Source organism: Rhizobium sp. C104 (assembly GCF_022354505.1).
GTDB classification, from domain to species: Bacteria; Pseudomonadota; Alphaproteobacteria; order Rhizobiales; family Rhizobiaceae; genus Rhizobium; species Rhizobium redzepovicii.
The window spans coordinates 344856-402526 of sequence record NZ_CP092355.1 but is presented as its reverse complement, the minus strand read 5'-3'; the positions used below and the strand labels follow the sequence as shown (position 1 = coordinate 402526).

General features: G+C 62.0%; 47 protein-coding genes and 5 pseudogenes (2 of these 52 cut by a window edge). 40 read left to right on the top strand and 12 right to left on the bottom strand.

From position 1 onward, the window contains the following. The 9 genes and pseudogenes from MF410_RS36505 to MF410_RS36465 all read left to right on the top strand — a co-directional run. Nucleotides 1-96, top strand: partial view of a BMP family ABC transporter substrate-binding protein gene (locus MF410_RS36505; RefSeq protein WP_239621378.1) — the final stretch only. The gene continues 1032 nt to the left of window position 1, outside the view; 96 of the gene's 1128 nt are visible here — the last part of the coding sequence; the start codon falls outside the window, past its left edge; the stop codon is at nucleotides 94-96. Nucleotides 97-116: 20 nt separating this feature from the next. Continuing rightward, nucleotides 117-1244 (top strand): ABC transporter permease, encoded by a 1128-nt coding sequence (locus MF410_RS36500; protein ID WP_239621377.1) that lies wholly within the window; start codon nucleotides 117-119, stop codon nucleotides 1242-1244. Beyond that, nucleotides 1244-2170 carry an ABC transporter permease gene (locus tag MF410_RS36495; protein WP_239621376.1) on the top strand — a complete coding sequence of 309 codons (927 nt, stop codon included), beginning with the start codon at nucleotides 1244-1246 and terminating at the stop codon, nucleotides 2168-2170. The genes MF410_RS36500 and MF410_RS36495 overlap by 1 nt, the downstream gene beginning before the upstream one ends. Before the next feature lie 12 nt (nucleotides 2171-2182). Then, nucleotides 2183-3199 carry a formamidase gene (locus MF410_RS36490; RefSeq protein WP_097626202.1) on the top strand — a complete coding sequence of 339 codons (1017 nt, stop codon included), beginning with the start codon at nucleotides 2183-2185 and terminating at the stop codon, nucleotides 3197-3199. An 11-nt stretch (nucleotides 3200-3210) separates the two neighbouring features. After that, complete coding sequence (locus MF410_RS36485; RefSeq protein ID WP_097626201.1) at nucleotides 3211-3912, top strand: isochorismatase family cysteine hydrolase; 702 nt, start codon at nucleotides 3211-3213, stop codon at nucleotides 3910-3912. After that, nucleotides 3912-4966, top strand: a pseudogene (gene atzD, locus MF410_RS36480) (cyanuric acid amidohydrolase). The gene MF410_RS36485 and the pseudogene atzD overlap by 1 nt, the downstream one beginning before the upstream one ends. A 1-nt stretch (nucleotide 4967) precedes the next feature. Next, nucleotides 4968-6518: an ABC transporter ATP-binding protein gene (locus MF410_RS36475; RefSeq protein WP_097626199.1), complete on the top strand. Its 1551-nt coding sequence runs from the start codon at nucleotides 4968-4970 to the stop codon at nucleotides 6516-6518. Then, entirely contained in the window at nucleotides 6518-7186 is a 669-nt protein-coding gene (locus MF410_RS36470) for an isochorismatase family cysteine hydrolase (RefSeq protein ID WP_239621375.1), read from the top strand. The genes MF410_RS36475 and MF410_RS36470 overlap by 1 nt, the downstream gene beginning before the upstream one ends. Continuing rightward, nucleotides 7179-7532, top strand: a complete 354-nt coding sequence (locus MF410_RS36465) for a cupin domain-containing protein (protein WP_222134938.1) — start codon at nucleotides 7179-7181, stop codon at nucleotides 7530-7532. The genes MF410_RS36470 and MF410_RS36465 overlap by 8 nt, the downstream gene beginning before the upstream one ends. Before the next feature lie 102 nt (nucleotides 7533-7634). Here MF410_RS36465 and MF410_RS36460 read toward each other — a convergent pair whose 3' ends face one another. Together MF410_RS36460 and MF410_RS36455 are read right to left on the bottom strand one after the other, a co-directional pair. Continuing rightward, complete coding sequence (locus MF410_RS36460) at nucleotides 7635-9671, bottom strand: FAD-dependent oxidoreductase (protein WP_183855834.1); 2037 nt, start codon at nucleotides 9669-9671, stop codon at nucleotides 7635-7637. Between the two features lie 70 nt (nucleotides 9672-9741). Then, nucleotides 9742-10737, bottom strand: a pseudogene (locus tag MF410_RS36455) (glycine betaine ABC transporter substrate-binding protein). 159 nt (nucleotides 10738-10896) lie between these two features. On the opposite strand from MF410_RS36455, the gene MF410_RS36450 reads away from it, so the two are divergent. After that, on the top strand, nucleotides 10897-11922 hold the full coding sequence (locus MF410_RS36450) for a GlxA family transcriptional regulator (protein WP_239621373.1): 1026 nt from the start codon (nucleotides 10897-10899) through the stop codon (nucleotides 11920-11922). Between the two features lie 11 nt (nucleotides 11923-11933). On the opposite strand, the gene MF410_RS36445 is transcribed toward MF410_RS36450, so the two are convergent. Together MF410_RS36445 and MF410_RS36440 are read right to left on the bottom strand one after the other, a co-directional pair. Then, a complete protein-coding gene (locus MF410_RS36445) occupies nucleotides 11934-12518 on the bottom strand; it encodes an isochorismatase family cysteine hydrolase (RefSeq protein ID WP_097626194.1) in 585 nt (194 codons plus the stop codon). 75 nt (nucleotides 12519-12593) lie between these two features. Further along, a complete protein-coding gene (locus MF410_RS36440; RefSeq protein ID WP_239621491.1) occupies nucleotides 12594-14981 on the bottom strand; it encodes an EAL domain-containing protein in 2388 nt (795 codons plus the stop codon). Between the two features lie 103 nt (nucleotides 14982-15084). On the opposite strand from MF410_RS36440, the gene MF410_RS36435 reads away from it, so the two are divergent. Then, a complete protein-coding gene (locus MF410_RS36435) occupies nucleotides 15085-15891 on the top strand; it encodes a transporter substrate-binding domain-containing protein (RefSeq protein WP_131711208.1) in 807 nt (268 codons plus the stop codon). Nucleotides 15892-15974: 83 nt separating this feature from the next. On the opposite strand, the pseudogene fdhA reads toward MF410_RS36435, so the two are convergent. After that, nucleotides 15975-17166 (bottom strand): annotated as a pseudogene (fdhA, locus tag MF410_RS36430) (formaldehyde dehydrogenase, glutathione-independent). Nucleotides 17167-17326: 160 nt separating this feature from the next. Between fdhA and MF410_RS36425 the strand changes: the two are divergent. Further along, nucleotides 17327-17584: a hypothetical protein gene (locus MF410_RS36425; protein ID WP_239621370.1), complete on the top strand. Its 258-nt coding sequence runs from the start codon at nucleotides 17327-17329 to the stop codon at nucleotides 17582-17584. Between the two features lie 254 nt (nucleotides 17585-17838). Next, nucleotides 17839-18273 (top strand): hypothetical protein, encoded by a 435-nt coding sequence (locus MF410_RS36420; protein WP_097626191.1) that lies wholly within the window; start codon nucleotides 17839-17841, stop codon nucleotides 18271-18273. A 165-nt stretch (nucleotides 18274-18438) separates the two neighbouring features. Here MF410_RS36420 and MF410_RS36415 read toward each other — a convergent pair whose 3' ends face one another. Beyond that, on the bottom strand, nucleotides 18439-19344 hold the full coding sequence (locus MF410_RS36415) for an EamA family transporter (RefSeq protein WP_183780117.1): 906 nt from the start codon (nucleotides 19342-19344) through the stop codon (nucleotides 18439-18441). Nucleotides 19345-19456: 112 nt separating this feature from the next. Between MF410_RS36415 and MF410_RS36410 the strand changes: the two genes are divergently transcribed. Next, nucleotides 19457-20332, top strand: coding sequence for a LysR substrate-binding domain-containing protein (locus tag MF410_RS36410; protein WP_041672096.1), 876 nt, complete (start codon nucleotides 19457-19459; stop codon nucleotides 20330-20332). Here MF410_RS36410 and MF410_RS36405 read toward each other — a convergent pair. After that, nucleotides 20307-21305 carry a GlxA family transcriptional regulator gene (locus MF410_RS36405; RefSeq protein ID WP_183780115.1) on the bottom strand — a complete coding sequence of 333 codons (999 nt, stop codon included), beginning with the start codon at nucleotides 21303-21305 and terminating at the stop codon, nucleotides 20307-20309. The genes MF410_RS36410 and MF410_RS36405 overlap by 26 nt on opposite strands. A 100-nt stretch (nucleotides 21306-21405) precedes the next feature. On the opposite strand from MF410_RS36405, the gene MF410_RS36400 reads away from it, so the two are divergent. The 9 genes from MF410_RS36400 (at nucleotide 21406) to MF410_RS36360 (ending at nucleotide 33082) form a co-directional block, all read left to right on the top strand. Continuing rightward, entirely contained in the window at nucleotides 21406-22308 is a 903-nt protein-coding gene (locus MF410_RS36400; RefSeq protein ID WP_131711204.1) for a 3-keto-5-aminohexanoate cleavage protein, read from the top strand. Nucleotides 22309-22315: 7 nt separating this feature from the next. Further along, complete coding sequence (locus MF410_RS36395; protein WP_097626187.1) at nucleotides 22316-23806, top strand: carnitine 3-dehydrogenase; 1491 nt, start codon at nucleotides 22316-22318, stop codon at nucleotides 23804-23806. 10 nt (nucleotides 23807-23816) lie between these two features. After that, nucleotides 23817-24977 carry an acyl-CoA dehydrogenase family protein gene (locus MF410_RS36390; RefSeq protein WP_097626186.1) on the top strand — a complete coding sequence of 387 codons (1161 nt, stop codon included), beginning with the start codon at nucleotides 23817-23819 and terminating at the stop codon, nucleotides 24975-24977. A 4-nt stretch (nucleotides 24978-24981) separates the two neighbouring features. Next, nucleotides 24982-27036 carry an acetate--CoA ligase family protein gene (locus tag MF410_RS36385; protein WP_222134944.1) on the top strand — a complete coding sequence of 685 codons (2055 nt, stop codon included), beginning with the start codon at nucleotides 24982-24984 and terminating at the stop codon, nucleotides 27034-27036. 6 nt (nucleotides 27037-27042) lie between these two features. Then, nucleotides 27043-27825 (top strand): carnitinyl-CoA dehydratase, encoded by a 783-nt coding sequence (locus MF410_RS36380; RefSeq protein ID WP_131711202.1) that lies wholly within the window; start codon nucleotides 27043-27045, stop codon nucleotides 27823-27825. Between the two features lie 117 nt (nucleotides 27826-27942). Further along, nucleotides 27943-29532 (top strand): ABC transporter substrate-binding protein, encoded by a 1590-nt coding sequence (locus MF410_RS36375; protein WP_131711201.1) that lies wholly within the window; start codon nucleotides 27943-27945, stop codon nucleotides 29530-29532. Nucleotides 29533-29629: 97 nt separating this feature from the next. Next, nucleotides 29630-30634: an ABC transporter permease gene (locus tag MF410_RS36370; RefSeq protein WP_183855822.1), complete on the top strand. Its 1005-nt coding sequence runs from the start codon at nucleotides 29630-29632 to the stop codon at nucleotides 30632-30634. Further along, the gene (locus MF410_RS36365) at nucleotides 30631-31458 is read left to right on the top strand and encodes an ABC transporter permease (RefSeq protein ID WP_097626181.1); all 828 of its coding nucleotides are present in this window, start codon (nucleotides 30631-30633) and stop codon (nucleotides 31456-31458) included. Before MF410_RS36370 ends, MF410_RS36365 begins: the two co-directional genes overlap by 4 nt. Then, complete coding sequence (locus MF410_RS36360) at nucleotides 31451-33082, top strand: ABC transporter ATP-binding protein (RefSeq protein WP_222134945.1); 1632 nt, start codon at nucleotides 31451-31453, stop codon at nucleotides 33080-33082. The genes MF410_RS36365 and MF410_RS36360 overlap by 8 nt, the downstream gene beginning before the upstream one ends. A gap of 54 nt (nucleotides 33083-33136) precedes the next feature. On the opposite strand, the gene MF410_RS36355 is transcribed toward MF410_RS36360, so the two are convergent. After that, the gene (locus MF410_RS36355) at nucleotides 33137-33922 is read right to left on the bottom strand and encodes a helix-turn-helix transcriptional regulator (RefSeq protein ID WP_097626179.1); all 786 of its coding nucleotides are present in this window, start codon (nucleotides 33920-33922) and stop codon (nucleotides 33137-33139) included. Between the two features lie 120 nt (nucleotides 33923-34042). Here MF410_RS36355 and MF410_RS36350 point away from each other — a divergent pair, with 120 nt between their 5' ends. Together MF410_RS36350 and MF410_RS36345 are read left to right on the top strand one after the other, a co-directional pair. Continuing rightward, complete coding sequence (locus MF410_RS36350; protein WP_222134946.1) at nucleotides 34043-35623, top strand: ABC transporter substrate-binding protein; 1581 nt, start codon at nucleotides 34043-34045, stop codon at nucleotides 35621-35623. 21 nt (nucleotides 35624-35644) lie between these two features. After that, entirely contained in the window at nucleotides 35645-37648 is a 2004-nt protein-coding gene (locus MF410_RS36345; protein WP_239621368.1) for a CocE/NonD family hydrolase, read from the top strand. Nucleotides 37649-37651: 3 nt separating this feature from the next. Here the strand turns inward: MF410_RS36345 and MF410_RS36340 are convergent, their stop codons facing one another. Then, a complete protein-coding gene (locus MF410_RS36340) occupies nucleotides 37652-38563 on the bottom strand; it encodes an alpha/beta hydrolase (RefSeq protein WP_239621366.1) in 912 nt (303 codons plus the stop codon). 262 nt (nucleotides 38564-38825) lie between these two features. Here MF410_RS36340 and MF410_RS36335 point away from each other — a divergent pair, with 262 nt between their 5' ends. Together MF410_RS36335 and MF410_RS36330 are read left to right on the top strand one after the other, a co-directional pair. Beyond that, the gene (locus MF410_RS36335; RefSeq protein WP_222148873.1) at nucleotides 38826-39350 is read left to right on the top strand and encodes an RNA polymerase sigma factor; all 525 of its coding nucleotides are present in this window, start codon (nucleotides 38826-38828) and stop codon (nucleotides 39348-39350) included. Further along, a pseudogene (locus tag MF410_RS36330) lies at nucleotides 39350-41445 on the top strand (VWA domain-containing protein). The gene MF410_RS36335 and the pseudogene MF410_RS36330 overlap by 1 nt, the downstream one beginning before the upstream one ends. A gap of 184 nt (nucleotides 41446-41629) precedes the next feature. On the opposite strand, the gene MF410_RS36325 reads toward MF410_RS36330, so the two are convergent. Beyond that, entirely contained in the window at nucleotides 41630-42556 is a 927-nt protein-coding gene (locus MF410_RS36325; RefSeq protein WP_222148875.1) for an SMP-30/gluconolactonase/LRE family protein, read from the bottom strand. Between the two features lie 180 nt (nucleotides 42557-42736). Here MF410_RS36325 and MF410_RS36320 point away from each other — a divergent pair, with 180 nt between their 5' ends. Then, nucleotides 42737-43807: a LacI family DNA-binding transcriptional regulator gene (locus tag MF410_RS36320; protein ID WP_097626330.1), complete on the top strand. Its 1071-nt coding sequence runs from the start codon at nucleotides 42737-42739 to the stop codon at nucleotides 43805-43807. A gap of 12 nt (nucleotides 43808-43819) precedes the next feature. Here MF410_RS36320 and MF410_RS36315 read toward each other — a convergent pair whose 3' ends face one another. Continuing rightward, on the bottom strand, nucleotides 43820-44851 hold the full coding sequence (locus tag MF410_RS36315; protein WP_222148876.1) for an L-idonate 5-dehydrogenase: 1032 nt from the start codon (nucleotides 44849-44851) through the stop codon (nucleotides 43820-43822). Nucleotides 44852-44861: 10 nt separating this feature from the next. Continuing rightward, nucleotides 44862-45803, bottom strand: a complete 942-nt coding sequence (locus tag MF410_RS36310; protein ID WP_097626171.1) for a 2-hydroxyacid dehydrogenase — start codon at nucleotides 45801-45803, stop codon at nucleotides 44862-44864. A gap of 135 nt (nucleotides 45804-45938) precedes the next feature. Between MF410_RS36310 and MF410_RS36305 the strand changes: the two are divergent. The 12 genes and pseudogenes from MF410_RS36305 to MF410_RS36250 form a co-directional block, all read left to right on the top strand. Then, nucleotides 45939-46704, top strand: a pseudogene (locus MF410_RS36305) (SDR family oxidoreductase). 13 nt (nucleotides 46705-46717) lie between these two features. Beyond that, nucleotides 46718-47275, top strand: coding sequence for a gluconokinase (locus tag MF410_RS36300; protein WP_183780093.1), 558 nt, complete (start codon nucleotides 46718-46720; stop codon nucleotides 47273-47275). Next, entirely contained in the window at nucleotides 47265-48158 is an 894-nt protein-coding gene (locus MF410_RS36295) for an NAD(P)-dependent oxidoreductase (protein WP_239621365.1), read from the top strand. The genes MF410_RS36300 and MF410_RS36295 overlap by 11 nt, the downstream gene beginning before the upstream one ends. Nucleotides 48159-48266: 108 nt before the next feature. Further along, nucleotides 48267-49763, top strand: a complete 1497-nt coding sequence (locus MF410_RS36290; protein WP_183780086.1) for a sugar ABC transporter ATP-binding protein — start codon at nucleotides 48267-48269, stop codon at nucleotides 49761-49763. An 18-nt stretch (nucleotides 49764-49781) separates the two neighbouring features. Next, on the top strand, nucleotides 49782-50822 hold the full coding sequence (locus MF410_RS36285) for an ABC transporter permease (protein WP_131711187.1): 1041 nt from the start codon (nucleotides 49782-49784) through the stop codon (nucleotides 50820-50822). Between the two features lie 49 nt (nucleotides 50823-50871). Beyond that, nucleotides 50872-51969 (top strand): substrate-binding domain-containing protein, encoded by a 1098-nt coding sequence (locus tag MF410_RS36280; RefSeq protein WP_183780084.1) that lies wholly within the window; start codon nucleotides 50872-50874, stop codon nucleotides 51967-51969. 88 nt (nucleotides 51970-52057) lie between these two features. Next, nucleotides 52058-52396: a hypothetical protein gene (locus MF410_RS36275; RefSeq protein WP_012555586.1), complete on the top strand. Its 339-nt coding sequence runs from the start codon at nucleotides 52058-52060 to the stop codon at nucleotides 52394-52396. A 269-nt stretch (nucleotides 52397-52665) separates the two neighbouring features. Further along, nucleotides 52666-53691, top strand: a complete 1026-nt coding sequence (locus tag MF410_RS36270; RefSeq protein WP_183780081.1) for an ABC transporter substrate-binding protein — start codon at nucleotides 52666-52668, stop codon at nucleotides 53689-53691. A 34-nt stretch (nucleotides 53692-53725) separates the two neighbouring features. Next, complete coding sequence (locus tag MF410_RS36265; protein WP_183780077.1) at nucleotides 53726-54625, top strand: ABC transporter permease; 900 nt, start codon at nucleotides 53726-53728, stop codon at nucleotides 54623-54625. Beyond that, nucleotides 54601-55350, top strand: coding sequence for an ABC transporter ATP-binding protein (locus tag MF410_RS36260; RefSeq protein WP_183855802.1), 750 nt, complete (start codon nucleotides 54601-54603; stop codon nucleotides 55348-55350). The genes MF410_RS36265 and MF410_RS36260 overlap by 25 nt, the downstream gene beginning before the upstream one ends. A gap of 20 nt (nucleotides 55351-55370) precedes the next feature. After that, nucleotides 55371-56738, top strand: coding sequence for an LLM class flavin-dependent oxidoreductase (locus MF410_RS36255; RefSeq protein WP_222134952.1), 1368 nt, complete (start codon nucleotides 55371-55373; stop codon nucleotides 56736-56738). A 55-nt stretch (nucleotides 56739-56793) separates the two neighbouring features. Next, on the top strand, nucleotides 56794-57671 hold the 5' portion of the coding sequence (locus tag MF410_RS36250; protein ID WP_183855800.1) for an LLM class flavin-dependent oxidoreductase. The gene runs 193 nt beyond the window's last position; only the first 878 of its 1071 coding nucleotides appear in the window; its start codon is at nucleotides 56794-56796; the stop codon falls past the right edge of the window.

Genomic DNA, 57671 nt, shown 5'->3' with positions numbered 1-57671 from the left:
ACTGTCGTGGCTGCCGACAAGAGCTACGCCGAAGACGCGATTGAGCTCGAGAGCATGAATTATCTGGTCGAGGGCGTCGTCGGGTCCACAGCGTAAACCGCGAAGGGAGAAGCGCCATGACCATAGAGGCCAATGATCCCGCAATAGCCATCGTGGAAAAACCGGCTTCGCTGCGCCCCGTCCTCGAATGGATCGCGCGGCGAGCCGAGCCTGTTGTCATCGGCCTCGCGGCCATCCTGATCGGTCTTGCGCTCTTCTCCCTCTTCATCCTGGCGGTCGGCAAGTCGCCGGCCACCCTCTTCCAACTGATGTATACCGGCGGCTTCGGCAGCTGGTTTTCGGTGCAGAACAGCTTAAGTCGTGCCGCACCCCTTCTCCTGACGGCACTCTGCGTCGCCCTGCCCGCCCGTCTCGGCCTCGTCATCATCGGCGGGGAAGGAGCGGTCGTGCTGGGCGGCGTTGCCGCCGCAGCCATGGCTCTGCCGCTCGCCGGCACCGCGCCTGTTTTCCTCACCCTCATTCTGATGGCAATCGCTGCCATGGTGGTCGGCGGTATCTGGATCGGCCTTGCCGGTTTCCTGCGCCATTATCGCGGGGTCAACGAAACCATCTCCTCGCTGCTGCTCTCCTATATCGCCATTGCCCTGATGAACCAGTTCGTCGAAGGGGTGCTGCGCGATCCGGCGAGCCTCAACAAGCCGTCGACCAGGCCGCTGCCGGCGGAATACATGCTCGGCAATATTCCCGGCATGGACGTGCATTGGGGTCTCGTCATCGGCATCCTCGCCTGCATGCTCTCCTGGATCGTGATTGAGGCGACGAGCTACGGTTTTGCCGCCCGCATCGCCGGCGGCAACGTGCGCGCCGCGCAGATCCAGGGACTGCCGGTGGGCAAGCTGATCGCCGGATTTACCGCGCTTGCCGGCAGCTTTGCCGGTCTGGCGGGCATGATCGAAGTGGCGGCGGTGCAGGGAAGTGCCAACGCCTCGCTTGCCGCCGGCTACGGTTATACCGGTATCCTTGTCGCCTTCCTCGCCAGGCACAATCCGCTGGCGATCATTCCGGTGGCGATCCTGCTCGGTGGCATCGACGCCTCGGGTGGCCTCATCCAGCGGCGCATGGGCTTGCCGGATGCGACGGTTCTGGTGCTGCAGGGGACACTCTTCATCGTCATTCTCTTCTGCGAGACCTTCTACGGCCGCTTCAAGATCTTCAATCCCGACCTCTGGAAAAGGAGCCTCTGATGGAAGAGGCAGGCATCGGCATCTGGGGCGTGCCGCTGGCGATCTTCGCCGGCGCCATCCGCGTTTCCACGCCCTTCATCTTCGTCAGCCTCGGCGAGACGATCACCGAACGCTCTGGCCGCATCAATCTCGGCCTCGAAGGCACGCTCGTCTTCGGCGCCATGACGGCCTATGCGGTGGCCGTCATGACCGGCTCGCCGACCCTCGGTGTGCTGGCCGCAATGATGGCGGGCGCGATCTTCGGCCTCATCCACGGCTGGATCTGCAAGTTCCCCAAGGTCAACGACATCGCCATCGGCATCGCCATGATGCAGTTCGGTCTCGGCATGGCGTTCTTCCTCGGCAAATCCTTCATCCAGCCGGTTGCCCCGAAACTGCCCTCGATCCCGCTCGGCGGCTGGTCGAGCACTCCGCAGGTCCAGGCGGCGCTCAATATCAACGTGCTGTTCTTCATCGGCGCGGCACTTGCCCTCTTCCTGTTCTGGGCCTTCAAGAACACCCGCATTGGCCTGATCCTACGCGTAGTCGGCGACAGCACCGACGCGGCCCGGGCCATGGGCATTCACCCGGACCGCGTTCGCTTGCTGGCAACGGCAGTGGGCGGTTCGCTGGCGGCAATCGGCGGCGCCTATCTCTCGCTCTACTATCCGGGCTCCTGGAACGAAGGCATTTCGTCGGGCCAGGGCCTGATGGCCGTGGCCCTTGTCATCTTCGCCCGCTGGAACCCGATCGGCTGTTTCCTGGCCGCCCTGCTTTTCGGCGGTGCCGGCGCGCTCGGCCCGGCGCTGCAATCGGTCGGCGTTACACAAGGCTACTATCTTTTTTACGCCGCGCCTTACGTGCTCACCCTCATCATCCTGATCGCCACCTCCTCGCCCACCCGCTCGCTCGCCGGTGCGCCGGGTGCGCTGTCGCTCACGAAATAACGGAGCCTTCCGATGAACGGACTTGGCGGTCTCAACAAATCCGAACACGGCGTCGGTATCGGCCTGGTACAGCTCCAGCTGCCGGTGACCGTCACCAAAGCGGACTTGGCAAAACAGACGCAGGTGATCGTCGATCTGGTGGGCAAGGCGCGGCGCAACCAGCCGGGCATGGACCTCGTCGTCTTTCCCGAATACGCGCTGCACGGCCTTTCGATGGACATCAATCCGGAGATCATGTGCACGCTCCACGGGCCGGAGGTCGCGGCCTTCAAGCAGGCTTGCAGGGACAACCGGATCTGGGGCTGCTTCTCGATCATGGAGCTGAATCCCGGCGGCATGCCCTACAATTCCGGCCTCGTCATCGACGATCAGGGCGAGTTGAAGCTCTATTACCGCAAGATGCATCCCTGGATCCCCGTCGAGCCGTGGGAGCCCGGCGATCTTGGCATCCCTGTCATCGAGGGCCCGCGGGGCGCCAAGCTCGCGCTGATCATCTGCCATGACGGCATGTTCCCGGAGATGGCGCGCGAATGCGCCTATAAGGGCGCCGAAATCATGATCCGCACCGCCGGTTACACGGCGCCAATCCGCGATGCCTGGCGCTTCACCAACCAGGCCAACGCCTTCTGCAACCTGATGATCACCGCGAATGTCTGCATGTGCGGCTCGGACGGCACGTTCGATTCCATGGGTGAAGGCATGATCTGCAATTTCGACGGCACGATCATCGCCCACGGAACCTCCGGCCGGCCCAACGAGATCATCACCGCGGAGGTGCGTCCCGATCTCGTTCGTGAGGCCCGGCTCGGCTGGGGCGTGGAGAACAATATCTATCAGTTCGGTCATCGCGGCTACGTCGCCGTCGCCGGCGGCGCGCAGGATGCGCCCTACACCTACATGCACGACCTTGTCGCCGGCAAATACCGCCTGCCATGGGAAGACGAGATAAAGGTCAAGGACGGCACGTCCTGCGGATTTGACAAGCCGATGCGCCGTTACGGCGAACCCCTCAAACCTGCCGCGGAATAGGAGAGAGAATGATGGACGCGATGGTCGAAACCGAAGGGCATTTTATCGACGCCGATCCGTATCCGTGGCCCTATAACGGCGCCCTGAGGCCTGATAACACCGCCCTCATCATCATCGACATGCAGACGGATTTCTGCGGCAAAGGCGGCTATGTCGACCACATGGGCTACGACCTGTCGCTGGTGCAGGCGCCGATCGAACCCATCAAACGTGTGCTGGCCGCCATGCGGGCCAAGGGCTATCACATCATCCACACCCGCGAGGGCCACCGCCCGGACCTCGCCGATCTGCCGGCCAACAAACGCTGGCGCTCGCAGCGCATCGGCGCCGGCATCGGCGATCCCGGCCCCTGCGGCCGCATCCTGACCCGTGGCGAACCCGGCTGGGACATCATCCCCGAACTTTACCCGATCGAAGGCGAGACAATCGTCGACAAGCCCGGCAAGGGTTCGTTCTGCGCCACCGACCTCGAACTCATCCTCAACCAGAAGCGCATCGAGAACATTATCCTCACCGGGATCACCACCGATGTCTGCGTCTCGACGACGATGCGCGAGGCGAACGACCGCGGTTACGAATGCCTGCTGCTGGAGGACTGCTGTGGTGCCACCGACTATGGAAACCACCTCGCTGCCATTAAGATGGTGAAGATGCAGGGCGGCGTCTTCGGCTCGGTCTCCAGTTCCGCGGCTCTAGTCGAGGCGCTGCCCTGATGCCGTCATTGCGTGCCCATGTCTTTCGCGTGCCAGCCGACGGCCCCGATGACGTTGCCGGCGTCGAGGCGCTCTTTGCCAGCGGCCTTCAGGCGAACAACGTCGTCGCCGTTCTCGGCAAGACGGAAGGCAACGGCTGCGTCAATGATTTTACCCGCGGTTATGCCACCCGCAGCTTCGAGACATTGTTCAGCAGATATGGCGTCGACGGCGTCTCGATCATCATGTCCGGCGGCACCGAGGGTGCGCTCTCACCGCATTGGACGGTTTTTGCGCGTGAAACCGTAGAAACGCCGGGCGAACGGGCGCTGGCCATTGGTGTGTCGCGTACCCCCGCGCTGCCCCCGAACATCTCGGGCGCCGCGAACAGATTCTGCTCGTTGCCGAAGGCGTGAAGTCCGCGATGAGGGATGCCGGCATCGATGATCCCGCCGATGTCCATTTCGTGCAGATCAAGTGTCCGCTGCTCACCTCGCGCCGGATTGCCGAGGCCGAGGCAGCAGGCAGGACGGTCGCAACCCACGACACGCTGAAATCCATGGGCCTCTCGCGCGGCGCTTCGGCTCTCGGCGTCGCCGTGGCACTCGGCGAGATAGATGCGACATCGATCGGCGATGCCGACATCTGCACACGTTTCGATCTCTTTTCGCGCTGCGCCTCAACCTCGTCCGGGGTCGAACTCACCGATCACGAAATCATCGTCCTCGGCATGAGCGCAAAATGGTCCGGTCCGCTGTCGATCGACCACGCGGTCATGCGGGATGCGATCGACGCGCATTCCGTCAGGAAAGCCCGCGAACGCCTGCCGGAAAACAGCCGGCTGGCGGCGGTTCTCGCCAAGGCCGAGCCGGACCCGTCCGGCAGGATCGGCGGCAGGCGCCACACGATGCTCGATGACTCGGATATTGCAGGCACCCGCCATGCCCGTGCCTTCGTCGGCGGCGTTCTCGCCGGCATCTTCGGCATTACCGATCTCTATGTGTCCGGCGGCGCCGAACACCAGGGTCCGCCCGGCGGCGGTCCCGTCGCCATCATCGTCGAAAAGGAGCAATGAAGTGAGCACAGTCCGCGACACGCCCCTTCCGCAAGCCGGCAAGGCCGTCGGCATCGATACGCTCGGCATGACCATGCGCTTCGGCAGTTTCACCGCGCTCGACGACGTCTCGATCGCCGTTCCGGCCGGCTCGTTTCACGCGCTTCTCGGTGAAAACGGCGCCGGCAAGTCAACGCTCGTCAAATGCATCATGGGCTTCTATCACGCAACCTCAGGCTCGTTGTCGGTCGACGGCCGCGAGGTGGCGGTCGCCTCACCCAAGGATGCCGCGGCCTATGGGCTCGGCATGGTCTACCAGCATTTCACACTGGTTCCCTCTCTGACCGGCGCGGAAAATCTGGTCATCAGCCGTACCGAAGTGCCCGCCGTGATCAACTGGGCCAGCGAGCGCAAAGATCTGGCGGGTTTCATGGAGCGCATGCCGTTCAAGATCCCGCTCGACAGGCCGGTGAGCGAGCTCGCGGCCGGCGAAAAACAGAAGCTCGAAATCGTCAAGCAGCTCTATCTCGGCCGTTCCTTCCTCGTCCTCGACGAGCCGACCTCGGTGCTGACGCCCGCCGAAGCCGATGAGATGCTCGGCATCGTGCGCGGGATGACCGAGCGCGGTGAGCTCACGGTGTTGATGATTTCTCACAAGTTCCACGAGGTGACCAAGTTCGCTGATGCCGTCTCGATCCTGCGGCGCGGCAAGCTGGTCGGCACCGGCAAAGTCGGCGAGGTCTCCACCGCCGAGATGGCGGCGATGATGATCGGCGACGTCAAGCTCGCCGAGCTCGACAGCCGTCTGCCGGTGGCGGAAGCGGCAAGACCCGTGCTGACCGTCAGCCAGGTGAAGGCCCCGGATCGCTCCGGCCTGAAGACTATCGAGATCGACGCGCTGACGGTCCGCTCCGGCGAGATCGTCGGCATTGCCGGCATATCGGGCAACGGCCAGAAGGAGCTGACCGAAATTCTGGCAGGCCAGCGCCCGACCGATAGCGGCCAGGTCACGGTCAATGGCGAGGCTTATGGCGCCACCCGCGACGAGACCCGCAAGAACAGGGTGCGTTTCATCCCCGAAGAGCCGTTGCAGAATGCCTGTGCGCCGAAAATGACCGTGAGCGAGAACCTTGCGTTCCGCACCTTCGACTTGAAGCAGAACGGCAAGGACGCGATCTGGCTGAACAAGGGCAGCATGAAGAAGCGTGCCTCGGCGCTGATCTCCGACTTCAAGGTCAAGACCGCCTCTTCCGCCTCGCCGATCGCAGCGCTTTCGGGCGGCAACGTGCAGCGGGCGGTGCTCGCCCGCGAACTGACCGGCGATGTCGATCTGCTGATCGTCTCGAACCCCTGTTTCGGTCTCGATTTCTCGGCCGTCGCCGAAATCCGCGCCCGCATCATGAAGGCACGCAATTTGGGCGCTGCCGTGCTGCTGCTTTCGGAGGACCTCGACGAACTGCTCGAGATGTCCGACCGCATCATGGTCATTTCGGAAGGCAAGCTGGTTTACGAGACACCGGCGCGCTCGGCCGATATCGGCGTGATCGGCGCTCACATGGCGGGACATCATTGATGGCGAAGATCAAAGCCGAACCTTTCGCCTTTCCGGTGAAGCACGATGAGCTCGCCCTCATCGTCATCGACATGCAGCGCGATTTCGCCGAGCCCGGCGGCTTTGGTGCAAGCCTCGGCAATGATGTCAGCCGCATCACGCGGATCGTGCCGGATGTCAAACGGCTCATCCAGGGCTTTCGCAATGCCGGCCTGCCTGTGATCCATACGATGGAGTGCCACCGGCCTGATCTGTCCGACCTGCCGCCGGCCAAACGCGACCGCGGCAATCCTTCGCTCAGGATCGGCGACGAAGGCCCGATGGGCCGCATCCTGATCTCAGGCGAACCCGGCACGGCAATTCTTGCGGAACTTGCTCCTGTGAAAGGGGAAATCATCATCGAAAAACCCGGCAAGGGCGCCTTCTACGCTACCGAGCTTGGCGCCGTGTTGCGGCAGAAGGGCATCAGCCAGCTCGTCTTTTCCGGCGTCACCACCGAAGTCTGCGTGCAGACGACGATGCGAGAAGCAAACGACCGCGGCTATGAATGCCTGCTCGCCGAGGAGGCGACGGAAAGCTATTTCCCTGAATTCAAAGCCGCCGCCATCGCCATGATCCGCGCCCAAGGCGCGATCGTCGGCTGGACCGCGCATGTCGACGACATTCTGGAAAGTATCGCCCATGCCTGAAACGACCCGCGAACGCCTGACGTCAGGCGGCTGGAAGGAGCTGGAATTCGGCCCCTTCCGCGATGCCGTCACCATTCACTGGATCCGCCCCTTCGAGGGTGATCAGCCGGGCGTGGCGCTGCTGAAATATGAGCCCGGCGCCTCCGTTCCCCGCCATCGCCACGAAGGGCTCGAGACCATCCTGGTGCTCGACGGCGTTCAATCCGACGAGACGGGCGATTACATCAGCGGCAGTTATATCGTCAATGCGCCGGGCAGCGAACACTCGGTATGGAGCGATACCGGCTGTGTCGTCCTCATCCAGTGGGACCGGCCGGTGAAGATATTCGAAGAGGAATTCGCATGATGCCGTTCCTCACTTTCGAGAGTGCCTCGCGGTTTTAACTCGGCGCTGTCGCGACTTGCTCTGCAGACGGGCTGGCGATCAGCATGACGATCTTCAATCCGACTATGCCGCACGAATCTTCGCCGTTGCGCCGTTTCGCGTGTCCTCTACGGCTCCGATCGCCATTCCGGCGCGCCGTCCCTCATAGAAGGCATAGGGAGCCTGCCTTGGTGCCACACCATCGCCGATCTCGACGAAGGGGATAGCGAGTTCGGCCAGCTCCAAGGCGAGCCAGTTCGCGGCAACATTGGTTGTGGAGAAGACGAGGCTGTCGGCTCCGATCGTCTCTCGTTTTCCGGTCAGGTGGGAGACGAGGATTGCGGCATTGCCTTGCCAGCTCTCTATGCTGGTCTCCGATCGGAATTGAACGCCGAGCATGCTGAGCGTCCGGCGCAGGGGAACGTCGGCGGAGGTGCGCTGCAGTTCCTTTCCGATGAGTGCGTCGGGTGTGACGAGCACGACCTCGTGCCCCTGCTCGGCAAGCTTCCAGGCCGTGCCGCAGCCCTTCCAGCCGCCGGTTTCGTCCACCACGACAACACGTTTGCCGAGCCGTGCCTGGCGGGCCATGACGCTTTCGGCGGAGAAGACGTTTCCTCGTTCAATGCCGGCGAGCGACGGGTGGTTGGGCATAGCCTTCTGAAAGCCTGTCTCCTGCGGCAGCGATCCGGTCGCTAAGATCACCACGTCGGCGCCGATCTCGGCGACGTCGCTTCCCTCGATATAGCTGTTGAAGCGAACCTCGACGCCGAGTTTTTCGAAGCAGGTTTCGTACCAGCGGATGAGGTCGAGGATCTGCGCCCGCCGGGGTTGCTCGCCGGCAAGGCGGAAAGCGCCGCCCAGCCGGTCCGAGGCTTCCGCAAGAATAACCCGATGGCCTCGTTCGGCGGCCACGCGCGCCGCTTCCAATCCGGCTGGCCCTCCCCCGACGACCAGCACGAACTGGGGATTGTCGACAGGTTCGAACCGGTCACCGCCCCATTCGGCCTCGCGCCCGACGGAAGGGTTGATCAGACAGCTGATCCAATAGTCGCGCGAGCGGCGGCCCCAGCACATCTGGTTGCAGGACAGACAGCCGCGAATATCTTCAGGCGTGCCCAGGCGCGCCTTGTTGGCAAGATGCGGGTCGGCGATCTGGCCGCGGACGATCGAAACCAGATCCGCGGCCCCCTCCCCGAGCGTGATTTCCGCATTTTCGGGCGTTCGAATATGGCTTTCCGCCGTCACCAGCGCATGGTTCACGACCTGCTTGAGGCGGGCCGACAGCTCGACACCCAGTCGCTCGGGATAGAGAAAGGTCGGCATCAGGCTGCCATAGTCGAAATATCCGCCCGAGCCGCAGGTCACGTAATCGATCAGCCTCTTTTCATCGAGGCCGGCAACGATCTCGGTCAACTGATCACGATTGAGAGCCGTGGGACAGCCCGGCTCGTCGCTGACGGTCAGCCCGATGATGAAACCCGGGCCGCAGGCCTGCCGGATGCGGCTGAGAATTTCCCTGGAGAATCTCGTTCTATTTTCGAGGCTCCCGCCCCAGCGATCCTCGCGGCGGTTATAGAAGGGTGTCCAGAACTGATCGAGAAGCCCGCCATAGGCGGCCCAGACCTCGACGCCGTCAAAACCTGCCGCCCGACAGCGCAGCGCCGCCTTGACGAAGGCCTCGATGGTCTCCTCGATCTCGTCCTCCGTCATCGCATGCGAGCCGTCGCTGTCGTGATAGCTCGGTCCTCCCGAAGGCGACCAATGCGGATGAAAGGAAAGATCGGAGTCTCCGTGGCTTCCGACATGATAGAGCTGCTGGACGATGACGGCCCCATGCTGCTTGACGCTGTCGGTCAGCCTCTTGAACGCCGGGATGACGGAATCGTCCGATGTGCGGAAATTGCCGCGCGTCAGCACGGTCGCCGGATGGACCGGCATCGGCTCGACGACGATCATCGCTGCCCCGCCGATCGCCCGTTCGACATAATAGGCGGTGGTCTGATCGCCCGGCAGTCCATTCACCGACATATTTGCCGTATGGGCGCCGAACACGATCCTGTTGCGCAGCCTATGGCCTGCAAGCGTGATGTCCGAGAAGGTCTTCGGAAAGGAACTCGTCATGTTGAATCCTAGCGGGTTTCACGGTTTGCCGTGCGGACGCGCGGGCCCCGGCGGCCCGCGCGCTTATCGTTCAGAAAGCGGCGGTGATTTTCGCCGCCACATCGGCGCTCAGCCACGACTTCCAGACCTCCGGATGCTCCTTGAAAAAGTGCACCGCGCCGTCGTCACCGCCGGCCTGGGTATCGGTCATCCACGACATGACCGAACTGACGGTCTGATTGTCCCATGAGCGCTTGCGCAGATAGTCTATCACGCCGGCATTTCCGCTTTCCGCCAGTTTCTGCGACACCAGCGTCACCACATGGTCCTTCGGCCACTCGTTCTTTTTCGGATCGGGACAATCGGCAACGGTGTTGCAGCGCTTCCACTCCGCCGCATCGTTGGTGACGCCGGCTTCGAGACGCACCATGGAATATTTCCCAAGAAGGGCGGTCGGCGACCAGTAATAGCCCATCCATCCCTCTTTGTGCTCATAGGCCCGCGCCATGGCGCCGTCGAGGCCGGCCTGGGTTCCGGGGTCGACGAGGTCGAAGCCCTTGGCCTCGCCGCCATACGCCTTGAAAAGCTGGGCAGTGACGACCGAGCCGCCCGATCCGGTCGGACCGTTGAAGACCGCTCCTTTCGCGGTATTCTCGGGCGCGGGGAAAAGCTCCGGATGCGCGAAGGCATCATCGACGGTCTTGATCTCGGGATGAGCGTCGACGATGAATTTCGGTATATACCAACCCTGAATGCCGCCATCGGTCAAGGCTGGTCCGATATTTACAATTCTGTGCTCGTCGACGCCGCGTCTGACGATTTCCGGAACGAGATCGACCCAGGCCTCGCCGGCAATGTCGGGCTGCCCTTTTTCCACCATCGAGGTGATCGTCGGCACGGTGTCGCCGGGCACGAACTCCACCTGACAGCCGAAACCGTGCTCGAGGATGAATTTGTCGACATGGGGCGAGAAGTTCGCCGCTTTGCCAGTTCATGTTGGCGACGGTGACGGTACCGCAAGCGGCGCGGCGTTGGATGCGATGCCGGCGATCAAAGCGACCGTCGAAATTGCGAGAAGATTCTTCATTATGTTCCCCTTTTGCGCTTTGGCATGTCTGCTTGGTGGGAGGGAATGCCGGTTTTCCGAGCCTCGGACCGCGCCTCCCAACGCAAATCGATGGTATTTGTCTTGGTTGCCGCGGTATTGTACGTTTAGGACAATTTCCATGGCCCGGAGGACCATCGTTTGCAGCCCGACTACTCCCAGCTGGGGCCGAGCAAGCCGCCACCCGAGATCACCTCTCCGCTCAGGGTGGGGATCGTCGCGACACCGAACTTCACGCTGATGCCGCTTGCCTGCTTCACGGATTTTCTCCGGCTTGCAGGCGACGAAGGTGATTTCAGCCGGCGCATCTATTGTGACTGGGATCTGCTGTCGCACAGTCTCGATCCGATACGGTCGAGCTGCGGCCTGGAATTGACACCCGGCAGGACATACGGGAATCCCAGTGATTACGACTTCATCGTCGTGCATGGAGGCATACTCCATGCCGACCACAGGATCCCGCCGGAACTCTATGACTTCGTTACTGCCGCCGTTTGCAACGGCGTGCCGGTGGCCGGCAATTGTTCAGGAAGTTTCGTGCTGGCCGAGGCGGGCCTGCTTGCCGGAAAGAAATGCGCCGTCCATTTCACGCTGGCGGGGCTGCTGCGCCAGACTTTTCCGGATATCACTCCGATCACCGACCGGCCGGTCGTGGTCGACGGAGACGTCATAACCTGTCCCGGCGGGTTGGCGTCGATAAAGCTTGCAATGTATCTGGTCTCGAATGCCTGCGGGGAATCCCGTGCGCACAAGGCGTTTCACTACCTTCTCGGCGATCACGGTTTCGACAGGCAAGGCGCGATCGAAGAGCCCGATCTCGGCATGAAGTGCGGGGATCGCCGCGTCGTGAATGCGATCGGGCTGATGCGGCAGAAGATGTACGAGCTCTGTTCGCTCGCCGACATCGCGGCGAGCGTCGGTACATCGGAACGGGAGCTTTCCCGGCTTTTCCAAAAACATCTGCAGGTCGCTCCCGGCGAATATTGGCGCCAGATGCGCCTGAAAGCCGCGAAGTGGATGGTACTTAACAGCGATCGGTCTATCGCCCAGATCGCCTATGAATGCGGCTTTACCGATTGCGCCCATCTGGTGAACTGGTTCAGGCGCACCTATCACGTCACGCCCGCAAAACTCCGACGGTCGCATCGCGAACTGGGCGTGCGCTGACGGGAACTGCTTCAGCCAACGCCTCGCAAAAATTCCTCGGTCTCCATCAGTTCGAGCTGCACGGAAAAGCGGTCGTGCAGGAGTTCCAGCGAGGCGTCGTGCGTATCGTCGGCGCCGCTGCAGACGGCGTCTTTCAGCACGATCACCCGATAGCCGAAATCGATGGCGCCGAGTGTTGTGGCAAGCACGCAGACATCGGTTTCACCGCCTGTTATCACAAGCGTATCGACCCGTTCCGACTGAAGGATCGGATGGAGGCGGCCGTCGATCCAGGGGGAATAGGTGCGTTTGTCGAAGTGCCTTGCCGGCGGAACCAGTGATGTCAGCGATGAGGCCAAATCGACGAGGTCGCGCGGAAGATGCTCGCCGGTCATCATCCACCATTTCCGGTAATAATCCCGCCATTTCCCCGGCATCTCGTCGGCATGATCGGGTGGCAGGAAGCGGGTAAAGATCGTTCGGGACGGGTGCCGCCCAGCGAGTTCCTCGATCTGCGGCGAGACCCGCGCCATCCAGGGAACATGCCAAGGCGTGTCTTCGGCAAACATCCGCTGCATGTCGACGCAAAGGTGCCGCCACTCGCCTATCTCGCCCATCCCATCCTCCGTTCTCCGGGCGTCAACCGCCGCCCGCGGCGAAAGTTCCCGTGACCTGTGGAAGATCGGAAGCCTTCAGGCGACGGCGCCTGAAGCGGTTGTCAGTAATCCGGCGGCGCTCTCAGCTTCGCGGAAACAACCGAGTTCGCGGAGAGGAACCGGTTTGGAGAAGAAATAGCCTTGGAGGTCGGTGCAGCCAAGGGCGGCCAGGAAGTCGCGTTGATATTCGGTTTCAACCCCTTCCGCCGTCGTCGAAATACCGAGGTTGCGGCTGAGCGCGACGATGGCGCCGATGATCGCTGCGCCGTTGGCTTTTGTGCCGAGCAGCGAGACGAACGATCGATCGATCTTGATGCGGTCGATGTCGAAGCGCATCAGATGGCTGAGGCATGAAAAGCCGGTTCCGAAATCGTCGAGCGAAATCTGAACACCTCGGCTGCGCAGCGACTTCAGCACAGAATAGACGTCCGAGTTGTCCTCGATGAGCGAGGACTCGGTAAGCTCGAGCTCGAGCCGCGATGGCGGCAGTCCGCTCTCTTCAAGCACGGCGAAGACTTCCTCGGCAAAATTCGGCCGTCTCAACTGGGCGGGAGACACGTTGACGGCAACAAACGTATCGTCGGGCCATTTGCAGGCGGCTCGGCAGGCTTCGCGCAGCACCCAGAAACCGAGAGCGTCGATGAGGCCGCCCTCCTCGGCGACAGGGATGAAGCTGGCGGGCGTCAGCAGACCACGCTGGCTGTGACGCCAGCGCACCAGCGCCTCCGCGCCCGACGCTGCGTATCCGCCCTCGGCGCGGTGCACCGTTTGGTAATAGACCTCGAGCGATCCGAAGTCCGGCCTGGTTGTAATAGGATCCGAAGGTGAGCCGGCGGATGAAGCCGTGCCTTTGGCGAGAACTTCGCGCAATTCGTTTTTGAGAATGTCGCGCGCGTTCCTGCCGCCGTCCATGGAGGGCGAATAGAGGCGCCATTGACCTCTGCCGCCCATCTTTGCCTCGTAAAGCGCGACGTCGGCATAGCGCATGATGTCGTCGGCATTTCGGCCGGCATCCGGCACGACGGTCACGCCGATCGAGCCGCCGACGCGGGCGACTGCCTCGCCGTGCAAAAGCGGAAAGGGCTTGCCAAGTTCGGCAACGATGGCTTCGCAGATTGCCGGCAAAACCTGATCATGATCTTTGATGTCCCGGAGAAGCAGGGCAAATTCGTCGCCTCCGAGCCGGGCAAGCGTGTCGGCTGGACGCAGTATGGCGCGGATCCGCTCCGCAGCCATCCTGATGAGTTCATCGCCGGCCGCATGGCCGAACGTGTCGTTCACGGCTTTAAAGCGGTCGAGGTCGAGAAGCGCAACGGCCGAGCGCTCGGACGAATTGCGCGTCTCGGCCAGGCACTCGTCGAACCGCATCGCGAACAAGGCGCGGTTGGGAAGATCGGTCAGCACATCATGCAAGGCAAGCTGCCGCGCATGCAGCTCGCTCTTCTTCAACTCGCCGAGACTGCTTCGCAGGCGCACCAGCAGAAACGAGAACAGGACCGCGATCACCAAGGCTGCAATCGAAAGCGCCGGCATCAAACGGCCGATCACTCTCGATCCCGGAAGATCGGGCCGCCAGACGATGAAGCCGATCGGTTCGCCGTTTGCCGTCGCGTCGATCTGAAACGCAACCTCGTTCTCGTCGGCATCGGCGGTACGCGCAAAGCGCGCCCCGTTGAGCCCCTGTTGCCGGCTTAATTCATCGAGCGCCGCGCCATCGATAAACCGAACGACGACCAGGAATTGCCGTATCGGCTGCTGCCGTCCCTGATCGGCGTCGTTGATGGCGACGACCCCGACGATCGTCGGGCGGCCTTCCAACCGCATCAGATTGGCCAATGCACGGTTGGGGCGGGCGGCACTCGCAACGCGGCTTTCCATCGAGGACGGCGTTCGTTTCGACGCCGTCCCTTGTCTCACCCCCAGGCGGGCATCCTGAAGGAGAGGCGCAAAGAGGGGCTTCATCCAGCGGTAACGCTTTTCCGTCTGGGCGTCCGACAGCATGAGTAGTTGGGCCTTCTCGTCGACGACGAAAGCCTGGTCGTAACCGAAGGCGGACATTGCGGTCTGGCTGATCGCACTGCCGGCCGCCGCCGTCAGGACGGCGTCGAGGCTGGAGGAGCCTCCGTTTGACCGGGCGGCAGGATAAACGCGTGTGAGGTAGCCGTTGCCGAACTGGCCGATAACATGTGCGACCTGATCGACCTGCTCTCGCAGGCGCGCATTCACGAGCTGGCGCTGGCGATCAAGGGCGGCGGCGTCGCTCTCGGTTCCTGCCCAGAGCGCCGAAAGCACGACGAGCCCAATCGCTCCCAGCCCGCTGACGGCGATCAGAAAGAGAATCCTTCCCGAGGCGATCCAGGATTGCTGAAACGTATTGGAGCTGGAAGGAACAACGATGTGCAAGCCTAGACCCCTGAACACCACGATATGGGCGCATGCGTCGACGCTAGCAAAGAAGCGTTCACGTAGAATTAAAAGCTGGGGCGCACTATGGGCGAGATCGAATAGCCCCAAGGAGCACACGACGATGCTGCGCATATCCCTTCAGACGATGTTGCGCGCAGCGCTGATGGCGGGGGGCTTCGGTATGTTGTTGGCCGCGGCCGCGCCAATCCAGGCTGCCGCGCAAGATCGTATGCCGATGCGAATTGCCGTCGAAGGCGCATTTCCGCCCTTCAATTATCTCGATGCAAACAACAAGCTTCAGGGCTTCGACATCGATATTGCCAATGCGCTTTGCGAGGTCGGCAAGTTCGAATGCCAGTTCATCATCGAGAAATGGGACGACATAATCCCCAACCTCGTTGCCGATAAATACGACGCAATCATCTCGTCCATGTCGATGAGTCTCGAGCGGCGTCAAAAGGTTGCCTTCACGGAAAAATACTACAACAGTCCCTCCGTGTTCATCGCTCGGAAGGATTCGCCGATCAGCGATGTCAGCCCCACTGGCCTCAGCGGCAAGATTCTCGGAGTGACGTCGTCGACGGCGCAGGAATCCTACGCCAACCATCTCTATCCGGAGATGAAAAAGAAGATCTTCCGGTCTTCGCCTGAATTGTACAAGGGGTTGTCGGATGGCAGCGTCGATATCATCCTGGAGGACAAACTCGCCATCTACGACTGGATCGCCAACACCAAGGCGGGAACCTGCTGCGAGTTCAAAGGACCGGATCTGGTCGACGTCACATACTTCGGCGAAGGTGCCGGCATCGCGCTGCGCCTGGATGACAAGGAGCGTCTTACACGCTTGAACGAAGCGTTGAAGAGCATCAAGGCGGATGGGACCTACGACATGATCAACGCAAAATATTTCCCGTTCAGCATCCAGTAATTCCGCCGGCAAATTCCTGATGAATGCAGGATGGCCGGCTTGCGGCCGGCCATCCCATCGCGTCGAGTGTTCAATCGTAACCGCTAAGCGGCTTTCGCGACGTCCCCGTGCGGATCGAGGACGAATTTCGTCGCCGCTCCGTGGTCGAAGCTCTCATATCCGGCGGCGGCCTCGTCGAGCGGAATGACCTTGGCGTTGACGATATCGGCAATCGGCAGCCGGTCGTGCAGGATCGCCTGCATGAGCTTGCCGATTGTACTTGAGCACCGGCGTCTGGCCGGTGTGGAAAGACTGCGCCTTGGCCCAGCCGAGGCCGAAGCGGAGCGACAGATTGCCGTGCTTGGCGGCATTGTCGACGGCACCAGGATCCTCCGTGACGTAGAGGCCGGGAATACCGATCGAACCTGCGGCGCGGGTGATCTCCATCATCTGATTGAGCACGATCGCCGGCTGTTCGCCGCCCGAATGGCCGCGCGCTTCGAAGCCGACCGCGTCGATGGCGCTGTCCACTTCATTGCTGCCGACGACCTGGGCGATCATGTCGCCGAGGCGGTCGCTCTTGGAGAGATCGATCGGTTCGAAACCGACCCTTGCCGCATGCGCCAGGCGATCCTTATTGAAATCACCGACCATGACGACGGCGGCGCCGAGGATGCGCGCCGAAGCGGCAGCCGCAAGGCCGACAGGGCCGGCGCCTGCGACGTAGACGGTCGATCCGACCCCGACGCCTGCGCGCACAGCGCCATGGAAGCCGGTTGGCAGAATATCGGAGAGCATGGTGAGATCGCGGATCTTCGCCATCGCCTTGTCCCGATCAGGGATTTTGAGCAGGTTGAAATCGGCATAGGGAATGGTGACGTAGCGCGCCTGTCCACCGATCCAGCCGCCCATGTCGACATAACCATAAGCGCCGCCGGCGCGGGCCGGATTGACCGTCAGGCAGACGCCGGTATCCTGGGACTTGCAGCAGCGGCAACGGCCGCAGGCGACATTGAACGGCACCGAGACGATATCGCCGATGTCGAGCATCTCGACGTCGACGCCTTTCTCGATGATCTCGCCGGTGATTTCATGACCGAGGACCAGGCCCGGCATCGCCGTCGTGCGGCCGCGGACCATGTGCTGGTCGGAGCCGCAGATATTGGTGGAGATCACCTTCAGGATGACGCCGTGCTCGATGCGGCGGCCGTCGGGCGCTTCCAGCTTCGGGTCGTCGATGTCGCGAACTTCGACCTTGCCCGGCCGGAGATAAACGACGCCTCTATTCTTGCTCATGGATTCCTCCCATTCGTTGAATGCCTCGATCTGCAACCGATGCAATCGATGGCAATTTTTCCTCCGGCCTGCCTCCTCTGCAGCCCGGTATTCACAACGCCGCATCGGGCGATATACGAATTTCGCAAATAGGCGGGGACAGATTGGATGGAGGGGAAGAGTGAAGACGATAGGTCTGGCCTGTCGTTTCCGCTCGTCATCACCGCCGCAATCCGCCGATTTGCTGCGCAAAGAGCTGGTTTCGGAACTCCAGAACCTCCTTTCGATTCATCTTGGAATCTTCGGTCGGCCTTCCAACGGTTCTGTCGCCAGTGACGAGCGCCTTGAACATCACAAGCAAACCATGCCCGGCGGAAAACAGCGCCCGAAAAAACGACATGGGCGCAACTCAAAGACGACAGTCGGAAAACTCCGATAGCATGCCGCCGGAAGCTATGAGTTGATCCCCGGAATAGGGCGGTTTTCCGGATCGGTTCAGAAGATTTGAATTGCAGATCTCCGATCAAATGGCCTGAGCAATGCAAGGTTTCTCTGCCGGTTGTCGCGCTGTGACCGCCTCTGTCCGACCAGCGGCAGATGCCGTTGCCAATCGTGATTGGACATCGGCTGCGACCTGAGCCACGCTATTTTTGGGAGCGGACCATCTATTTTTCTCGGAGATAGGAGGCCGAAATGGAACAGTATGCACTGGAGCAGTTGAAAACGATTGCGAAGGTCAGCACGACCTGCAAGCGCCTTGACTTAACGCGGCGCGAACGGATTGAACGGTGGGCCGAAAGTCTCGAACGCAGCCCCAGACCGTTTCTTAAGACGCTTCACGAAACGGAATATCAGCCGATCGCAGATCGCATAGCCATGCGGGATGACGACACGCCGATCTCGGTTGCATTCGCTGATCCCATTCTGCGGGCGGCAGGAATGGAAAATGATAGTTACGGAGAAGCCAAACGGTTCTTCGAACTCAGCGACGGGGAACTGCACGAGCTTGTCTGCTTCTGTCATTTTGGTGAACGCGTCAGCGCGGCAACAGTCGCTCGCCGCGTGCGTAAGATGGCAGATCCTCAACCAAGCGGATTTTTCGCTCAGCTTCGTGCGTTCTTCGGCTAATTGAGGCTAAAGACCCCATGACGCTGCAAAGCCGGCTCTAAAGCGCGTCGCGATCTTTCAGATTCGCTCCTTGCGCTTTAGATCTTTGTTTTTACGCATGTCGTTACGGCAAAAGCGCTTCGCGCTTTGCCTGGGAAAACCGCTGTACACTTTTGCGCGACATGCTTAGCGGTCGCGTGACTGCTGGCTGCGGTTGAAGTCGATTGCCGTGTGCCAGAACACGGCGCCGAGGATGATTGCGCCGCCGAAATAGGTGGCGACCGGCGGCTGTTCCGAAAACAGCAGCCAGACCCAGAAGGGCGTCAGCACGATTTCCATCGTGCCGATCAGCGCGGCTTCTGCCGGCGGCATCCGTTTTGCGCCGGCGAGGAAGAGCACCAGCGCTAGCGAGAAATTGGTGGCGCCGAAGGCGGCAAGGACGATCCAGTTGTGCAGGTCGAGCGAGCCGACCGAACCGAACGGCGCGAAGATGACGAGGGTCAGGAAAGCGCTGACGACGGTCGGCGGCAGGCTCGGCACGCCGGGATTGATGCGCGGAATGATGATGACGAGCGCGAAGGACGCGGTCATGCCGAGCGCTAAGAGGTCGCCCCAACCAGTGCCGCCGCCGATCGACGAGGCGACGATGACGCCGACGCCGAAGAGGGACACGGCGCCGGCGATCAGCGTCCGCCTGGCGACCCTCTCTCCGAGGATGAGCCAGCCGAACAGAGCCGCAATGAAGGGCGTCGTCGCATAGATCATCGTCACATTGGCGACGGTAGTCATGTAGAGCGCCCCGATGAAACATCCCTGACTGAAGGTCTGGCATGCGATCATCGCAAGACCGGAGGGATGGAAGACGGAACGCCATTGCCGCCGCGAGATGCCCCCTTCGAGGAAAAGGCAGGGGATCAGCAGGAACAGGCCTCCGAACAACGACCGCCAGGCGATCGCCGTCCATACGTCGGTCGTGAGCAGCCGCGAGTAAACGCCGCTCGCACTCCAGGCGAGCGTCGCGGCAACGATGAGAAGCACACCCTTCTCGTGCTCGCTGCCTGCGAGGCGCGTGGTCGGATTTTCAATGGTCACGCAGATGGTCTCAAAGAAGGAAGTCGAACGCCGCTCATTTCTGCGCCGGTAATTGACATAAGACAAACGAATAGTAGAGATAGCTCTTATCGATTTTTTCTATGGCTCTGTCATGCATGAACCAATCGAGAGCGATCTCTTGAGGACCTTCCTGGTCGTCGCCGAGACGTCGAATTTCTCTGCGGCTGCCCAACGCATCGGGCGGACGCAGTCGGCCGTCAGCACCCAGATTAAGAGGCTCGAGGCGGCGATCGGCGAGATCCTCTTCGAGCGTGGCGCCCGCGGTGTACTGCTCACCCGCCAGGGCATCCAACTGGTGCCTTATGCCCGCAGGGTGATCGACCTCCTCAACGAGGCCGCCGCGACGATCCGCAGCAAGCCGCTCGACGGGCCGGTGCGGATCGGAATTCCCGAGGAATATAGCCAGACGGTGCTGCCGGCAGCCCTTGCGGCTTTCGCCGTGCGCCATCCGGCGGTCGAGGTCACGGTGTCCTGCGACTACACGGTCCGCAACCTCGCCGCCCTGGAACGGGACGAACTCGATCTCGCCGTCGTTTTCGACTGGAGCGACCAGAACAAGGGCGAGGTCCTCTGCATTGATCCCACAGTCTGGGTCACATCGATGGTCCACCGGCTGCATGACATCGATCCACTGCCCGTCGCGACCTATCGCAATTCCACCTGGTCACGCGATTTTGCGCTCCGCTCGCTGGAACAGATCGGCCGCAGCTACCGGATCGCCTTCATCGCCGATACCGGCTCGGGGCTGAAGAACGCGGTGACCGCAGGCCTTGCCGTCACCACGCTTTCCCGCAGCAGCATCCCGCCCGGCTGCCGGGAACTGACCGCCGAAGACGGTTTTCCGCCGGTCGATTCCTCGAAGGTCGTGCTTCGCCGCAGCACGTTCCGTTCCAGCGAGGCCGTCCGGGAACTCGCCGAAATGGTGCGCGAAGCCTTCCAGCCTATGGCGGCGCCGGCGATGGCGTGATGCGGCGGCGCAGGCGGCGACGGGTTTCGGACGGGCTCTCGGAAAAACTCGCCCGGTAGCTTCTTGCAAAGGCCGAGGCTGAATTGAAGCCGGTCGCCGCCGCGATGTCGGCGAAGGAGGCTGTTGTTTCGATCACCTTGCGGCGCGCCGCATTCAGCCGCAGCGCCAGATAATGCACATGCGGCGGCGCGCCGATACTCTGTTGGAAAAGATCCTGCAGATGCCGGGCGCTGACGCCCACCCTGCGGGCGAGCCGCGCCAAAATCAGCGGCTGCTCGATATGCTCCTCCATCAGTCGTACCGCCTGCGTCACGCGGGGATCATGCATGCGCAGTCCCGCCGAGGCCGCCGACAGCGGTTCATCGATATGAAAGGAGGGCTGCTCGTAACGGAACAGCCGGCTGACCTCGAGCGCCAGCGAATAACCCTGCCGCTGCCGGATCACCTCAAGCATCAGGTCGACGGTCGGCAGCGAACCCGATGTCGTCAACCGCTTGCCGTCGATGACGAAACGGTCTTTGACGGCCCTGACCTCAGGATAGGCCAGCGCAAAATCCTCGTAATCCTCCCAGTGGACGGTCGCCGGCAGCCCGTCGAGCAGACTTGCTTCCGCCAGCAGCCATGTGCCGGACTCGATGCCGGCAATGATCGTGCGGTGTCGGGCCGCCTGCGACAGCTGCATCTTCAGCGCCGGCGTCGCGCTGCGGCGCCAGTTGTAGCTGGCCAGCACGAAAAGCGGCGTCTCCTCGGTCGTCGCCTGGAAAGTGCCCTCAGCCGGGATGGCGATCGCGCTGGTGGTCGGGACCGGCGCTCCGTCCGGCGTCAAGAGCCGCCAGCGATAGAGTTCGCTGCCGGCGATGCGGTTGGCGCCGCGCAGCGGCTCGATGACCGACGCGATCAGGATCAGGTTCGTCTCCGGTAGGACGAGAAGGTCGATATCGAGCGGTTCCGTTGATCGCTGCAGCAAGGTCATCTCCTCTAGTTCCGATAATGTATCGATAGCTTCCGAGAATGCAAAGCATCTCCGCCGATCCTGCCGCGTAATGCCTGACAACACGGGGAGAACAAAAATCATGCCTCTTGCGATGAACCGCGATGTCTTCATCACCTGCGCCGTCACCGGCGCCGGCGATACGGTTTCCAAATCCAGCCATGTTCCCATTACTCCCAAGCAGATCGCGGACTCCGCGATCGACGCCGCCAAGGCTGGGGCGGCCGTTGTTCACTGCCATGTCCGCGATCCGGAAACGGGGGCCGCCAGCCGCCGCAACGATCTCTATAGGGAAGTCACCGACCGCATCCGCTCGGCCGATATCGATGTGGTCCTCAATCTAACCGCCGGCATGGGCGGTGATCTGGTGTTCGGCAATGTCGAAAGCCCCCTTCCCCTCAATCCGAGAGGCACTGACATGGCGGGCGCCAGCGAGCGCGTCAGCCATGTCGCCGAATGCCTGCCCGAGATCTGCACGCTCGACTGCGGCACGATGAACTTCAACCTCGGCGATTATGTCATGACCAATACGCCGGCCATGCTGCGGGCCATGGCGAGGAAGATGACGGATCTCGGCGTGCGACCGGAGATTGAGGCCTTCGACACCGGCCATCTCTGGTTCGCCAGGCAGCTTGCCGAGGAAGGCCTGATCGAAGACCCGGTGCTGATCCAGCTCTGCATGGGCATTCCATGGGGTGCGCCCGACGACCTCAACACGTTCATGGCGATGGTCAACAACCTGCCTCAGAGCTGGACCTTCTCGGCCTTTTCGATCGGCCGCAACGCCATGGCCTATCCGGCCGCGGCGGTGCTGGCCGGCGGCAATGTGCGCGTCGGCCTGGAGGATAACCTCTTCGTCGGCAAAGGCCAGCTCGCCACCAATGCGCAGCTCGTCGAAAAGGCCGTGCAGGTGGTCGAGGGCATGGGAGCGCGCATCATCGGACCGGAAGATGTGCGCAAGAAGCTGAAGCTGACGAAACGCTGAGGATATCATGACTAAGATCAGCAAGGCGGCCTGTATCGGCGGCGGCGTTATCGGTGGCGGATGGATCGCCCGTTTCCTGCTGGCCGGCATCGACGTCGATGTGTTCGACCCTCATCCGGAAGCAAGCCGCATCGTTGGCGAGGTGATCGCCAACGCCGAAAAAGCCTATGCCATGCTGACAGGCGCACCGCTGCCGCCGCGAGGCAGGCTGCGCTTCTGCCCGACGCTCGCTAAAGCCGTCACTGACGCCGACTGGATCCAGGAAAGCGTACCGGAAAGGCTCGACCTCAAGCGCCGCGTGCTGACCGAGATCGACGCCGCGGCCCGCCCGGAAGCGCTGATCGGCTCCTCTACGTCGGGGCTGCTGCCGACCGATCTGCAGCGCGACATGACGCATCCCGAACGCCTCTTCGTCGCCCACCCTTATAATCCCGTCTATCTGCTGCCGCTGGTCGAAATCGTCGGCGGGGCAAAGACCTCGCCGGCGACCATCCAGGCGGCGATGGAAAGACTGCCGCTGATCGGCATGAAGGGTGTCCACATCGCCAAGGAGATCGAAGCCTTCGTCGGCGACCGACTGCTCGAAGCGCTCTGGCGCGAGGCCCTGTGGCTCATCCATGATGATATCTGCACCGTCGAGACGCTCGATGATGTCATCCGCTACTCCTTCGGCCTGCGCTGGGCGCAGATGGGCCTGTTCCAGACCTACCGCATAGCCGGCGGCGAGGCCGGGATGCGTCATTTCCTCGCCCAGTTCGGCCCCTGCCTTGCCTGGCCCTGGACCAAACTCACCGATGTCGTCGATCTCGACGACGCCCTGATCGAAAAGATCGGCAGACAGTCCGACGAGCAGGCGGACGGCCTGTCGATCCGTGCGCTCGAACGCATCCGCGACGAAAACCTCGTCGGCATCTTGCAGGCGCTGAAGGGCGGCGACGGCGGCAAGGGTTGGGGCGCCGGCAAGCTGCTGAAGGATTTCGAGCAATCGCTCTGGGCAGCGGGCGGCGGCGCGACGAAGTCGTTCGACCCGTCGAAGCCGCTGAGGCTCGTCGAGACGAAGGTCAGCCCGGCTTGGGTCGACTATAACGGCCATATGACCGAGCACCGCTACCTGCAGATTTTCGGCGATACATCAGATGCTTTGCTGCGCTTGATCGGCGTCGATCTCGCCTATGTCGAGGCGGGGCAGAGCTACTATACGGTGGAAAGCCACATCCGCCATCTCGGCGAGGCGAAGCTCGGCCAGGCGATCCACTCGACCTGCCGGATCCTGTCGGTCGACGAAAAGCGGCTGCATCTCTTCCATACCCTCTCCGACACGGCGACGGGCGAGCCCCTCGCAACCGCCGAGCACATGCTGCTGCATGTCGACAGCAAGGTCGGCAAGGCCGCGTCGGCGCCGGCCGCCGTGCTCGACAAGGTCAAGGCGATCGCCAGCGCCCAAGCGGCGTTGGCGCTGCCCGAAGGCGCCGGCCGCTACGTCGGCCAGAAACGGTAGGAGACAGGGCATGGATTTCGGTCTCAGCCAGGAACAGGAAATGATCGTCGAGACGGTTCGCGCCTTTGTCGAAACCGAGATCTATCCGCATGAGAACGAGGTCGAGCGGACCGGCATCGTCCCGCCGGAGCTTGGCCGCGAAATCCAGCGCAAATGCATCGATCTCGGCTTCTATGCCTGCAATTTCCCCGAGGAGATCGGCGGTGCCGGGCTCGACCATGTCACCTTCACGCTGGTCGAACGGGAGCTCGGGCGCGGTTCGCTCGGGCTGACGGTTTTCTTCGGTCGGCCCTCCGGCATCCTGATGGCCTGCGAGGGTGAGCAGCGCGAGCGTTACCTCCTGCCGGCGGTGCGCGGCGACAAGATCGACGCGCTCGCCATCACCGAACCGGATGCCGGTTCGGACATGCGCGGCATGAAATGCGCCGCCCGCCGCGATGGCGGAGACTTCGTGCTGAACGGCACGAAGCACTTCATCTCGCATGCCGATGTCGCCGATTTCGTCATCGTCTTTGCCGCGACGGGTGAGGAGGAAACGCCGAAGGGCATCAAGAAGAAGATCACCGCCTTCCTCGTCGATCGTGGCACGCCGGGCTTCGAGATCCGCAAGGGCTACGATTCCGTTTCGCATCGCGGTTACCATAACTCGACGCTCAGCTTCGAAGATTGCCGCATACCGGAAGCCCAGGTGCTGGGCGAGGTGCATCGCGGTTTCGATATCGCCAATCAATGGCTTTACGGCACGCGGTTGACGGTGGCCGCCACCTGCGTCGGCCGGGCGCGGCGCGTCTTCGAGATGGCCCTGCCCTACGCCGCCGAGCGCAAGCAGTTCGGCAAGCCGATCGGCGCCAATCAGGGCGTCTCGTTCAAGCTTGCCGACATGATCACCGAGATCGACGCGGCCGAGTGGTTGACGCTTTCAGCCGCCTGGCGGCTCGATGCCGGCCTTCCGGCAGACCGGCAGATCGCTTCTGCCAAGCTCTATGCCTCCGAAATGCTCGCCCGCGTGACGGATGAGGCGATCCAGATCTTCGGCGGCATGGGCCTGATGGACGACCTGCCGCTCGCCCGCTTCTGGCGCGATGCCCGCGTCGAGCGCATCTGGGACGGCACCTCCGAAATTCAGCGTCATATCATCAGCCGCGACCTGCTTCGGCCTTTGGGAGCGTGAGCCGATGACATCCAGCCCGCTCGACCGCCTGCTCAGACCGCAAACGATCGCCGTCTTCGGCGGCCGCGAGGCGCGCAGGCTGATCGAGCAGTGCGACCGCATGGGCTTTTCAGGCAAGATCTGGCCCGTCCATCCCAAACTCGACGAGGTGCTCGGGCGGCTGTGTTATCGCTCGGTCGCCGATCTGCCTTCCGCTCCGGATGCCGCCTTCGTCGGCGTCAACAGGACGCTCACCGTAGATATCGTGCGCAGCCTTTCTGCGGCCGGCGCCGGCGGCGCGGTCTGTTATGCATCAGGCTTCAGCGAGGCGACGGCGGAACTTGCCGATGGCGCCGACCTGCAGCAGGCGCTGCTTTCGGCGGCCGGCAACATGCCGATCCTTGGGCCCAACTGCTACGGACTGATCAACGGTCTCGACGGCGCGCTGCTCTGGCCCGACCAGCACGGCATGAAGCGCATCGAATGCGGCGTGGCGATCCTTACGCAGTCTTCCAATATCGCCATCAACCTGACCATGCAGACCCGTGGACTGCCGATCGCCTATATGGTCACGGCCGGCAACCAGGCGCAGACAACGCTTGCCGACGTCGCCTGCGCCTTGATCGAGGATCCGCGTGTCACGGCGGTCGGCCTTCATGTCGAAGGTTTCGGCGATCTCTCCGGCCTCGAACGCCTTGCTGCCATTGCCCGCCGGTCCAAGAAGCCGGTCGTCGTGCTGAAGGTCGGCCGATCCGAGCAGGCAAAACAGGCGGCAGTGTCGCACACCGCTTCGCTTGCCGGCAGTGATGCCGTGGCGGATGCCGTGCTTGCCCGCCTCGGCATCGGCCGTGTCCAGAGCCTGCCGGCGCTGCTCGAAACCCTGAAGCTGCTGCATGTCGCCGGCCCTCTGCCAAGCCGGTCGATCTCGTCGATGAGCTGCTCGGGCGGCGAGGCTTCGCTGATCGCGGATGCCGCCGTCGGCCGCAATATCGAATTCCCTGCGCTGCACCCGCAACAATTGCCGCGTCTGCGGCGGGTGCTGGGCGAGATGGTGACGCTCTCCAATCCGCTCGACTACCACACCTTCGTGTGGGGCGATTTCGCCAGCCAGACCGAAGCCTTCAGCGCCATGTTCAAAGGCGGCTATGCCCTCAATCTGGTCGTCCTCGACTTCCCGCGGCGCGACCGCTGCGATGCGTCCGAATGGGCAATGACGGCAGATGCGGTCATCACTGCTGCCTCTGCGACAGGTGCGCTGGCCGGCCTTCTCGCGACGCTTCCGGAGAATATGCCCGAACCTGTCGCCGATCGGCTGATGGCCAATGGCATCGTCGCCTTCTCAGGCATCGACGAAACCATGGCTGCAGCTGAGGTCGCAGCCGGCATTGGCCAAGCTTGGCAAGCCCCGCCTCCCCTGCCGCTGCTCGACGTGCCGTCCATGGATGGTGAGATCGAGACGCTGACCGAAGCTAACGCGAAGGCGGAGCTTGCTGCCTGTGGCCTCCCCGTTCCCCGGGGGCTGCAGGCTTTTTCTCCCCATGAGGCCGTCGAGCAGGCCGAACGGCTCGGTTTCCCCGTCGTGTTGAAGGGTCTCGGCATCGCACACAAGACCGAAGCCGGCGCCGTCGCGCTCAACCTCCGGGATAGTCAGGCGGTCTCGACCGCCGCGGCGGCAATGCGGCCGAATGCCGGTTATCTGGTCGAGAAGATGATTGATCCGCCGGTCGCCGAGCTCATCGTCGGCGCCATTCGCGATCCCGCCTTCGGTTTGTCGCTCACCTTGGGAGCGGGCGGAATCTTTGTCGAATTGCTCGAGGATTCCGTCATCCTGCCGCTTCCGACGACGAAAACCGAGATTCATGCGGCGATTTCGCGGCTCAAACTGGCAAAATTGATCTATGGCTATCGCGGACGGCCGAAAGGCGATCTCGACGCCGCGGTGGCCGCTATCGCAGCAGCGGCAGATTATGTCGTAAAGAACGTGGCACGCCTGGAGGAACTGGACATTAATCCATTGATGGTTCTTCCCGAAGGGCGCGGTGTTGCTGCAGTCGATGCCCTCATACGGCGTAGGAGGTAGCATAGGTTGAGCGAATGCATTCGCACACGACATGACGGCGGGGTGCTCGAAGTCGTCATCGACCGGCCGAAGGCGAACGCCATCGACCTTGCGACCAGCCGTGCCTTGGGATTGATCTTCCAGAATTTTCGCGACGATCCGGAATTGCGCGTCGCCATCGTGACGGGTGGGGGCGAAAAGTTCTTTTGCGCTGGATGGGACCTCAAGGCGGCAGCATCAGGTGATGCGGTCGACGGTGACTACGGTGTCGGTGGCTTCGGCGGGCTGCAGGAGCTGCGCGACCTCAACAAGCCGGTTATTGCAGCGGTCAACGGCATCTGTTGCGGCGGCGGATTGGAGCTCGCCCTTTCGGCCGACCTGATCGTCGCCGCCGAACATGCGAGTTTCGCCCTGCCGGAAATCCGTTCGGGCACGGTTGCCGATGCGGCGTCGATCAAGCTGCCGAAGCGCATCCCCTATCACATCGCCATGGACATGCTTTTGACGGGACGCTGGCTCGACGTTCACGAGGCGCATCGCTGGGGTTTCGTCAACGAGGTCCTGCCGGCCGGCCGGCTGATGGAGAGAGCTTGGGAGCTTGCTCGCCTGCTCGCAAGCGGGCCGCCGCTCGTCTATGCGGCCATCAAGGAAATCGTGCGCGAAGCGGAGGGTTCGACGTTCCAGACTGCCATGAACAAGATCACCAAGCGGCAGTTTGCGACCGTCGACAGGCTCTATTCGAGCGAAGACCAATTGGAAGGCGCACGGGCCTTCGCCGAGAAGCGAAGCCCTATCTGGAAAGGACAATAACGAGGCGGCAGCAACCGCAATGTTTCCCGCATGATGCGGGCACCGGAGGTGGAGAGGAAACCGCCTGCGATCCTGCCCGGAAGTTCTGTCAACGCACCACAAAGAAGGAACTGGGGAATGAACGACTATAGCAAATATCTCGCAGGCCGCGTCACCGCGGGCGGGCTCAGCCGCCGCGAATTCATGGGACGCGCCATGGCGGCGGGCATCACACTTGCCGTCGCCGACAAGCTCTTCACCGAAAGTGCCGAGGCCGCCGAACCGAAACGCGGCGGCCACCTGAAGCTCGGCCTCGAAGGAGGTGCAGCCACCGATTCCAAGGATCCGGCGAAGTTCCTGTCACAGGTCATGTTCTGCATCGGCCGCTGCTGGGGCGACATGCTGGTCGAGTCCGACCCGCTGACGGGTGCCGCCGTGCCCTCGCTTGCCGAATCCTGGGAGCCGTCGAAAGACGCTGTCACCTGGACCTTCAAGATCCGCAAGGGCGTCAAGTTCCACGATGGCAAGGAACTGACGATTGACGACGTTGTTGCGACGCTGAAGCGCCACACCGATGCTAAGTCGGAATCCGGTGCGCTGGGTGTTCTCGGCTCGATCAAGGAGATCAAGGCCGACGGCGGCAATCTGGTGCTGACGCTCAGCGAAGGCAATGCCGACATGCCGTTGCTGTTGTCGGACTACCATCTGGTCATCCAGCCGAACGGCGGCGTCGATGATCCGCTGGCCTCGATCGGCACCGGCCCCTACAAGATGACGAGTTTCGAGCCCGGCGTCCGTGCCACCTTCGAAAGGAACAAGGACGACTGGCGCACCGACCGGGGCTATGTCGATTCGATCGAAATCATCGGCATGAATGACGCGACCGCCCGCATCGCAGCACTGTCGTCCGGCCAGGTGCACTACATCAACCGCGTCGACCCGAAGACCGTCAACCTTTTGAAGCGCGCCCCGAACGTCGAGATCCTCTCGACTGCCGGCCGCGGCCATTACGTCTTCATCATGCATTGCGACAAGGCGCCGTTCGACAACAACGACCTGCGGCTGGCCCTCAAATACGCCATGGACCGCGAGACCATGGTGCAGAAGATCCTCGGCGGTTACGGCAAGGTCGGCAACGACTTCCCGATCAACAGCACCTATGCGCTCTTCCCCGAGGGCATCGAGCAGCGCGTCTACGATCCCGACAAGGCCGCCTTCCACTATAAGAAGTCGGGCCATAGCGGCTCGGTCCTTCTGCGCACCTCCGAAGTCGCCTTCCCCGGCGGTGTCGATGCAGCCGTCCTCTATCAGGAAAGCTGCAAGAAGGCCGGCATCGAGATCGAAGTCAAGCGCGAGCCGGGCGACGGTTACTGGACCAACGTCTGGAACGTCCAGCCCTTCTCCACTTCCTACTGGGGTGGCCGGCCGACACAGGACCAGATGTATTCCACCGCCTATCTCTCGACGGCGGACTGGAACGACACCAAGTTCAAGCGTCCTGACTTCGACAAGCTGCTGTTGCAGGCCCGATCCGAACTTGATGAAGCCAAGCGCAAGGATTTGTATCGCGCCATGGCGATGATGGTGCGCGACGAGGGCGGCGTGATCCTGCCGATGTTCAACGATTTCGTGAACGCCTCCACCAAGCAGGTGAAGGGTTATGTCCACGATATCGGCAACGACATGTCGAACGGCTACGTCGCGACGCGCGTCTGGCTGGACGCCTGATTGCAAAGGGGCGCTTGCCCCTCCGATCCCCAACGAAGCCGGGACCGTGGGATGAAACCCCGCGGTCCTCCCGACGTTTTAGCGCGAGGCCCTCGCCATGACCAATCCTGCCCCAAGCATCTTGCCCGGCCTCGGGTTCCGGCAGCGTTTTCCGCTGCTTGCCCTTATCCTCGAGCGTTTCGTGCTCAGCCTGGTCCTGCTTTTTGCCGTCTCCATCCTGATCTTCGGTGGTCTGGAAGCCCTGCCCGGCGATTTTGCCACAACCTATCTCGGTCAGTCGGCGACACCGCAGGCCGTTGCCAATATTCGACAGGATCTCGGGCTGAACCGGCCGGTCACGACGCGCTATGTCGAGTGGCTCGGCAATGCCGTCCAGGGTGACTTCGGCACTTCCTGGGCCAGCAAGAATTCAGTGAGTGAACAGATCGGCAAACGTCTCGGCAATTCGCTCTTCCTGGCGGGTTTCGCCGCGGTGATATCAGTGCCGCTCGCCGTCGGCCTCGGCATGCTGTCGGTGCATTTCCGCAACCGCCTGCCGGATAAGATCATCAACATTATCTCGCTCGCGGCGATCTCACTGCCGGAGTTCTTCATCGGCTACTTGCTGATCCTGTTCTTCGCGGTGAAGCTCGGCATGGCGACTTTTCCAGCGACCGTCTACGACAGCATGGGTCTCGCCGAGCGATTGAAGGCGATCGCGCTGCCGACGGCGACGCTGGTGCTCGTCGTGCTTGCGCACATGATGCGCATGACGCGGGCGGCGATCCTCTCCGTCATGTCGTCGGCCTATATGGAAACCGCCGAACTGAAGGGCCTCAGCGCCTTCCGCGCGATCGTCAAGCATGCCGCCCCCAACGCGCTCGCGCCGATCATCAACGTCATCGCGCTGAACCTTGCCTATCTCGTGGTCGGGGTCGTCGTTGTCGAAGTGGTCTTCGTCTATCCCGGCATGGGGCAATATATGGTCGATGCGGTCACCGTGCGCGACATGCCTGTGGTACAGGCCTGCGGCCTGATTTTCGCGGCTGTCTACATTTTCCTCAATATGACGGCCGATATCCTCGCGATTATCGCCAATCCCCGGCTGAGGCATCCGCGATGAGATTGAGAGACATTCCCATCACCGCCTGGATCGGCATGGCCGGCATCGCCATCGCCTTCATCTTTGCGATCTTCGCCCCCTGGCTCGCTCCCTATGGCGAGACGCAGGTTGTCGGCGACGTCTGGCAGCTGCCGGATAATCAATACATCTTCGGCCTCGACAATCTCGGCCGCGACATCCTCTCGCGCCTGATCTATGGCGCGCGTACGACGCTGCTGGTCTCGTCCGCCGCCACCGTCATCTCCTTCTCGCTCGGCATCATCCTGAGCTTCACCGCTGCCGTCTCGCGCGGCATCATCGACACGGTCTTTTCGCGTTTCAACGATCTGATGATGTCGATCCCGACGCTGATCTTCGCGCTGGTGGTTCTTGCGGTCCTGCCGCAGAATATCGTCGTCCTGATCCTTGTCATGGCGATCCTCGATTCCACCCGCGTCTACCGTCTTGGCCGCGCCGTGGCGCTCGATGTCGCGGTGATGGAATTCGTCGAGGCGGCAACACTGCGCGGCGAAGGCAAGCTCTGGATCATCTTCCGCGAAATCCTGCCGAACACCCTGTCGCCGCTGCTGGCCGAATTCGGGCTGCGCTTCGCCTTCTCGATCCTGTTCCTCTCGACGCTTTCCTTCCTCGGCCTCGGCATTCAGCCGCCAGCGGCCGATTGGGGCGGCATGGTCAAGGACAACAAGGACGGCATCATCTTCGGTATATCGGCAGCACTGGTGCCGGGCACGGCGATTGCCGTGCTTGCCGTCTGCGTCAACCTCGTCGTCGACTGGCTCCTGAAACGCACATCCAGCCTCAAGGGAGGGCGCGGCGATGCCTGAGCTTCTTTCCGTTCGCAATCTGAAGATCGAAGCAACCAGCTATCCGCCGGGCGAGCCGCCGAAGCGGGTGACGATCGTCGACGGCGTTTCTTTCGATTTGCAGAAGGGCAAGGTTCTCGGCCTGATCGGCGAATCGGGCGCCGGCAAGTCGACGATCGGCCTTTCGGCGCTTGCCTATGGCCGAGGCGGCGCCGAAATCACCGGCGGCGAGGTGCGGCTCGACGGCGCCGATATCCTGGTGCTTGGCAAGAACGGCATCCGGAAAATCCGCGGCGCCCGGGTCTGCTACGTCGCGCAATCGGCGGCGGCCGCCTTCAATCCGGCGCATAGACTCGGCGATCAGGTGATCGAAGCTTCGGTCAAACATGGTTTGATGAGCAAGGACGAGGCGCGCAAGCGTGCGCTTTATCTGTTCGGGGTTCTCGGCCTGCCCAATCCCGAAACCTTCGGTGAGCGCTTTCCCCACCAGGTCTCCGGCGGCCAGTTGCAGCGGGCGATGACGGCGATGGCGCTCTGCTCCAATCCCGAACTGATCGTCTTCGACGAGCCGACGACAGCGCTTGACGTCACCACGCAGATCGACGTGCTGGCGGCGATCAAGCATGCCATCGAGGAAACGCACACCGCCGCCCTCTATATCACCCATGATCTCGCCGTCGTCGCCCAGATTTCGGACGACATCATGGTCCTGCGTTATGGCAAGCAAGTCGAATACGGCAGCGTCCAGCAGATCATCGAGGCACCGCGGGAGGACTATACGCGCGCCCTCGTTAATGTCAGGCAGGCCTACCGCGAGGAAGCCGCCGACCAGTCTGCAGCACTTCTCAAAGTGGAGAATGTCAGCGCCGAATATTCCAACGGCTTCAAGGTGCTGCACGATGTCTCGCTGCACGTGCCGAAGGGGCAGACGCTCGCCGTCGTCGGCGAATCCGGTTCAGGCAAATCCACCCTGGCGCGCGTCATTACCGGCCTGTTGCCGCCGAGCAACGGACGCATCGTCTTTGATGGAAAGCCGCTGATGCCTGGCCTCAAAAGCCGGCCGAATGACGACTTGAGGCGCATCCAGCTGATCTACCAGATGGCCGATACGGCGATGAACCCGCGGCAGACGGTCCGCGACATCATCGGCCGCCCGCTGACCTTCTATTATGGTCTGAGAGGTGCCGAGAAAACCGCGCGGGTAAAGGAACTGCTCGACCAGATCGAAATGGGCAACGGTTTCGTCGATCGTTATCCGGCCGAACTGTCCGGCGGCCAGAAGCAGCGCGTGGCGATCGCGAGAGCCCTTGCCGCCAAGCCCGAACTTATCCTCTGCGACGAGCCGACCTCGGCCCTCGATCCGCTGGTTGCCGAAGGCATTCTGAAACTGCTGCTGAAGCTGCAGGAAGAGGAACATCTCTCCTACGTGTTCATCACCCATGACATCGCTATCGTGCGCGCCATTGCCGACAGCGTCGCGGTGATGCATCGCGGCAAGCTCGTCCGCTTCGGTCCCAAATCCCAAGCGCTATCGCCGCCCTTCGACGACTACACCGACCTGTTGCTGAAATCCGTACCGGAGATGGAGATCGGCTGGCTGGAGCGGGTGCTAACGACGCGGAAGATGGCAAGCGCCGGGAATTGAAGGCTCGAAATCTTCCGGCACTCATCCGGATGGCTTCGTTGAAAATCGGTTTCTTCAATACTCTGCCGGCACCGCATACACTTCCGCGGATGGATCTGCGAGGAACGAGCGCACCGTCGGTGGCAGCTGGCGTGAAGACAGCGGCAGTGGTCCGCAACGCGACAGAAGCTCGCGCAGGTTGGGCTCGGCGCCGACATGCCGCCAGATCATCCGCGACGCATACGGGAGATTTTCCCGTCGCCACGAAACTCCCATTGTCGTCCCGCGCAGATAGACGCGCTGGTACTCATCGAATGGCAGGAGGATCGTCTGTGAAAGTATCGGATTCGGGCCGACGACTCGCTCCGTAATGAAGATCCGGTTTCGATAGAAGGCCGCAAGGCCGACATATTTCGAAAATTGCTGGATGCCGTTTCCAGCGTCCCGCAGACGCTCCATTGATTTGACATGCACAAGCCCACCCTTCTCCACAAAGCGGCTGCACGAACACACAACCATTCCCGGCCAGGACGGGGAGCGATGATAGGTCTGGAAATAGCCGATATGGCGCCGGAGCGCGGTCAGATCGCCTGGGAACGCCTTTAATAGTTCGGAACTTTGATTGAGGTCTAGAGTCGGTTTGCGAAGCCGCTCGCGAAAGAGCCTGGGAACGAGACCAAAGTCGGCTGCGTCGAGATCGAAATACTTGGCTATGCGAGCGAGATTATGGGCAGACGGCCTCGTCTGGCCGTTGATGTATCGATTGAATTGCTGCCGATTGATATCGATCGCGCGGCAAAGATGCGAAATGGAACGCTGCGTGGCACAGGCGATCTTGAGGTTCTCGACTAGGTGAGGCATCGGCGGTTCCGTCTTAATGATAGTAGCGTAAACTCGCTCAAAAATGCGTCAAGTCGCGAAATTGCGTGAAGCAGCCTGATCTCTACGTTCCCTTCTAAGAACGTTGAAAAGGGAACTGAAATGACACGTGAAAAGGATCAATCTTCGCCTTTGAGTATCGGCCGTCGTCACTTCGTTGGCGGTGCCGTCGCGCTGGGTGCTTTGCCAGTCCTCCCCTCCGGACTCTTGATGCCGCGCGATGCCCGCGCGCAGGAAGCGAAGCGCGGGGGTCATCTGAAACTCGGTCTCAAGGGCGGCGCCACCAGTGATGCGCTCGACCCCGCGACCTATAGCGCCTCCGTGTTGTTCGTGATTGGCCGTCTCTGGGGCGACACACTTGTCGAATCCGACCCTAAGACCGGTACGCCCTTGCCGTCGCTGGCGACTTCCTGGACGCCATCGGCGGACGCATCCGTCTGGACTTTCAAAATTAGGAACGACGTGCAGTTTCACGACGGCAGCAAGATGACCGTCGCGGACATCGTCGCGACACTGAAGCGACACGCGGACAAGAATTCGCAGTCGGGCGCTCTGGGGCTCATGGCCTCGATCACCGGTATCGAAGAAAAAGCGGGCGACCTTGTCCTCACACTTTCGGAAGGCAATGCGGACCTGCCTTTGCTTTTGACCGACTATCACCTGATCATCCAACCGAAGGGCGGCCTCGACAAGCCTGCGGCGGCCATCGGTACAGGTCCTTACATTCTGAAAAGCTTCGAACCGGGCGTTCACGCAACCTTCGAGAAAAACCCGAAGGATTGGCGCTCCGACCGCGGCTTTGTCGACAGTGTCGAGATCCTCGTCATCAACGACAACACCGCCCGCGTTGCCGCACTTGCCTCCGGCCAAGTCCATTTCGTCAACAATGTCGACCCCAAGACAGTCCCGATGCTGCAGCGAGCACCGACCGTCGAAATCCTCCGGAATGCAGGCAAGGGCTTCTATTGTTTCCTGATGCATTGCGACACGGCTCCCTTCGACAACACCGATCTTCGGCTTGCGCTGAAATATGCCATTGATCGTCAGGCGATCCTCGACAAGGTTCTGGGCGGCTACGGAGTCATCGGCAACGACTATCCGGTCAATTCCAACTACGCTCTCGCCCCGACCGATATCGAGCAGCGCCCTTATGATCCAGATAAGGCCGCCTTCCACTTCAAGAAAGCGGGTCTCGACCGCTCCATTCAGCTGCTCACGTCAGACGCAGCCTTTCCTGGCGCTGTGGATGCGGCGATCCTGTTCCAGCAAAGCGCGCGCAAGGCCGGCATCACGATCGACGTCAAGCGCGAACCGGAAGACGGCTACTGGACCAATGTCTGGAACAAGCAGCCCTTCTGCGCCTCGTTCTGGGGCGGTCGTCCGACCCAGGATTCGCGCTATTCCACCTCTTACCTGTCGACCGCAGAATGGAACGACACGCGTTTCAAGCGCCCTGACTTCGACAAATTGGTTCTGCAAGCAAGGTCAGAACTCGATGAGGCCAAGCGCAAGGTGCTTTATCGGCAATTGGCCCTGATGGTGCGAGACGATGGCGGTCTGATCCTGCCCGTCTTCAACGATTACATCATGGCCTCTTCGAAAATGCTGAAGGGATATGTCGACGATATCGGCAACGATATGTCCAACGGCTACATCGGCAGCCGCGTGTGGCTTAATGCCTAAAGCTCTCCTGGATATATGACAATGTCAGACCGCAGCTTCACAACCATCGAAAATCAGTGGATCACCTTGAAGGATGGGACGCGGCTGGCGGCACGCATCTGGATGCCCGACGGCGCGGAGGAGGATCCCGTGCCGTCGGTCTTCGAGTTCCTGCCCTATCGCAAGCGCGACGGGACGAGCCTCAGGGACGAGTTGACCTATCCGGTCTTCGCCGCCGCCGGCATTGCCGGCGTGCGCGTCGATATCCGCGGATCGGGAGAATCCGACGGCGTCATCGATGGCGAATATACCGAACGGGAGCTTGCCGATGCCTGTGAGCTGATCGCCTGGATTGCCGCGCAGCCTTGGTCGAACGGCGCGGTCGGCATGATGGGCATCTCCTGGGGCGGCTTCAACAGCCTGCAGGTCGCAGCCCTGCGCCCGCCGGCGCTGAAGGCCGTCATCTCGATCGCCTCGACCGTCGACCGCTACAATGACGACATCCACTACAAGAACGGCTGCCATCTCTCCGCCCAGCTTTCGTGGGCGGCGACGATGCTCGGCTATCAGTCGCGCCCGCCCGATCCCGCACTGGCCGGCGAGCGCTGGAAGGCGCTGTGGCTGGAGCGCCTGGCGGGCGAACCCTTTTTCATGGAGGAGTGGCTGAGCCATCAGCGGCGCGACGATTTCTGGCGTCACGGCTCGATCGCAGAGGATTTTTCCAGCGTCGAGATCCCCGCGCTGGTCATTGCCGGCTGGGCCGACGGTTACCGCAATACGCCGCTGATGGCGGTCGAAGGCCTCGGCGATAAAGCCAAGGCGCTGATTGGTCCCTGGGTGCACAAATATCCGCACTTCGCCTGGCCGAAACCGCGCGCCGATTTCCATGGCGAAGCGATCGCCTGGTGGAACAAGTGGCTGCGTGGCGAGGACAACGGCATCGACAGACTGCCGCAGACCCGTGCCTATATTCTCGATGCCATCCGCCCTGCTCCACGCCGCGACAGCGATCCTGGTTTCTGGATCGCCAGGGATGTCTGGACGCCGCCGCGCATGCAGTGCTTTTACGTCGAGCAATTCGGCAGGCTGACGGAAGGCATGCCGATCCCGCACGCGCCCGAACATCCCGTTTATCTCCATTCTCCGCTCGATACCGGCACGGCATCCGGTGAATATTTCACGCTGAAGCCCGACGCCGAAATGGCGATCGATCAGCGCTCGGACGATGCCGGCTCGCTGGTCTTCGATACCATGCCGCTTTCCGGCGATTGCGACTATCTCGGCCAGCCCGTGCTGACGCTTGCGCTGCGCTCCCGGACGTCGGGCGGCAATCTCTGCGCCCGGCTGATCGATGTTCATCCTGATGGTACGGCAATGCGGGTCGCCTTCGGCGTCGTCAATCTCACCCACCGCGACGGCAATGCCGATCCGAAACCGCTGATCCCGGGCGAGACGGTGTCGATCCGTCTCGTGCTCGACGCCTGCGGCTATCGCTTCCGCAAGGGACATCGCATCCGCCTTTCGCTTTCCACCGCCTATTGGCCGATGATCCTTCCTCCGCCTGAGGATGAGGGAATCGAAATCGACATGGCATCGCTCGGCTTGGGGTTGCCGGTGCTCGGCGACCATCGCCGCATCGAAATCAAGGAGCCGGCCAATCCCGATCCCCTGCCTCGATATATCGAGCATGCCGCGGCGGCGACGGAGCGCCAGGTCGTTCGCAACCTCTCGGGCAACCGGACGGACTATCGCATCCACGAGGATACCGGGCTCTACGAACATCCTGAGACGGGCCTGTCGACCCGGCAATTGCGCGAGGAAGTCTGGTCGATTTCACCCGATGATCCGCTGTCGATGACCGGTGTGTCGACCTGGACCTGCGATATGCGCCGCCCCGGCTGGTTCGTGCGCACCGTGGCAACCGCGCGGATTGCCTGCACCGCCACCGATTGGATCATCAGTGCCGTCGTCGCCGCTTTCGAGGACGACGTGCAGATCTTCGAAAAGATCTTTGCGGAAAAGCGGATCCCACGTGATCTGATGTGATCGTCAGGACACGGCGAAATGCCGGACAGCCTCGCAGACGGCATGGAAGCCATCGCGGGCGCCATCGCTCATATGCCGGGCGCGCAGCCAGGCATGCACCATCTGGGGCTCCTCCCGGAACCAGACCTCTCCGCCCGCTTCAGTGAGCCGGGCGGCATAGTGCCGGCCGTCGTCTCTCAAGGGGTCGAAATGCGCGACCGTGATGAAGGCCGGCGGCAGCCCGGCAAGCGAAGACGCCTGGAGTGGCTCGGCGATCTCATTTCCTTCAGGCGCCTGCAGAATCTCGCGATAATAGGCGACATCGGCCGTCGTCAGGCCGGGTGCGGCGGCCATTTCGAGATAGGAACCTGCGTCGAGGTCGCCGCCGAGCGCGGGATAGATTAGCACCTGGCCGACGATGCCGGAGAGTTCCTCGTCGCGCGCCCGCAAGGCAAGCCCTGCCGCAAGGTTGCCGCCAGCGCTGTCGCCGATCAGCACGACCTTATTGCCGGCGGCAAGCAGATGTTTGAGCACGGCGAAGCCGTCATCCGTCTGTGCCGGCCAGCGATATTCAGGGGCCAGCCGGTAATCGACGGAAACGAGTTCGGCGCCGGCAAAATCAGCGATCTCGGCGCAGATGGCGTGATGGCTCTCAAGCGAACCGACGACGAAGCCGCCGCCATGGAGATAGAGCAGAACAGTCCGGGTGATGATTTTCCGCGGACGGTAGCGCCGGATCGGTATGCGCTGGACCATGCCGTCCGCAAAGATCAAATCCGGGGGCAGCGGGCGGTCGAAGCGGGCGCAAAGCGCATCGTACCAATACCGTTGCTGCTCGACCGACGCTTCGACGGCCTCAGTGGGATAGACGCTATCGCAAATCTGGAGAAACTGCAGAATGCCTTTTTCGGTGGGGACAGGGGATGGAGCGGACATGCAGGGTCCTTTCGATTTGGGACTGCGGAGACGTCCCTGGCCGACTCTCACCCCATCATGCGCCTTTGCGGCGGAGGCAATCTGTCTGGCCGCGACCCATGGATGTCGCGATGCTTCCTTATTTTGATCCTGCATTTCAAGGCTTTGCCGCTTTTTCAAAAAATTCCGGTATTTTTTTCGTCGTCGACCCAAGGAAAGCCACTGGAGAAACGTCTCAATCCCGAAATAGCATCTTGCTTGATAGCTTGGGGGTAGGTGCGCATTGGATGCGGAGCTCATAGAACGAGCGCAGGGCGGCGACCGGGAGGCCTTCGGGCAACTGGTCTCGCGCCATTATGATTTCGTCCACGCGACGGCATGGCGATGGTCGGGCAGTTCCGCCGACGCCGACGACATCGCCCAGGAGGTCTGCGTCAAGCTCGGCGCGGCCATCCGCGGCTTTCACGGCGCCAGCCGCTTCAGGACATGGCTCTATACGCTGACGCTCAATGCCGCCCGCGACCATAGACGCAAACTTGTACGGGACGAGCAGACATTCCGCGCTTACGCCTCCGAACCGCAGCCGGATGCACCGGGCGGGAACGACGACGAGCTGTCGAGCGAATTATGGGCGGCCGTGCGCGCTTTGCCGGAACGCCAATGCGACGCCGTGCTGCTCGTCTATGGCGAAGGCCTCAGCCATTCGGCTGCCGCCGATGTCATGGGCTGCTCGGAAACGACCGTGTCCTGGCAGGTCCACGAGGCGCGCAAGCGGCTGAAGGCCATGCTCGGCAAGGAAGAGGTATAATGGACAAGGAACTCGAGAAGCTCTCCCGCCTCACCCCGCCGGCAACCGATCCGGAGGCGCGTGCACGCGCCCTTGCCGCGGCAATGCAGGCCTTCGACAACGCAGAAAATAATGCCGCAGCAGCCCAAGGAATTACGAAAGGCTGGCGTCCAAGCTCCATCATCAACTGGATATGGAGCTCTGCTGTGAATAAGAAATTCCTCGCCGGTTCAGCCCTTGCAACGCTGCTCGTCATTCCCACCGCCGGCTATCTCACCCTCGAGCTGGCCCGCAACCAACCGATCGTCGACCAGGAAAAGATCGCCGGCACCGTTTCCAAAAATGACATGCCGAAACCGGCCGAACCTCGGCTTTCCGAAGCGCCAGCCGAAGAGAATCGGCCGGCTCAATCGTCGGCGGCTGATAGCACTCAACTCTTGCAGGACAAGGAACCTCAGGCCGCAAAGTCCGCTGCGGAGCTGCGCGCTGAATTCGATGCCGGCGAGATTGCCACTCTTAAGAACAAGTCGGAGGATTCCGCCGCGGCACTTGGCATGGCAAAACGGGCTGCGCCGGCTGCTCCCGGCGTGGTTGCTCAGGGCCAGCTGTCGGCAGAGCCGATGGCCGCGGCCCCCTCGCCTGTCCCGCCGGCGGAAGGGAATGTCCAGGTTCAGCTCGATCCCAGCCGCGAACGCTTTGCCAATGCCGCGGCAAATCCGATCAAGAGTGTCGCGACCGATCCGGTCTCGACCTTCTCTGCCGATGTCGACAGTGCCTCCTATTCCTTCGTCCGCCGGTCGTTGGCCGGCGGGGCGATGCCGGATCCGCAATCGGTTCGCGTCGAGGAGATGATCAATTATTTCCCCTATGACTGGCCGGGTCCCGAGAAGGCCGATCAACCTTTCAAGGCGACCGTGACGGTGATGCCGACACCGTGGAATCACGATACGGAACTGATGCACGTGGCGATCAAGGGCTATGACATTGCGCCGGCGGCCGCGCCGCATGCCAATCTGGTCTTCCTCATCGACGTCTCGGGCTCGATGGACGAGCCGGACAAGCTGCCGCTGCTGAAGAGCGCCTTCCGTCTTCTGGTCAGCAAGCTGAAGGCCGACGATACCGTCTCGATCGTCACCTATGCCGGCAATGCCGGCACGGTGCTCGAGCCGACGCGGGTAGCGGAGAAATCGAAGATCTTCGTGGCAATCGACAGGCTGGAGGCTGGAGGCTCGACCGGCGGCGCCGAAGGCATCGAGGCGGCCTACGATCTTGCCAAACAGGCCTTCGTCAAGGATGGCGTCAACCGGGTGATGCTGGCGACGGACGGCGACTTCAATGTCGGCCCGTCGAGCGACGAGGATCTGAAGCGCATCATCGAGGAGAAACGCAAGGACGGCATCTTCCTGACCGTTCTCGGCTTCGGCCGCGGCAATCTCAACGATTCCCTGATGCAGACGCTGGCCCAGAACGGCAATGGCAGCGCCGCCTATATCGACACGCTCGCGGAGGCGCAGAAGACCTTGGTCGAAGAAGCCGGGTCGACGCTGTTTCCGATTGCGAAGGACGTCAAGTTCCAGGTCGAGTTCAACCCGGAACGGATCGCCGAATACCGGCTGATCGGCTACGAGACACGCGCCCTCAACCGCGAGGATTTCAACAACGACCGCGTCGATGCCGGCGATATCGGCTCCGGCCACAGCGTCACGGCGATCTATGAGATCACCCTCAAGGGAAGTCCCGCGGTCATGAATGACGACCTGAGGTATGGCGCAGCCGACAAGGTGCCGGCCGCGGCATCGGACGGCACGCATCACGGCGAGCTTGCTTTCGTCAAGATGCGCTATAAGCGGCCGGGGAGGACAAGAGCGCGCTGATCACCACCCCTGTCGGTGACGGCAACGCGGTCGCCACCATCGACGCCGCGCCGCAGGACGTTCGCTTCTCCGTGGCCGTCGCCGCCTTCGGCCAGAAACTGAGCCGCACCAGCGCCCTCGACACCTATCCCTATCAGGCGATTGCCGATCTCGCTGCGGCATCGCGCGGGGCGGATCCCTTCGGCTACAGGTCGGACTTCCTCGGCCTCATCAGGTTGGCTGACGGCCTCAGCCAACGCTGAATTGAGGAATACCGCAGAGCAGAGACCGCCGGGGAAGCGGCCTCTGCTTCTGAGCGTTTGGAACGAGGAGTTCCCTGTTCAGTCTGTGGACTGATAATCGATATGGTTAAATCTGCCCACAGTATGAAACGGAAACCCATTAATACAGGTCGCGAGCTGATTTATTGTTGGAAGATAGGGCGCTCTATCCCAGTCTTGAGCCGTTGGCCGTGAGATAGACCGCATAGAGCGACGTGGTTGCCGTAATGAAGATGCGGTTCAATCTCTCGCCGCCGAAAGCGACGTTGGAGACAATCTCGGGAATATGGATCTTGCCGATCAGTGTGCCATCTGGATTATAGCAGTGCACACCGTCGCCGGCGCTCGTCCAGATCCTTCCCTTTCGATCGACGCGAAAACCATCGAAAAAGCCTGCGGTGCATTCGGCAAAAATGCCGAGATCGCTCAGCTTGCCGTTATCGGACACGGCGAGCTTTCTGATATGGCGCGGACCGCCGGACAGGTGCGATGCCCCGGTATCGGCGATATAAAGCAGCGTTTCGTCCGGGGAGAAAGCCAGCCCGTTCGGTTTGACGAAATCCGATGTCATCTGGTCGGTGGCGCCTGTTGCCGGGTCGTGCCGGTAGACGTGGCATCCGCCGATTTCCGCCTCGCCATAGTCGCCCTCATAATCGTGGAGGATGCCGTAGCTCGGGTCGGTGAACCAGATGGTCCCGTCGGATTTGACGGTGACATCGTTGGGAGAATTGAGCCGCTTGCCGGCAATGCGATCGGCCAGCACGCTGATCCCGCCGTCGAAATCGGTTCGCGTGACACGGCGCGCCAGATGCTCGCAGGTGATCAGCCGTCCCTGATTGTCGACCGTGTTGCCGTTCGAGTTGTTGCTGGGTGAGCGGAAGACCGATGTCTGCCCGCTGGTATCATCGTAGCGCATCATGCGATTGTTGGGGATATCCGAGAAGACCAGATAGCGCCCGGCGGCAAACCAGGCCGGTCCTTCCAGCCAGCGCCCGCCCGTCCAAAGCCGCTCGACGCGGGCATGGCCGACGAAACAGTTTTCAAAGCGCGGATCGAGAACCTCGAACCCAGTCCCCTCGATTTCTCCGAACATGATGCTCCCTCATCTCAAATTGTTATCGATACCATAATGCTTTGTTTTTCGCTCTTCGTACAGATATCGGCGAACTGTGGAACGCGGCATTCCTGCAATAATATCGATTGTGCGATGATAGCGATAACTTTATCGTGTGTTGAGTTGCCCAACTCGGAAGCTGTTTTGAAAGCGGAGCCAGTGAAAAACGAGGATGAGCCAAAAGACAAGCGTCTCAAGGGAGGCGACGCCCAAAAACTGACGATGGCTGAAGTCGCCAAATATGTCGGCGTATCTGCCATGACCGTTTCGCGCGCTTTTCGGCAGGATGCGAGCGTTTCCGAAGAGACGCGCAAGCGCATCATGGAAGCCGTCGATGCGCTCGGCTACGTGCTCGACTTGTCGGCCGGCAGTCTTTCCTCTCGGCGCAGCGGCTTCATCGCGGCGCTGGTACCCTCGATCAACAATTCGAATTTTTCCGACACCGCCCGCGGCATCACCGATGCCTTGGAAGATACCGGCCTTCAGCTTCTTCTCGGCTATACCGACTATTCCGCCGAGAAAGAAGAAAAGCTGATCGAGGCAATGCTGCGCCGCCGCCCCGAAGGCATCATCCTGACAGGCGGTTCGCATACCGACCGGGCGCGGCGCATGCTTGATAAGGCCGGCATTCCGGTGGTTGAAACCTGGGAAATTCCGGAAGAGCCGATCAATCATGTCGTCGGCTTTTCCAACAGCGAGGCGATGTCCCTGTTGGTGCGAGCGCTTGCGAGCCAGGGCTATCGCAGGTTCGGCTATATCGGCGGTACGACAGCGCGCGATACGCGCGGCAGCCAGCGACGAAGCGGTTTTCTGAGGACCGTCGAGGAACTGGGTTTGGGACCGGGGCGGGCGATTTCCTTTGGCGTGCCGCCGATCAGCATGGAACAGGGCGGCCAGGCGATCGTCAGCCTGTTGGAGCGTTGGCCGGATACCGAAGTCGTTCTCTGCGTCTCCGACCTGTCCGCCTTCGGCGCGATCATGGAATGCAAACGCCGGGGAATGCGCGTGCCTGAAGATATCGCCATAGCCGGCTTCGGCGATTACGAGATCTCGTCGATCTGTCACCCCAGCATCACCACCATCAATGTCGACTGTTACGGCATCGGCCGCCAGGCCGCCGCCCGCCTTCTCGATGCCTTGCAGGGCAGCGGCGAGACGACCGGCGACGAGATCACATTGACAGGCTACAGGGTCGTGCTGCGCGAAAGCACGGATCGCAGCGCCCAATAATGGGCGCCGATATCAGAAGGCGATCTGCACTTTCATCGACTTGCTGCGGTCGCTGGCCAATTCGAAGGCGGCGACGGCCTCTTCGATGGCAAAAACACCTGTCAGCAGCGGTTTCAGATCGACGCGGCGCGCATTGATCAGTTCGACCGCAAGCGCAAATTCCTCGTGAAAGCGGAATGTCCCGCGCATCTCGATTTCCTTGGCGACGATCATGTTCTGCGGGATGGAGACATCGCCGCCGAGGCCCAGCTGTACGAGCACGGCGCGAGGCTTCAGCGCCTCCAGGCCGGCGCGCACCGCCCGCTCATTGCCCGACGCCTCGAACATGACGTCGAAATATCCCTTGTCGGCGCCGTAAGCGGCGAGGTCGGCGGCATGCGTGGCAACATTGATCGTTCGATCCGCGCCGCTGGTGCGGGCGATCGCCAGAACGCTGTCGGTCACATCGGTCGCGACGATTTCGCGAGCGCCGAGAACACGCGCGGCAACGATCGCCAGCATCCCGATCGGGCCGCAGCCGGTGACGAGCACCCGTTTACCCAGCAGCGATCCGGCGCGGCTGGCCGCATGCAGCGTCACGGCAAAGGGTTCGGCGAAGGCGGCCTCGTGAATGGAAATGCCCTCCGCGACCTTGTGGCATTGCCAGCGCTCCGCCACCAGCCGCTGGCGAAAGCCGCCCTGAATATGCGGCATCGGCATGGCGCTGCCGTAAAACCGCATGTTGAGGCAGTGATTCTGCTGCCCCTTCAGGCAATATTGGCAATGATTGCAAGGCCGGCTCGGAGAAACCGCAACGCGGTCTCCGACGGCAAGGTCGCTCACACCGGCACCCAGCGCCTTGACTGTACCGGCGATCTCGTGGCCGAGGATCATCGGCTCGCGCAGGCGAACGGTGCCGAAGCCGCCATGATTGTAATAATGCAGGTCGGATCCGCAAATGCCGCCGGCTTCGATGGCGATTTCCACCTGCCCCTCGCCCGCAACCTCCGGCTCGCGCTCCTCGATCCTGAGATCCTTGGCGGCATGAATGACGATGGCTTTCATATCGAAACCCTCACACGACGGGAGTTGGAAGTGCTGCGCCGGCGAAATGCGCGGCGAGATTGTCTCTGACCAGCTGGCCCATGGCCTTGCGGGTTTCGACGGTACCGGAGCCGTGATGGGGCTGCAACACCACGTTCTGGAGTGTCAGGAACCGCGCATCGATCTTCGGTTCGTTCAAAAAGACGTCGAGGCCGGCGGCCTGGATGGTGCCGTCCTGTAGGGCTGCGATCAGCGCCTCTTCATCGACGGTGGTTCCGCGAGAAACATTGATCAACATGCCGTTCGGACCGAGCGCTTTCAGCACCTCGGCATTGATGATCTTCATGGTCGCCTGCCCGCCGGGGACGATGACGATCAGAAAATCGGCCCAATCGGCAAGTGCGACCAGGTCCGGCTGGTAGGCATAATCAACATCCGTGTGCTCATTGCGGGCGAAATAGGAGATGTCGCAGCCGAAAGCGGCAGCCCGCTTGGCGATCGCCTTGCCAATCCGCCCCATGCCGGCCAGTCCGACCTTCTTGCCGGCGACCCGCGTCACCAGCGGCATGGCGACATTGCCCCACTGGCCGGCGCGGACGAAAACATCGGCCTGCGGGATCTGCCGCGCCGTGGCAAGCAGCAGTCCGATGGCGATATCGGCGACATCTTCGGTCAGCACATCAGGCGTGTTGGTGACGCGAATGCCGTTGGCGCGGGCATAGGCGAGGTCGATGGCGTCGGTGCCGACGCCGTAACAGGAGACGATCTCCAGCTTCGGCAATTGCTTCATCAGCTCGGCGGAGGCGCCGAGTTCACCACGCGTCGCGATGGCGCGAATATCCTTGCCGACCCTTGCAATCAGTTCCTGCCGGTCTGCCGCTTCCCACAGGCGGTGAACGCGATACTTCGCCTCCAGATCGACCATATCCCATTCCGGATAAGCTCCGGTCATCAAGATCTCTACGTCAGGCATTCCGTCTCCGTCCCGCATTTTGGCAGTTGATTATGTTATCGATAACATATAATCCAGAGAAGCGATGTCAAGTGAGTTTCACCTGAAGTGGCGGTATAAGCCGTCATTCGCAGCGACACCGGAGGAGTTATTTGCATGAAGAACCTGTTTGATCTGACCGGGCAGCTTGCCTTGATCACCGGCTCGAGCCAGGGGATCGGTTATGCGCTGGCCGAGGGCCTGGCGCAGCACGGCGCCGAGGTCATCATCAACGGCCGCACGCCCGAAAGCGTCAAACGCGCAGTGGAAAGTCTCAAGGCTCAAGGCCTGTCTGCCCATGCCGCTATCTTCGACGTGACCAGCAAGGATGCCGCCAAAGCGGGCATCGATGCGATCGAAGCCGATATCGGCCCGCTCGACATCCTGATCAACAATGCCGGCATGCAGTTTCGCACGCCGCTGGAAGATTTCCCGGCGGACAAATGGGAGCTGCTGCTGACCACCAATATTTCGAGCGTGTTTTACGTCGGCCAGGCAGCCGCCAAAGCCATGATAGCCCGCGGTCAGGGCAAGATCATCAACATTGCCTCGGTTCAGAGCGAGCTGGCCCGCCCGGGCATCGCTCCCTGATACGGCGACCAAGGGTGCGGTGCGCAACCTGACGCGCGGCATGTGCGCCGACTGGGCCAAGCACGGCCTGCAGATCAACGCGATTGCGCCCGGCTATTTCAAGACGCCGCTCAACCAGGCGCTCGTCGACAATCCTGAATTCTCGTCTTGGCTGGAGAAGCGGACGCCGGCCGGGCGCTGGGGCAATGTCGAAGAATTGGTCGGCGCCGCCGTTTTCCTGGCGGGCCGCGGGTCGTCCTTCATCAACGGCCACACGCTGTACGTCGACGGCGGCATCACGACCTGCCTCTGACAGAGACGCGACGATGGAACTCGAAAAAGAAACGCTGCCTCTGGCCGTTGTCGTCATGGGCGTGAGCGGTTGCGGCAAGTCCTCGGTTGGAGCGGGCATCGCGACTCGAAACGGCATGCGTTTTGTGGAAGGCGACCAACTCCACCCGGCTCGCAATGTCGAGAAGATGGCGAAAGGCATACCGCTCACCGACGCCGACAGGCTGCCCTGGCTCGACCGGATCGGCGAGGAGATTAACACCGCGCAAAAGGCGTCGCAGGGATTGGTAATTTCCTGTTCGGCGCTGAAGAAAACCTATCGGGACAGGCTGCGTCAGGCGGCGGGCGGACGCTTGGCCTTTGTTTTTCTGGAGGGGACGCGCGATCTGTTGCTGTCGCGGATGCAGGCCCGTCAGGGCCACTTCATGCCGGCGTCGCTGCTTGACAGCCAGTTGCAGACGCTGGAGCCGCCGACCGATGAAGCCGGGGTGGTGACGGTGGCGGTCGAGAATGCGTTGGAGGATATTATGGCGCTGGCTTGCAAAGGGCTGAGCGGCGTGGCGGTCAAGGGAGGAGATAATCATGCAGGATGACTATAGAGCAGACGTCGCCGTCATCGGCGCGGGTATCATGGGAACGGCGATCGTCACGCGACTGATCGAAACCGGGCACAAAGTGTCGGTCTTCGATCTCGATGCCGAAAAGGTCGCGGCACTCACGGCCAAGGGTGCCCACGCGGCGAGTTCCGTGGAGAATGCGGTCTCGGCGTCGGAATTCTGCGTGCTCAGCCTCAATCACGCCAACATCGTGCGTGCCGTCGTCTTCGGCGAGAAGGGGGTAGCGGCGGCGGCAAGCGCCGACAAGCTGCTGATCGACATGTCCTCCATCGATCCCGCCGAGACGGTCGACATGGCGAAGCGGCTGCGTGCGGAAACGGGCATGGCATGGGTGGATTGCCCGTTGTCCGGCGGCGTGCCAGGCGCGCTTGGCGGAAAGCTGACGATCATGGCCGGCGGCAGCCCTGAGGATTTCGAACGGGCCCGCGTGGTGATGCGGCATCTTGCCGCCAATTATACGCTGATGGGCCAATCCGGCGCCGGGCAGACCACCAAGCTGATCAATCAGCTGTTTTGCGCCGTGCTGTTCCAGGCCGTCGCTGAAGCCGTCAAGCTCGCTGAAGCCGGCGGCGTCGATCCCTCAGCCATTCCGGCAGCCCTTGCCGGCGGCAGGGCGGACAGCCGGATATTGCAGGAATTCATGGCAAAATTCTCCGCCCGCGATTTCTCCCCGACAGGAAGAATCGACAACATGCTGAAGGACCTGGATTCGCTTCAGGCTTTCGCGCTGAAGACGAAGACGCCATTGCCGATGACCGGGGCGGTGGTCGAAATTCACCGACTGCTCTGTGCGGCCGGGCTTGGGCCGAAGGACTTGGCCGAGATGATGCGCCTTCTCGACGGGCTTCAGGCCGGCTGACGGCAATCTTCATTCGAAATTCGAGATTGTCATCTTTCCGCTTGACCATGCATGAATGTTATCGATAACATACAGCCAATGACAACCGCAGCTTTGGGAGGAGCCACAGTGGAAGCCAAGAGACTGCTGGAGTTCCAATCGATCACCAAAAGCTTCGGCGGCACGCAGGCGTTGCGTGACGTCTCGATCGATCTGCGCGAGGGCGAAATCCTGGCGCTGCTGGGCGAAAACGGCGCCGGCAAATCGACGCTGATCAAGACCCTCGCCGGCATTTACAGGCCGGATAATGGCGACATCCTTTTCCGCGGCCAGAGCTACCATCATCGTCCGCCGAAGCCGAACGAGCGCCAACCGGTCGCCTTCATCCACCAGGATCTCGGTCTGATCGAGTGGATGACGGTCGGCGAGAATATGGGCCTGTCACAGGGTTTCTCGATGCGTCGCGGCGTGATCGATTGGAACAGGACACAGGCGCGCGCCAAGGAGGCCCTGAAACTGGTCGGCTGCGACTTCGATCCGACAACGCGGGTCTCGGCCCTGTCGCGCACCGAAAAATCGCTTGTCGCCATTGCCCGCGCGCTTGCCGTCGAGGCCGACGTTCTGGTGCTCGACGAGCCGACCGCAAGCCTTCCCGCCGACGAAGTCGACCGGCTGTTCAATGCGATCCGCCCCCTGAAGGAGCGGGGCGTCGGCATGATCTACGTTTCCCACAGGCTGGACGAGATTTTCCGCATTGCCGATCGCGTCGCCGTGCTGCGCGACGGATGCATGGTGGGACAGAAGCCGGTCAGCGAGACCACCCCCGACGAACTGGTGACGATGATCATCGGCCGCAGCAGTGACAGCCTCTTTTCCAAGGCCGAGATCAAGCCCGGCAAGGCGATCGTCGAGGTTCGCGATCTCGTCTGCACCGGCACGAGCCCGATATCCTTCGATATCCGCGAGGGTGAGCTGCTCGGGCTGGTTGGATTGCGCGGCGCCGGTCAGGAACGCATCGGCCGGGCGCTGTTCGGCTGCGAGCCCTTCAACGGCTCGGTTCTGCTGCATGGCCTGGCCCCTGATCTTTCCAGCCCGCGGCAGGCCATGGCGTCAGGGATCGGTCTGATCGCCCGTGACCGGACGGAGGAATCCGTCGCGCTCTCGCTGTCAATTCGGGAAAATACCTATCTCAATCCGGGCGCCGTCGGACGCGGGATTTTCTCCTTCCTGTCGCCGCGTGGCGAAGCCGATCTTGCCCATGCGATCGGCCATTCCGTCGGCCTCAGGCCGAACGATCCGGATCTGCCGGTGGAGGCGCTGTCGGGCGGCAACCAGCAGAAAGTGGTCGTCGGCCGCTGGCTGGCGACCGGGCGCAAGCTGCTGGTTGCGGAAGACCCGACCGCCGGCGTCGACATCGGCGCGCGTGCGGAAATCTACCGCCTGATCACCCAGGCGCTGGAAGCCGGTCTCGCGGTCGTCGTGGTCTCGACGGATTTCGAGGAAATCGCCCATATCTGCCACCGCGCGCTGGTTTTCTCGCGCGGAAAAATCGTCAGCGAACTGAGCGGAAGCGCTCTGACTACGGAGGCGGTCATCACGGCCGCTTCGGCGTCGGAAGCCGCTTGAGCCATCGGGAGAACAGCCATGCAATCCATTGAATCCACCGCACTGGAGCCGACCAAGAGCGAAATGGCCGGCCTGTCCACCGGCCAGAAGATCGGCCGCCTGATCCCGGTTTACGGGCTGGTGATCCTGACCGTCGGCCTGATCGTAATCTTCTCGATCCTTCTGCCGGATACGTTCCCGACCGTGCTGAACGTTCGCTCGATCGTCTCCGACAAGGCGATCATCGCGCTTCTGTCGCTGGCCGCAATGATCCCGATGGCATCGGGCCGCATCGATCTGACGGTCGGCTACGGCATCGTGCTCTGGCACATTCTCGCCATCAGCCTGCAGACGGCCTACGGCCTGCCCTGGCCGGTCGCCGTCCTCATCGTTCTCGCGCTCGGCGTCCTCACCGGTTTCATCAACGGCCTGCTGGTCGAGGTCGCCAAGATCGACAGCTTCATCGCCACGCTCGGTACCGGCACGGTTCTTTACGCGCTTGCCCTTTGGCACACCGGCGGGCGGCAGGTGGTCGGTGTACTGCCTGAAGGTTTTTATGCGCTGAACGGTACCATGCTGTTCGGCCTGCCGATCACCGGCTTTTATGTGCTCTTGATCGCCATCTGCATGTGGGTCGTGCTCGAATACCTGCCGATCGGCCGGTACCTTTACGCGATCGGCGCCAATCCCAAGGCTGCGGCCCTCAATGGCATTCCGGTCCGCAAGTTCGTGATCGGCGCATTCGTGACCTCCGGCCTGCTGGCTGCTCTGACCGGGGTCCTTCTCGCCTCGAAGCTTCGCATCGGCCAGGCAAGCGTCGGTCTTGAATATCTGCTGCCGGCGCTGGTCGGCGCATTTCTCGGATCGACGACGATCAAGCCAGGCCGGGTGAACGTCTGGGGCACTTTGATCGGCGTCATCATCCTGGCAGTCGGCATATCGGGAATTCAGCAATTCGGCGGCTCGTTCTTCGTCGAACCGCTGTTCAACGGCGTGACCCTGCTGATTGCCATCGGCATTGCAGGTTATGCCCAGCGCAAGCGCGGAGCTGTGAGGAGGATCACACCCGCATCCAAATGAGGATGCCGGCTCACCGGCATTCCACAACAAACAAAATGGAGGAGTGAACATGAAGCGCAGGACTTTATTGCAGGCAACGGTCGCAACCGTCGCCATTATGCTCAGCATGCCGGCAATGGCCGATTCCATGGCCGACGCCAAGGCCGTGGTCGACAAGTATGCTTCCAAGGTGAGCGCATGGGATGGCCCGACGAGCGGCCCCAAGGCTGCTAGCGGAAAGAACATCGTCATTCTTGCTGGCGATATGAAGAACGGCGGCATTCTCGGCGTGGTCAACGGCGTTCAGGAAGCGGCAGGCGCCCTGGGCTGGACGGTCAAGGCGCTTGACGGCGCCGGCTCGATCGGCGGACGGACGGCTGCCTTCGGCCAGGCCATGGCGCTGAAGCCCGACGGCATCATCATCAACGGCTTCGACGCGGTCGAGCAGAAGCCGGCGATGGAAGCGGCAAAGGCGGCCGGCATTCCGATGGTTTCCTGGCATGCCGCCTCGGCCGTCGGTCCGGTTCCCGAAGTCGGCGTTTTCGCCAACGTCACCACCGATGCGATGGAAGTCTCGAAGTCGGCGGCGGATTGGGCCTTCGTCGACGCCGGCGGCAAACCGGGCGTCATCATCTTCACCGACTCGACCTATGCAATTGCAATTGCCAAGGCCGACCGCATGAAGAAAGAGATCGAGGATCTCGGCGGTACCGTGCTGGAATATGTGGACACGCCGATCGCCGAAACCTCCCAGCGCATGCCGCAGCTGACCACGTCGCTGCTGCAGAAGTACGGCGCCAAGTGGACGCATTCTCTGGCGATCAACGACCTCTACTACGACTTCATGGGACCGTCGCTTGCCTCAGCCGGCATCGCCGGCGACGGGAAGCCGGTAAACGTTGCAGCCGGCGACGGTTCGGAGAGCGCCTATCAGCGTATCCGCGCCAAGCAGTTCCAGGCCGTCACGGTCGCCGAACCGCTCAACCTCCAGGGCTGGCAGCTCGTCGATGAGCTGAACCGCGCTTTCGCCGGCGCCCCGTGGTCGGGCTATGTGTCGCCGCTGCATGTGGTGACCAGCGCGAACGTCGAGTTCGACGGCGGACCGAAGAATAGCTTCGATCCCGATAACGGCTATCGCGATCAGTATAAGAAAATCTGGGGCAAATAAGCCTCCAATCAGGGCGTATCGATCGATACGCCCTCACTTTCCCCCATCATATCGATCCGGCTCCGGCGAGTTTTGGAAAAGAGAACCTATGATCATCCGTTATGCTTTGTTTGAAGGCGAAATCCATCCCGGCAGAGAAGAGGAATTCCGCGCTTTTGTCAGGGAGCGGCTCGTTCCTCTATGGACGAAATTTCCAGGCGCCGAGGAAGTTCGGGTCTTGGACGGGATGGAGCGCGATGAAGGCGCCCCGGTCTATGCCATGGCCTTGGCGATCCGTTATCCCGATATGGATGCGGTGAGCGCAGCGCTAAGTTCCGATGTGCGCTTCGAGAGCCGTGAAGTTACCGGCGAACTCCTGCAACTCTTCACCGGCAAGGTGCATCATCACGTATTCCAGGCCAACGAATACCCGCCGGCCGCTGCCTGACGTCAGCGATTGACATCTGCCGGCTTCAAGACACAGTCGAAGACTGGAGTGACCACAAGGCGCCTGCGGCATATGTCTCAGGCGCCTTTTTTCGTCTGGGCATCGGCAATCCTCGGGGGCGCCCAATCGGGCCAGCGACCCGAGCTTTGGCACAATTTTTTATCAGCGACGTGATTATTGAATTAAATAGTCTATAGATTTAGTGGATAATGTTCCATCTTACCGTGCATCGTTCCTGCAATCAGCAATCCGAAACGGGAAGATCGACGATGACATTGGCAAAAGCATTCAAAATCGCGTTGTTCAGTCTGCTTGGCTTCGGCGCCATTCACAATCCGGCCGCAGCCCAGGCCGACGCGCCCCTCCTTGCTAAAGTGCCGCCGGGCACCGTGCTGACGATCGGCGACCCGGTCACGCAGAAGGCTCTCGAAGTGTCTGGCCTCGACAAGGAGCTCACTTTCGAAGTGAAATGGGCCAATATCAGCGGCGGACCGCAGACATCGGAAGCCTTCCGCGCCCATGCGCTCGACGTCGGCTCGGTGGCCGAGATCCCCTCGATCTTCGCCAACTGGAACAACCTGCCGGTCCGCAACATCGCCTATCGCGAACGCCGCGACCCGATCGCCAATCCGATCTACCGCTTCGGCATCGCGCCTGGCGCCGACGTCAAGACGCTCTCTGATTTCCGCGGCAAGCGCATCGCGTTTAGCCCCGGTCAGGCCCAGGGCACTCTCGTCCTGCGCGCGCTTCACACCGCCGGCCTGAAGAGCAGCGACGTCACTCTCGTGGAATTGCCGAGCACCGGCGATGTCTATCCGAAGGCCTTGGCGGGCAAACAGGTCGACATCGCGCCGCTCGGCAGCGTCTATATCAGGCGCTACATCACGCAATACGGGCCGGATGGCGCAACTCTCCTCGAGCATGGGCTGCGCGATGATCCCGGCCATCTTTATGCTCCGCAATGGGTTCTGGATGATCCCGCCAAGGCGGCTGCCCTCGCTGAATATGTCGGCCTGTGGGCGCGCGCCACCGAATGGGTGAACCGCAACCCGGACCTCTGGATCAAGGAATATTACGTCGGTCAGCAGGGCCTCAGCCAGGACGACGGGGAATATCTCGTCAAGATGACCGGGGAGCAGATCGTTCCCTCCGATTGGAGCGAGGTGAAGAAGCGTCATCAGGAAACGATCAACCTGCTAGCGGACGAGCTCGGTTACAAGCCGTTCGACGTGGAGCAGATTTTCGACAATCGCTTCGAAAAGCTGGGTGCGGCGGCTTTGGCCAAGGGCCTTTAACGTTCCCCATTCCATTCAGGAGGAGATTTCAAGCATGGCAACCATTTGGGATGCAGATGAAGCGAACCTGTCCCTGAGGTCAGGTGGCAGAATTGCGCCGGCGGGTTTACGCGCGGCAAGGCCGGTTGGTCTTCCCGGCTCTGCCGGCGCGCGCGCCCGGCGCAGGCTGGGTCCCGGCCCGGCGATACCTTTCGGGCTGCAGATCGGACCGGCATTGCTTGTCTTGGCCTGGGTCGCCGGCTCGGCGCTCGGATGGATCGACCCGCGTATCCTGTCGGCACCGTGGACGGTCGTCGAGGCTTTCGCGCGGCTTTTGGAACAGGGCCGCCTGCAGGACAATTTCGTGACGTCAGCGACGCGCGCTCTGCTCGGCCTCGGCATCGGTTTGCTGATCGGAACGATCCTGGCCGTCATCGCCGGTCTTTCCCGGATCGGCGAGGCGCTGATCGACGGACCGGTTCAGATCAAGCGGGCGATACCCACGCTCGCCTTGATCCCCTTGCTCATCCTGTGGTTCGGCATCGGCGAGAGCATGAAGGTTACGACGATCGTGCTTGCCGTCATCGTGCCGATCTACATCCACACCCACAATGCGCTGCGCAGCATCGATAGTCGCTATGTCGAACTGGCCGAGACGCTGCGCATGAGCCAGAAGGACTTCATCCTCCAAGTGGTGCTGCCGGGCGCTTTGCCCGGTTTCCTGCTGGGGCTGCGCTTTGCCGTCACCCTCTGCTGGGTTTCCCTTGTCGTCGTCGAGCAGATCAACGCCACCAGCGGGCTCGGCTACATGATCGATCTCGCCCGCAATTACGGGCAGACCGATGTCATCCTCGTCGGCCTGGTGGTCTATGTGCTCCTGGGTCTCGTCTCGGACGGCCTCGTCCGCCTCATCGAACGGAGGGCTCTCTCATGGCGCCGCACCCTGGCAAACTGAAGCCGGCGGCCACGGCCGTCCATGTGCGAAACCTCGTCCGCCGGTTTGCAGCGAAGACGATCCTCGACGGTGTCGATCTCGATATCGAAGAAGGCGAATTCGTTGCCCTGCTCGGCCGCAGCGGCTCCGGCAAGAGCACATTCCTCAGGGCCCTTGCCGGTCTCGATCACGGTGTGGAGGGAAGCGGCACGCTTGAGACGCCGGAAAGGCTTTCCGTGGTCTTCCAGGATGCCCGCCTGCTGCCCTGGCGCAGCGCCATCCAGAACGTCACGCTCGGCCTGCCCCGCGCCACCGGCCAGGAAGGCGGCAGGAAGGCTTTGGCGGAAGTGGGACTCGCGGGGCGGGAAACGGCATGGCCGAACCAGCTTTCCGGCGGCGAGCAGCAGAGGGTCGCGCTTGCCCGTTCCCTGGTGCGCGAGCCGGCCTTGCTTCTCGCCGACGAACCCTTCGGCGCGCTCGACGCGCTGACCCGGCTGAAGATGCACGATCTGCTGCGGGAATTATGTGCAAGGCACCGTCCCGCCGTGCTGCTCGTCACCCATGACGTCGACGAGGCAATCTCGCTGGCGGACCGGATTCTGGTTCTCGACGAAGGCCGGCTCATCGAGGATCTCAGGATCGATCTGCCGGCGCCGCGCGATCACAGCGATCCGCGTTTTGCAGAGTTCCGAAGCCATCTTCTCGGCCGGCTCGGGGTCAGCGTCCCCGGCCGCAGAGCAGCCTGATATAGCGGCGAAGCAAGCCAATGAGCACATCGAAACGGCAAATGCGGCTCGGCGCCTTTATCATGGCGACCGGCCATCATATCGCCGCCTGGCGCCATCCGGATGCGCAGGCCGATGCCGGCCTCAATATCGATCACTACCGGGACCTGGCGCAGACCGCCGAACGCGGGAAATTCGATCTCGTCTTCGTCGCCGACAGCCCGGCGGGATGGGAGCGGGCCGCGGATCCGGAAGCGTTTCGCCGCATTGCCCAGGGCGCTCATTTCGAGCCGCTGACACTCTGGGCCGCCCTCTCCCAGGCGACCAGTCATATCGGCTTCGTCGCCACGGCATCGACGACCTACGAGGACCCCTATCTTCTCGCCCGCAGATTCGCGTCGCTGGATTATATCTCCAAGGGCCGTGCCGCATGGAACGTCGTCACGACGGGCGCCGACGTGTCGAAGAACTTTTCGATCGCAGGCCATCCCGCCCATGCCGATCGTTATGAGCGGGCCGAGGAATTCGTCGACCTGGTGAAGGGATTGTGGGATTCCTACGAGGACGATGCCTTTATCCGCGACAAGCAAAGCGGGGTCTATCTCGATCCCGACAAGGTGCATCTCGTCAATCACAAGGGCAAGTTCTTCTCGGTGGCGGGTCCGCTCAATGTCGGCCGTCCGGTGCAGGGCTATCCCGTCATCGTGCAGGCTGGCGCATCGGAACCCGGACGCGAGCTTGCCGCACGCACCGCCGAGATGATCTTTACCGCCAACCAAACGATCGAGGATGCCCAGGAATTCTATTCCGACGTCAAGGGGCGGCTTGCCCGTTACGGGCGGCGGCCGGACGACCTCCTGATCAGTCCCGGCATATTCCCTGTTCTCGGCGGTACGGAGGCGGAAGCTCAAGCGAATTATGAGTATATCCAATCGCTGGTGCATCCCGCTATCGCCTGGAATATCCTTGCCCGCCACTATAGGGGCGTCGATCTTTCCGGCTATTCGCTTGATGATCTCGCCCCTCCCCTGCCTGACAATACCGAACTCAACAAAAGCCGCCTCAAGCTGGTTTCCGACCTCGTCTCGCGCAATCATCTGACGCTGCGCCAATTCTATCTGGCGGTCGCCACCGCGCGCGGCCATCGCACTGTCGTCGGAACGCCCGAGCAGATTGCCGATGCGATGCAGATCTGGTTCGAGAATGGTGCCGCCGACGCCTTCAACATCATGCCGCCGATCCTGCCCACGGCTCTCACCGACTTTGTCGATCAGGTCGTGCCGATCCTGCGCAGGCGTGGCCTGTTCCGGCATGAATATGAAGGCACGACGCTGCGGGAGAATCTGGGCCTCCAGCGCCCGCCGAACGGTTTTGCGCTTCAGGCGCAGGCAGCACAGGCAGCCGTATGATCTTCCCGGTCTTTCCTTGGCCTCCTTCTTCCAATCCCGAATAAACCGGCATCGCATGAGCAAGCATTCCGAATTTCTCTGGTATATTCCCAACGACGTCAGAGCAGGTCATCGCGGAGATTCCGCCGTCGACAACCACAACAGCCTCGACACGCTGACCAGCCACGCGAAGGCGCTGGAAGAGCATGGCTGGAAGGGCGCGCTCATCGGCACCGGCTGGGGCCGTCCCGACACGTTCACCGTCGCGGCCGCGCTCGCCGCGCGCACCACCAGCTTCGAGCCGCTGATTGCGATCCGGCCGGGTTATTGGCGGGCGGCGAACTTCGCTTCCGCGGCGGCAACGCTCGACCATCTGACTGGCGGCCGGGTGCGGATCAACATCGTCTCGGGCAAGGACAATCTGGCCGCCTATGGCGACAGCGAGGGCGACCAGGCGCATCGTTATGCCAGGACCAAGGAATTCATGCGGCTGGTCCGCAGGCTGTGGACCGAAGAAAACGTCACCTCGGCAGGCGACCATTTCCGGGTCGCCGAATCCACCGTGGTGCCGCGCATCGAGGTTCGCGGCAACCGCCGGCATCCGAAATTCTATTTTGGCGGCGCCTCGGAAGCGGCCGAACGGGTGGCGGCCACCGAGGCTGATGTCCAGCTTTTCTGGGGCGAGCCGCTCGAGGGCGTCCGCGAGCGGATCGGACGGCTCAAGGGGCTGAGCCGTGCTCTCGACCGCGACCTCCCGCCGCTGGAATTCGGGCTACGGATAACGACGCTGGTTCGCGACACGACGGATGAGGCCTGGGCCGACGCCGAGGCGAAGGTCGCCGAGATGGCAAGGAGCAAGGGCACCGGCTGGCACGATCACCAGCGCGTGCTCGCCGTCGGCCAGCAGCGGCTGCTTGCTCTCCATGAACGCAGCGACGTCCTCGACGACAATCT

Excerpts from the sequence above, each read along its gene's own strand:
- MF410_RS36280 (WP_183780084.1), top strand. The coding sequence starts at position 50,872 with ATGAAGCGCAGGACTTTATTGCAGGCAACGGTCGCAACCGTCGCCATT.
- MF410_RS36275 (WP_012555586.1), top strand. The coding sequence starts at position 52,058 with ATGATCATCCGTTATGCTTTGTTTGAAGGCGAAATCCATCCCGGCAGA.
- MF410_RS36465 (WP_222134938.1), top strand. The coding sequence starts at position 7,179 with ATGCCTGAAACGACCCGCGAACGCCTGACGTCAGGCGGCTGGAAGGAG.
- MF410_RS36390 (WP_097626186.1), top strand. The coding sequence starts at position 23,817 with ATGGATTTCGGTCTCAGCCAGGAACAGGAAATGATCGTCGAGACGGTT.
- MF410_RS36270 (WP_183780081.1), top strand. The coding sequence starts at position 52,666 with ATGACATTGGCAAAAGCATTCAAAATCGCGTTGTTCAGTCTGCTTGGC.
- MF410_RS36400 (WP_131711204.1), top strand. The coding sequence starts at position 21,406 with ATGCCTCTTGCGATGAACCGCGATGTCTTCATCACCTGCGCCGTCACC.
- MF410_RS36370 (WP_183855822.1), top strand. The coding sequence starts at position 29,630 with ATGACCAATCCTGCCCCAAGCATCTTGCCCGGCCTCGGGTTCCGGCAG.
- MF410_RS36435 (WP_131711208.1), top strand. The coding sequence starts at position 15,085 with ATGCTGCGCATATCCCTTCAGACGATGTTGCGCGCAGCGCTGATGGCG.
- MF410_RS36500 (WP_239621377.1), top strand. The coding sequence starts at position 117 with ATGACCATAGAGGCCAATGATCCCGCAATAGCCATCGTGGAAAAACCG.
- MF410_RS36385 (WP_222134944.1), top strand. The coding sequence starts at position 24,982 with ATGACATCCAGCCCGCTCGACCGCCTGCTCAGACCGCAAACGATCGCC.
- MF410_RS36365 (WP_097626181.1), top strand. The coding sequence starts at position 30,631 with ATGAGATTGAGAGACATTCCCATCACCGCCTGGATCGGCATGGCCGGC.
- MF410_RS36395 (WP_097626187.1), top strand. The coding sequence starts at position 22,316 with ATGACTAAGATCAGCAAGGCGGCCTGTATCGGCGGCGGCGTTATCGGT.
- MF410_RS36300 (WP_183780093.1), top strand. The coding sequence starts at position 46,718 with ATGGAACTCGAAAAAGAAACGCTGCCTCTGGCCGTTGTCGTCATGGGC.
- MF410_RS36255 (WP_222134952.1), top strand. The coding sequence starts at position 55,371 with ATGAGCACATCGAAACGGCAAATGCGGCTCGGCGCCTTTATCATGGCG.
- MF410_RS36360 (WP_222134945.1), top strand. The coding sequence starts at position 31,451 with ATGCCTGAGCTTCTTTCCGTTCGCAATCTGAAGATCGAAGCAACCAGC.
- MF410_RS36260 (WP_183855802.1), top strand. The coding sequence starts at position 54,601 with ATGGCGCCGCACCCTGGCAAACTGAAGCCGGCGGCCACGGCCGTCCAT.
- MF410_RS36355 (WP_097626179.1), bottom strand. The coding sequence starts at position 33,922 with ATGCCTCACCTAGTCGAGAACCTCAAGATCGCCTGTGCCACGCAGCGT.
- MF410_RS36410 (WP_041672096.1), top strand. The coding sequence starts at position 19,457 with ATGCATGAACCAATCGAGAGCGATCTCTTGAGGACCTTCCTGGTCGTC.
- MF410_RS36495 (WP_239621376.1), top strand. The coding sequence starts at position 1,244 with ATGGAAGAGGCAGGCATCGGCATCTGGGGCGTGCCGCTGGCGATCTTC.
- MF410_RS36310 (WP_097626171.1), bottom strand. The coding sequence starts at position 45,803 with ATGCCTGACGTAGAGATCTTGATGACCGGAGCTTATCCGGAATGGGAT.
- MF410_RS36405 (WP_183780115.1), bottom strand. The coding sequence starts at position 21,305 with ATGACCTTGCTGCAGCGATCAACGGAACCGCTCGATATCGACCTTCTC.
- MF410_RS36470 (WP_239621375.1), top strand. The coding sequence starts at position 6,518 with ATGGCGAAGATCAAAGCCGAACCTTTCGCCTTTCCGGTGAAGCACGAT.
- MF410_RS36325 (WP_222148875.1), bottom strand. The coding sequence starts at position 42,556 with ATGTTCGGAGAAATCGAGGGGACTGGGTTCGAGGTTCTCGATCCGCGC.
- MF410_RS36340 (WP_239621366.1), bottom strand. The coding sequence starts at position 38,563 with ATGTCCGCTCCATCCCCTGTCCCCACCGAAAAAGGCATTCTGCAGTTT.
- MF410_RS36295 (WP_239621365.1), top strand. The coding sequence starts at position 47,265 with ATGCAGGATGACTATAGAGCAGACGTCGCCGTCATCGGCGCGGGTATC.
- MF410_RS36420 (WP_097626191.1), top strand. The coding sequence starts at position 17,839 with ATGGAACAGTATGCACTGGAGCAGTTGAAAACGATTGCGAAGGTCAGC.
- MF410_RS36345 (WP_239621368.1), top strand. The coding sequence starts at position 35,645 with ATGTCAGACCGCAGCTTCACAACCATCGAAAATCAGTGGATCACCTTG.
- MF410_RS36445 (WP_097626194.1), bottom strand. The coding sequence starts at position 12,518 with ATGGGCGAGATAGGCGAGTGGCGGCACCTTTGCGTCGACATGCAGCGG.
- MF410_RS36265 (WP_183780077.1), top strand. The coding sequence starts at position 53,726 with ATGGCAACCATTTGGGATGCAGATGAAGCGAACCTGTCCCTGAGGTCA.
- MF410_RS36490 (WP_097626202.1), top strand. The coding sequence starts at position 2,183 with ATGAACGGACTTGGCGGTCTCAACAAATCCGAACACGGCGTCGGTATC.
- MF410_RS36485 (WP_097626201.1), top strand. The coding sequence starts at position 3,211 with ATGGACGCGATGGTCGAAACCGAAGGGCATTTTATCGACGCCGATCCG.
- MF410_RS36315 (WP_222148876.1), bottom strand. The coding sequence starts at position 44,851 with ATGAAAGCCATCGTCATTCATGCCGCCAAGGATCTCAGGATCGAGGAG.
- MF410_RS36285 (WP_131711187.1), top strand. The coding sequence starts at position 49,782 with ATGCAATCCATTGAATCCACCGCACTGGAGCCGACCAAGAGCGAAATG.
- MF410_RS36375 (WP_131711201.1), top strand. The coding sequence starts at position 27,943 with ATGAACGACTATAGCAAATATCTCGCAGGCCGCGTCACCGCGGGCGGG.
- MF410_RS36460 (WP_183855834.1), bottom strand. The coding sequence starts at position 9,671 with ATGACGAGTTCCTTTCCGAAGACCTTCTCGGACATCACGCTTGCAGGC.
- MF410_RS36350 (WP_222134946.1), top strand. The coding sequence starts at position 34,043 with ATGACACGTGAAAAGGATCAATCTTCGCCTTTGAGTATCGGCCGTCGT.